The organism is Paraburkholderia caffeinilytica (assembly GCF_046030355.1).
Taxonomy (GTDB): domain Bacteria; phylum Pseudomonadota; class Gammaproteobacteria; order Burkholderiales; family Burkholderiaceae; genus Paraburkholderia; species Paraburkholderia caffeinilytica_B.
In genome coordinates, this window is record NZ_JAQQCQ010000028.1 from 1 (window position 1) to 57,141 (window position 57,141).

A 57,141-nucleotide genomic window follows, 5' to 3' on the forward strand; every position below is an offset into this window, starting at 1 on the left:
TGGACCGTATTGCTCAATGAGACTTGCGGGGGTCATTGATGCTCCTCTTCTTACCGTTAGAATGCTTTTTTCGGGATCGTATTGTGGGCGATGGTCTCCGCCACTGCAACCCGATGAGCACAGATTAGCACGATCGTTCTATTTGTGTGATACGGTATAGCCCGTAGAGACGGGCTTACCGCACCTGCCAATCGCGTCTGTAACAACAACCGAACAAGGAACGACAATGGGCCGTTCGATCAATCTGGAAGGCAAGGTCGCGCTGATCACCGGCGCCTCGAGCGGGTTGGGGAAGCGCTTTGCTCAAGTGTTGTCGCAGGCGGGCGCCAAGGTCGTGCTGGCGAGCCGCCGCACCGAACGCCTGAAGGAATTGCGCGCCGAGATCGAAGCCTCGGGCGGCGCGGCGCACGTTGTTTCGCTCGACGTCACGGACTATCAGAGCATCAAGTCAGCCGTGGCTCACGCGGAAACCGAGGCGGGCACGATCGACATTCTGGTGAACAATTCAGGCGTGTCGACTACGCAGAAGCTCTCGGAGGTCACGCCGGCCGACTTCGAATACGTGTTCGACACTAACACGCGCGGTGCTTTCTTTGTCGCCCAGGAAGTCGCCAAGCGCATGATCATGCGCGGCAATAGTGCGCAGAAGCCGTCATACCGGATCATCAATATCGCGTCGATGGCGGGTTTGCGGGTGCTGCCGCAGATCGGCCTGTACTCGATGAGCAAGGCCGCGGTCGTCCACATGACCAAAGCCATGGCGCTGGAGTGGGGCAAGCACGGCATCAACGTCAACGCCATCTGCCCGGGCTATATCGATACCGAGATCAACCATCATCACTGGTCGACCGAGCAGGGGCAGAAGCTGGTATCGATGCTGCCGCGTCATCGGGTCGGCAAGCCGGAGGATCTGGACGGGCTGTTGCTGCTGCTGGCGGCCGACGAATCGCAGTTCATCAATGGCTCGGTGATTGCCGCCGACGATGGCTTCGGGCTCGCCTGAACGCGTTTCGGGCGGTCGTTTTTGTTTGTCATGTATGCACCGGCCCACATGCCGGTTTCACCCTCGTTTCAACCCGTTAAAGAAGTACGATGAGCGATTTTCACGCAGTTTTTGAGATGTCGATGCCGATCCGCTGGGGCGACATGGACGCATTCGGCCATGTGAACAACACGGTCTATTTCCGTTACATGGAGCAGGTGCGGATTTCCTGGTTCGAACAGCTGGGTCTGGCCGGCAGCAACGCCGACGGGCAGGGGCCGGTGATCGTCAATGCGTCGATGGAGTTTCTCAAGCAGTTGCACTATCCGGGCGACGTGATCGGCCGGATGTCCGTGGCCACGCCCGGGCGCAGCAGCTTTGACACGGCGTTCGAACTGGTGCGCGCCGACGATCCGGACACCGTTTATGCCCGCGGCGCCGCGCGCTGCGTGTGGATCGACTACGCGGCGGGCAAGTCGGTGCCGGTTCCGGATATGCTGCGCGCGACCATCGAGCGCGCGGTGCTGGTCAAGGCGGCCTGAGCGCGGGGCTCCCGTAACGACTTTGTATGTGCCGTGCGCCCTAATCAAACCTGGTGCCGTCCTCACGTTCACTGCGGGTTGCTGCCTCAAGGCCGACTTGTTGCCGAGCCGGCTGCCGATTCCTACCCTCAGTGCCCGAGCAAACGCTGCAATAGTTCGGTCGCATTCCCCGTATCGTATTTGCGCATCAGCCGCGCGCGGTAGACATCGACCGTGCGCGGGCTGATATCCAGCGCCCGTCCGATCTGCTTGCTGGTTTTCCCGGTCACCAGCTGCGCGGCGATTTCCCGCTCGCGCGGCGTCAATTCGACCGCCACGCGCCGCGTCGCGCTCAAATCCTCGAACGTCCACACGCCGGCTGCATGCGCGTCGGCGCGTTGCTGCGCGCGGCCTGTCACATGGCACCAGAATAATTCCCCGTTGGCTCGCTTCATGATCCGGTCGTCCGCGTAGCTGCCCTGGGCGGTCATGATCGGCGGGATCCGTGCGCCGATCCGCTCGAATTCGTCCGTCGACGGATACAGGATCTGGAACGACTGGCCGAGCAGTGCCTCGCGCGTGCAGCCGAATATCGACGCCAGCTCGTCGTTGCAGTCTTCGATGATCCGTTCGCGCGACAGCACGAGTCCGATCGGGGCGAGGTGAAACGCGGTTTGGTAATCCAGTGCGGGCATGGGTTGGCGGCAAGTACTTATGTATTTTTGCGTATTGTGCCGTATGGCGCGCCCAGCGTACTCTTTCGGGCATATCACAACGCGGCGCAGCGTCCGCAGTGGGCGCGGGCGCGAAGCATGGCAAGCTGAGCGCAGGGCCCGCCGCGGATGACTAGAATGACGTGTCGGGCGTGTGCCCGCTCTCCGTCATATCGAAGTCGCAAAAATCCGTCGGCCGGCGTACCGGCGGCCGACGATCCGGTTTCGGGTTTCCATAAAGGAAGGGACATACTGATGAACAAGGTCTATCCAGGCGCCGCCGAGGCGCTGAAGGACATCGTCAAGGACGGGCAGACGTTTGCCGTCGGCGGCTTCGGGCTGTGCGGCATTCCCGAGGCGCTGATCGCGGCGCTGCGCGATTCGAAGGTGCAGGGCATCACCTGCATCAGCAACAATGCGGGCGTCGACGGTTTCGGCCTCGGTCTGTTGCTCGAAACGCGCCAGGTCAAGAAAATGATTTCGTCGTACGTGGGCGAGAACAAGGAGTTCGAGCGCCAGTATCTGGCTGGCGAACTCGAGCTCGAATTCACGCCGCAAGGCACGCTCGCCGAGAAGCTGCGCGCCGGCGGCTCGGGCATTCCGGCGTTCTTCACGAACACTGGCTATGGCACGCTGATCGCCGAGGGCAAGGAAACCCGCCAGTTCGGCGAAAACCATTACGTGCTCGAACACTCGCTGACGGCCGACGTCGCGTTGGTCAAGGCATGGAAAGCCGACAAATCGGGCAACCTGATCTATCGCCGCACCGCGCGCAACTTCAACCCGATGTGCGCGATGGCCGGCAAGATCACGGTCGCGGAAGTCGAGGAAATCGTGGAAGTGGGCGAACTCGATCCGGACGCGATCCACACGCCGGGCATTTTCGTGCAGCGCATTGTGCTCAATGCGAATCCGGAAAAACGCATTGAACAACGCATCGTCCGCGCGAAAGGAGACTGATCATGGCATGGACTCGTGACGAAATGGCCGCACGCGCGGCGAAGGAATTGCAGGACGGTTTTTACGTGAACCTCGGCATCGGCCTGCCGACGCTGGTGGCGAACCACGTGCCGCCGGGCGTCGAAGTGTGGCTGCAGTCGGAGAACGGCCTGCTCGGCATCGGCCCGTCGCCGACCGAAGAGGAAGTGGACGCCGACCTGATCAACGCCGGCAAGCAGACGGTGACCACGCTGCCGGGCTCGTCGATTTTCTCGTCGGCGGATTCGTTCGCGATGATTCGCGGCGGCCACATCAACCTGGCGATTCTGGGCGCGATGCAGATCAGCAAGAAGGGCGATCTGGCCAACTGGATGATCCCGGGCAAGATGATCAAGGGCATGGGCGGCGCGATGGATCTGGTCGCGGGCGTCAAGCGCGTGGTCGTGCTGATGGAACACGTCGCAAAGGGCGACCAGCACAAGATCCTCGAAGAATGCACGTTGCCGTTGACGGGTGTGGGCGTGGTCGACCAGATCATCACCGACCTCGGCGTGATCGAAGTGACGGAAGACGGTCTGAAGGTGACGGAGCTGGCGCCGGGCGTCAGCGTCGATGAAATCAAGGCGAAGACGGGCGCGCCGCTGGATGTGAGTGCGGTGAGCTGAATGGCGGTGTGAGCCGGCCGCCTCAGTCTATGTGAGCAGAAGTGGCCGGCTGCAGGCTGCAAGGCAAGTTGCCTTGTGAGTCATGGGCGGCTTATGAAGCAAGCTCAAGCGAGGAGTTGGAAACGGGCGAGGCGAGAGTCTCGTCCGTTTTTTTTGCGCGCCGTCTTTTCGTTCCGGTTGCGCTGCCCGCGTCCTGGGTGCCTGAGCTTTTACCTTAGGGCATCTGGTCCGTCCTAGGCCGTTCGGCCGATCCTTGCCGCATGGCAAAGCGGTTTACAATCTTTGGGGATTGGACGCTGACTGATCCCTACTGTGCCCAAGCCGAATCCGCAGCGCTTTTGCAAGGAACCCAGATGACCGAAACGTCCGCTTCCACCGCCGAGCGGCCCGCGCCGCGCCAACGTTATGTGCAGTGCGCGAGCGCCGGTGGCTTGCACCGTATCGCCTATACCGAATGGGGCGACCCGGCCAACCCGCGTGTGCTGCTGTGCGTGCACGGTTTGACGCGTTCGGGGCGCGATTTTGACCGTCTCGCGGCGGAATTCGCCGGCACGTACCGCGTGGTGTGTCCCGATGTAGCGGGGCGGGGCTTGTCTTCGTGGCTCGCGAACCCCAACTTCTATAGCGTGCCGCAGTACGTCGCCGACATGGTCACGCTGATCGCGCGCCTGAACGTCGAAACGGTGGACTGGTTCGGTACTTCGATGGGCGGTCTGATCGGGCTCGCGCTGGCCGGTTTGCCGGAAACACCGATCCGCAAGATGCTGCTGAACGACGTCGGCCCGCATCTGGAGCCGGTGGCCGTGCAGCGCATCGGCGATTACCTTGGCAAGCCCGTGCGTTTCGAAACGCTGCAACAGGGCATCGATTACGCCGCGTTGCTTGCGCAAACATTCGGTCCGCTCACGCCAGAGGAGTGGCGCGAGATCAATACGCCGCTTTTGCACGAGCAGGACGGCGCATGGCTGTTCCGCTACGATCCCCGGATCGCACTGCCGTTTGCCGCGACAACCGAGGAGGCGGCCAAACTCGGCGAGGCCGCGCTGTGGCATGCGCTGGCTGCGTTTCAGGGGCCGGTGCTGGTGGTGCGCGGCGAGCAATCGGATCTGCTTTCTCGCGAGACCGTGGCCAAGATGATCGAGACGGGGCGCGCCGTATCCAGCGCGGAAATCGCCGGCGTCGGGCATGCGCCGGCGTTTCTGTCGGCCGATCAGATCGATCTCGCGAGGCAGTTCTTTATCGGGCCGGCCGCTGACGCGTCATAATATATAGTTCCGCGCGGCGTCTTTCGCAGTGTCCTTTATTAGGCGCCATGCGTGGGTGCAATGCGGAACGCATCTACGATCCATTTCAACCAACTTCAGGATTCTTCATGGCAGTCATTCGTCATCACGTTGGCAAGCGCCTTTCGGAAATCGCCGTACACAACGGCACCGTGTACCTCGCGGGCCAGATCGCCGAAGACGACGATCAGGACATCACGGGTCAGACGCGCGAAGTGCTCGGCCACATCGACCGTCTGCTAGCTGAAGTGAATAGCGACAAGTCGCAGTTGCTGTCCGTGCAGATCTACATCGCGGACATGGTGCACTTCGCCGGCATGAATGCGGTGTGGGACGAGTGGGTCGCACAAGGCGACACGCCGCCGCGCGCTACCGTCGAAGCGAAGCTCGCGAACCCGAAGTGCCTCGTCGAAATCGTCGTGGTCGCGGCGCAGCGCGATTGAGTGTGGCTGAGCCTGGGCTCGCCATTGTTGTTGAAATTACGTTGATTCGTCTGGCCCGGTGGGCCGTCGCACCATGACTACCGAAATCGTTACGAGCACGCCGCCTTCCATCCCTTCCTTCGACGAAGCGATGGCATTCGTGCGCGAACATGCGGGCGAGGTGCGGCTCTCATCGGGCGAGTTGCTGGCGGATCATGCGGCGGGTACGGCGTCGATCATGCGCAAGCTCAACGTCGACCCGCCGGCCGTGCTGGCGGCGGCGTTGTTCGCGCTGACGCCGCATCTGCAGGACCCGGAGCGCGTGATCGCCGATAACTTCGGTGAGGAAGTCGCGCAACTGGTCGGCGATGTGCGCAAGTTGCTGCGCCTGGGTACGGTCAGCCTGCGCGCCGCGCAGAATGCGATGCCCGAAGCCGGGCGAGATGCGCAGGCCGCGCGTCGCGCGCAGGTCGAGGCGTTACGCAAGATGCTGCTCGCGTTCGCGCAGGATATTCGCGTCGTGCTGATACGGCTCGCGTCGCGCTTGCAATCGCTGCGTTATTACGCGGCGGCGAAAGTCACGCCGTCGCCTGATGTGGCGCGTGAGACGCTCGATATTTACGCGCCGCTCGCCAACCGTCTGGGCATCTGGCAACTGAAATGGGAGCTCGAGGATCTCGCGCTTCGTTTCGAAGAGCCGGTTACGTATAAGCGTATTGCCAAGCTGCTCGACGAGAAGCGCGTCGAACGCGAGAGCTATGTTGCGCAGGCGATCGCGCGGCTGCAGCAGGAGTTGGCCGCGGCGAATGTGGAGGCCGAAGTCAGCGGCCGACCGAAACACATCTACAGCATCTGGCGCAAGATGCGCGGCAAGGAACTGGATTTCTCCGAGCTCTATGACGTGCGCGCGTTTCGCGTCATCGTGCCGGACATCAAGGATTGCTACACCGTGCTCGGTATCGTGCACAACCTGTGGCAGCCGGTGCCGAAAGAGTTCGACGACTACATCTCGCGGCCCAAGCCGAATGGCTATAAGTCGCTGCATACGGTCGTAATCGGCGACGACGGCCGTGCGTTCGAAGTGCAAATCCGTACGCAGGAAATGCATCAGTTCGCCGAGTACGGCGTGGCGGCGCACTGGCGCTACAAGGAAGCGGGCACGCGCGGTTATGGTGGCCAGTTCAGTGCCAATGAGAAGTACGATGAGAAGATTGCGTGGTTGCGTCAGCTGCTCGCGTGGAAAGACGAGGTCTCCGAAGGCGAACACGGCGAGAAGCGCGCAGCGCAGCCGTGGGAGCAACTGCGCCAGGCCACGCTCGACGACGACCACATCTACGTGCTCACGCCGCAAGCGCGTGTGATTCCGCTGCCGCACGGCGCGACCCCGGTGGACTTCGCGTACCACCTCCATAGCGAACTGGGGCATCGCTGTCGTGGCGCGCGTGTCGATGGCGCGATGGTGCCGCTCAATACGCAACTGCAGAACGGTCAGACGGTCGAGATCGTCGCGGTAAAAGAGGGCGGTCCATCGCGTGACTGGCTCAACCCTCAACTCGGATATCTGCAGAGCCATCGGGCGCGGCAGAAAGTGCGCGCGTGGTTTAACGCGGTTGAAGTGCAGGAGCACATCGCGAGCGGCCGGGCCATGGTCGAAAAGACCCTGCAGCGCGAGGGCAAGACGTCGGTCAATCTCGACCAGCTTGCCGCGAAGCTCGGCTTCAAGACCACGGACGATCTGTTCTCGGTGGTTGGCAAAGAAGAGTTCAGCTTGCGGCTCGTCGAGCAGGCGTTGCACGATGCGCCGCCCCCCGAACCTGTAGTCGAAGCGCCAGAACAGTTCGAGAAGCGCAGTAGCGGCGCGAGCGTTGCGCGCGGGGCCTCCACGGGTGTGCTGGTGGTCGGCGTCGACGCCTTGCTTACGCAGCTTGCGCGCTGTTGCCGTCCGGCACCGCCTGACGACATCAGCGGCTTCGTCACGCGCGGCAAGGGTATGTCGATTCATCGCAGCGATTGCCCGACCTTCCTGCGCATGGCCGATCGCGCGCCGGAGCGTGTGTTGCAAACCGCATGGTCGGCAGATGTCATGAGCGGCCGCGGGCAATCGGTCTATCCGGTCGACCTCAGCATCGAGGCCACGGATCGCCAAGGTTTGCTGCGCGATATCTCCGAAGTTTTCGCGCGCGAGAAAATGAATGTGATCGGCGTGAAGACGCAGTCGCGCCGCAATGCGGCGTTCATGCAATTTACTGTCGAGGTATCGAGCGCCGCGCAAATTCAGCGCGCGTGCACGTTGCTCGGAGAAGTAATCGGCGTGGTGCGCGCTTCACGCAAGAGTTGATGTGCGGGCGAGGCGGCGGGTGCCTGCGTATGTTGGCAGGTATCAGTTCGACGCGTCAGCGCGTGTGAGTAGAAATTTAAAGTCGGTGCATAAAAGTACTTGCCAAGCGGTGTGGCGCTCCATATAATCTCGTTTCTTCAGGCTCGTAGCTCAGCTGGTTAGAGCACCACCTTGACATGGTGGGGGTCGTTGGTTCGAGTCCAATCGAGCCTACCAACGAAAGAGAAATTCCGGTTTTGCCGGGGTTTCGCAAACTGCAGTAAGCGCCTCGGCGCAAAAGGCGAGTAGGGTATGACACCGCGAACGTTGACCGAAACTACTTCGGAGCGACGCTAGTCGAGGAGCACTTTCGCCACTGTAGTTAGCAGGAAATGTGAATGCGGCCCCTCGAAAGCGGGGCCGCATTTTTTTTGGTTTTTTGACCAGGTTGTATGTGCCGCCGCCGGTCGGCACCACGGAGAACGCAATGGTTTCGATACGTCTGCCTGACGGGTCTGTTCGACAGTACGAGCATCCGGTGACCGTCGCCGAAGTGGCCGCCTCGATCGGCCCCGGCCTCGCGAAGGCCGCGCTCGGCGGCAAGATCGATGGTGAGCTGGTCGATACGTCCACGCTGATCGATCACGATGTGGCGCTTGCGATCGTCACCGAGAAAGACGCGGACGGCCTCGACATCATTCGGCACTCCACGGCGCACTTGCTCGCGTACGCAGTGAAGGATCTGTTCCCGGAAGCGCAAGTCACGATCGGTCCAGTGATCGACAACGGCTTCTACTACGACTTCGCGTATAGCCGTCCTTTCACGCCCGAAGATCTCGAGAAGATCGAAAAGCGCATGCAGGAGCTCGCGAAGAAAGACGAGCCCGTCTCGCGCCGCGTGGTGTCGCGCGACGAAGCCGTGGACTACTTCAAGAGCATTGGCGAAAAGTACAAGGCCGAGATCATCGAATCGATTCCCGCTACCGACGAGATCAAGCTTTACTCGCACGGCGGCTTCACGGATCTGTGCCGCGGCCCGCACGTGCCGTCCACCGGCAAGCTGAAGGTCTTCAAGCTGATGAAGCTTGCTGGCGCTTACTGGCGCGGCGACTCGAAGAACGAGCAACTGCAGCGCATCTATGGCACGGCCTGGACGAAGAAGGAAGACCAGGAAGCGTATCTGCACATGCTCGAAGAAGCGGAGAAGCGCGATCACCGCAAGCTCGGCAAGCAACTCGATCTGTTTCACATGCAAGACGAGTCGCCGGGCATGGTGTTCTGGCATCCGCGAGGCTGGACGCTGTGGCAGCAGGTGGAGCAGTACATGCGCCGCCGCGTGAACGACGCCGGCTACCTCGAGATCAAGACGCCGATGATCATGGACCGCTCGCTCTGGGAAGCGTCGGGCCACTGGCAGAACTATCGTGAAAACATGTTCACGACGGAATCGGAAAAGCGCGACTACGCGATCAAACCGATGAACTGCCCTGGTCACGTGCAGGTGTTCAACCACGGTTTGCGCTCGTATCGCGACCTGCCGCTGCGTTACGCGGAATTTGGCTCGTGCCACCGCAATGAATCGTCGGGTGCGCTGCATGGCCTGATGCGCGTGCGGGGTTTCGTGCAGGACGACGCGCACATTTTCTGTACCGAAGACCAGTTCATCAGCGAATCGATCGCGTTCAACACGCTGGCGATGAGCGTCTACAAGGATTTCGGTTTCGATAATGTCGAAATCAAGCTGTCGCTGCGTCCGGATGCGCGCGCCGGCACGGATGAGACCTGGGATCGTGCTGAGCAAGGCCTGCGCGAAGCGCTGACGGCTTGTGGCGTGACGTGGGAAGAATTGCCGGGCGAGGGCGCATTCTATGGCCCGAAGGTCGAGTACCACATCAAGGACGCGCTTGGCCGCTCGTGGCAGTGCGGCACGCTGCAGCTCGATATGGTGCTGCCGGAGCGTCTTGGCGCCGAATACGTCGCCGAGGACAACAGCCGCCGCCGCCCGATCATGTTGCACCGGGCAATCGTCGGATCAATGGAGCGCTTTCTCGGCATTCTGATCGAGCACCATGCTGGTGCAATGCCCTCGTGGCTCGCGCCCATGCAGGTTGTAGTGATGAATATCGCGGAAAGTCAGGCCGAATATGCGCAGTCTCTAGCCCAATCGTTGCAAAAACAAGGGGTTAGAGTAGAGGCCGATTTGCGCAACGAGAAGATTAGCTATAAAATACGCGAGCACACGCTAGAAAAGGTGCCGTATCTGCTTGTGGTCGGCGACAAAGAGCGTGAAGCCCAAACGGTAGCCGTGCGTGCCCGTGGTGGTGTCGATCTGGGTGTGATGCCTCTCGATACCTTCATTGAGCGTCTGCGCCAGGACGTGCAGTCGTTCAACTGAGCCACCTGGCAGCCCGGCTCGTTTTTTTAATTTTTAGAGGAAACGTAACATCGCTACTGATAAGTCTGCGCACCGCATCAACGGTGAAATTACAGCACCTGAGGTGCGTCTGGTCGGAGTCGAGAACGAACCGCTCGGCATCGTGAAACTCGCTGATGCGTTCCGCATGTCGGAGCAGCAAGATGTGGATCTGGTCGAAATCGCTCCGCAAGCGGTTCCGCCGGTCTGCCGTTTGATGGACTACGGCAAGTTCAAGTACTCGGAAGCGAAGAAGCAACACGAGGCCAAGCTCAAGCAGAAGATCGTGCAGGTCAAGGAAGTCAAATTCCGCCCGGGCACGGATGACGGCGATTACAACGTCAAGCTGCGCAACCTCATCCGCTTCCTCGACGACGGCGACAAGACGAAAATCACGTTGCGTTTCCGTGGCCGCGAAATGGCTCACCAGGAAATCGGTATGCGCATGCTCGAGCGCCTGCGCACGGACCTCGACGAAGTCGGTCAGGTCGAGCAGATGCCGAAAATGGAAGGGCGCCAGATGATCATGGTGCTCGCACCGAAGAAAAAGAAGTAAGCAACCGGAGCAGCGGCGCACCGAGTGGTGGGCGCTCCGGTTGTGAAAGATTCAAGCGATGCTATGCCGGGTGTCCGGCGCAGGATCGGCAGGTTTCGGAACGGCGCATGTGAAAATGTGCGCCGCTTCCTGAAAAGCGGCTGCCGGCAGTAGCGGCGGTCTGCATACCAAGTGGAATGGGTTTCGAAGGGCGGGTAATGGCCATCTGGCCGACCGCACACCCATATCCATCTAATAATGGAGTTGTCATGCCGAAGATGAAGACCAAGAAGAGTGCTGCAAAGCGCTTCGTGGTGCGTCCGGGCGGTACCGTCAAGCGCGGTCAAGCCTTCAAGCGCCACATTCTTACCAAGAAGACCACCAAGAACAAACGCCATCTGCGCGGTTCCACGTCAGTTCATGAGTCAGATATGAACTCCGTGCGCGCAATGCTGCCGTTCGCTTAACCCTTAACCGACACTCATAGGAGCAAGACATGCCTCGAGTAAAACGTGGGGTTACCGCACGGGCCCGTCACAAGAAGATCATCAAGCTGGCCAAGGGTTACCGCGGCCGTCGCAATAACGTCTATCGCATCGCCAAGCAGGCGGTCATGCGCGCAGGCCAATACGCCTACCGCGATCGCCGCAACAAGAAGCGTGTGTTCCGTGCATTGTGGATCACGCGTATCAACGCGGCGGTGCGTCAGCACGACATGACGTACAGCGTGTTCATCAACGGCCTGAAGAAGGCTTCGATCGAACTCGACCGCAAGGTGCTGGCCGACATGGCTGTGTTTGACAAGGCTGCTTTTGCTGCGATCGTTCAGCAGGTGAAAGCCGCCGTTGCAGCCTGATTGCGCTTTGGGCAATTAAACTGCGTGGTTCGTTGCAGCGAACATCCGGTAGTCTCGGTGACGCTGCAGCAAAAACGGGGCTCCTCACCGAGCCCCGTTTTTGTTGGTAGAACCGGATTTGCTTCGATAGAACACTGACGTTGAAATGATGGGATCAATGGATCTGGACCAGATTGTCGCCGACGCGCAAAAAGCCTTCGCAGAAGCCTCCGACGTCACCACCCTCGAGAACGAGAAAGCCCGCTTTCTTGGTAAATCGGGTGCGTTGACCGAGCTATTGAAGGGTCTTGGCAAACTCGATCCCGAAACGCGCAAGACAGAAGGCGCACGGATCAACCTCGTCAAGCAACAAGTGGAAGCCGCGTTGACGGCCCGCCGTCAGGCGCTGGCCGACGCGTTGCTGAACCAGCGCCTCGCCGCTGAAGCTATCGACGTCACGTTGCCCGGCCGTGGCACCGGCACAGGCAGTCTGCACCCGGTGATGCACACTTGGGAGCGCGTCGAACAGATTTTCCGGTCGATCGGATTCGATGTGGCCGACGGCCCCGAAATCGAAACCGACTGGTACAACTTCACCTCGCTGAACAGCCCGGAAAACCATCCGGCGCGTTCAATGCAGGACACTTTTTACGTCGACGGCAAAGATGCCGACGGCCGTCAACTGCTGTTGCGTACGCATACCAGCCCGATGCAGGTGCGCTACGCCCGTACCAACACGCCGCCTATCAAGGTGATCGTGCCGGGCCGTACATATCGTGTGGACAGCGATGCAACGCATTCGCCGATGTTCAACCAGGTCGAAGGGCTGTGGATCGACGAGAACATCAGCTTCGCGGACCTGAAGGGCGTCTACTCCGACTTCCTCAAGAAATTCTTCGAGCGCGACGATATTCAGGTGCGCTTCCGCCCATCGTACTTTCCGTTCACCGAACCGTCGGCCGAAATCGACATGCTGTTCGAAACGGGCAAGAACGCCGGCAAGTGGCTCGAAATTTCGGGTTCCGGCCAGGTTCACCCCACGGTGATCCGCAATATGGGCCTCGACCCTGAGCGCTATATCGGCTTTGCTTTCGGCAGCGGGCTCGAGCGGCTCACCATGTTGCGTTACGGCGTGCAAGACCTGCGTCTGTTCTTCGAAAACGACCTGCGTTTCCTGCGTCAATTCGCGTGAACCGGCGCGTACGAACGCGACAAGCATAGAGCGCGGCACTGCGTGCAGTGCCGCAGCAGCGTCCCCGGTAGTGCCCAGTGAATCAATGGGCCGCCTGCCGGACCTGGACCTAACCTGATCAGAACGTACACAGAACCATGCAATTCCCGGAATCCTGGCTGAGAACCTTTGTCGATCCGCAACTGACGACCGACGAGCTGTCGCACGCGCTGACGATGGCGGGTCTCGAAGTCGAAGACCTGCGGCCGGCCGCGCCGCCGACTTCGAAGATCGTCGTCGGCCAGGTGCTGGAAGTCGTCAAGCACCCGGACGCGGACAAGCTCAACGTGTGTCAGGTCAACGCCGGCACGGGCGCGACGCTGAACATCGTGTGCGGTGCGCCGAACGTGGCGCCGGGCATCAAGGTGCCGGTCGCGCTCGTGGGCGCGCAACTGCCGCCGGCCGAAGAGGGCGGCACGCCATTCGCGATCAAGCTCTCGAAGCTGCGCGGCGTGGAGAGCCAGGGCATGCTGTGCTCGGCACGCGAACTGAAGCTCTCGGAAGATCATAGCGGCCTGATGATCCTGCCGGAAGATACGCCGATCGGCCAGGACATCCGCGAAACGCTGAAGCTCGACGACACGGTTTTCGAAATCAAGCTGACGCCGAACAAGGCGGATTGCTTGTCGGTGTTCGGCGTGGCGCGCGAGACGTCGGCCATCACCGGTGCTGCGCTGCGTCCGCTCGAGATCAAGCCGGTCGAAGTGAAGCTCAACGAAACATTGCCCGTCAAAATCTCGGCGCCTGATCTGTGCGGCCGTTTTTCGGGTCGCGTGATCCGCGGCGTGAATGCGCGCGCGAAGTCGCCGCAATGGATGGTGCAACGTCTCGAACGCTCGGGTCAGCGCAGCATTTCCGCGCTCGTCGACATCTCGAACTATGTGATGCTCGAACTGGGCCGCCCGTCGCACGTGTTCGATCTGGACAAGATCCACGGCGGCATGGACGTGCGTTGGGGCCGCAAGGGCGAAACGCTCAAGCTGCTGAATGGCAACACTGTCGAGCTGGATGAAACCGTCGGCGTGATCGCGGACGAGCAGCACATCGAAAGCCTTGCCGGCATCATGGGCGGCGACAGCACGGCCGTCACGCTCGACACTGCCAACATCTATCTCGAAGCTGCATTCTGGTGGCCGGATAGCATTCGTGGCCGCTCGCGCAAGTACAACTTCTCGACCGATGCAGGCCATCGTTTCGAACGCGGCGTCGATTACGCGACCACGGTCGAGCACATTGAACGCATCACGCAATTGATCCTCGATATCTGCGGCGGCGAAGCCGGCCCGGTCGACGATCAGATCGTCAACGTGCCGAAGCGTGCGCCCGTGAAGATGCGCGTCTCGCGTGCGAACCGCATCATCGGTATCACGATCGAAGCGGACGAAATCGCGCAGATTTTCACGCGTCTCGGCCTCACGTTCGAACGCGACGGCGATACGTTCTCGGTGATGCCGCCGTCGTACCGTTTCGATATCGAAATCGAAGAAGACCTGATCGAAGAAGTCGCGCGTATCTACGGCTTCGAAAAGATTCCCGCACGTCCGCCGGTCGCAACCAGCGAAATGCTGCCGACCAACGAAACGCAGCGCTCGATCCACGTGATCCGTCACGCGCTCGCCGCGCGCGATTACGCGGAAACGGTCAACTTCAGTTTCGTCGACGCCGAGTGGGAGTTGGACTTCGCCGGCAACGACAAGCCGGTTCGTCTGCTGAATCCGATTGCGAGCCAGTTGTCGGTCATGCGCACCACGCTGTTCGGCAGCCTGATCAACGTCCTGCGCACGAACCTGAATCGTCGCGCGGCCGATCGCGTGCGCGTGTTCGAAGCCGGCCGCGTGTTCCTGCACGATCCGTCGATCAAGGCCGGCGAATTGACGGTCGAAGGTTTCGCGCAGCCGAAGCTGATCGGCGGCCTTGCCTATGGTCCGGCACTCGAAGAGCAGTGGGGCGCGCAAACGCGCGCGGTCGACTACTTCGACGTGAAGGGCGATCTGGAAGCCGTGCTCGCGCCGGCCGTGGCGCGCTTCGTAAAAGCGGAGCATCCGGCATTGCATCCGGGCCGCAGTGCGCGTATTGAACTGAATGGCCGCGCAGTGGGCTGGATTGGCGAATTACATCCGCGCTGGATGCAGAAATATGATTTGCCGCATGCACCGATTCTTTTTGAAATCGAAGCGGAAGCATTAATGCAGCGCGTATTGCCGACTCCGGCGGATGTGTCTAAATTCCCGCCGGTGCGTCGCGATATTGCAGTGGTCGTCGATCAGAAAATCGAGGTGCAGGCGCTGCTGGACGAACTCCAGAAGGCCCAGTCCGAAGCGGCTTGCAAGACCGTCCAGAAGGTTGTGCTTTTTGACGAATTCCGTCCAAAATCAAACACTTCCGGTGGCCTGGCTGTCCATGAGAAAAGCCTTGCGTTCCGTGTGACCTTGCAAGATACTGGCGGGACCCTTCAGGATGAAACGGTCGATCTGGCTATTCAAACTCTGGTGGAACGTCTGGCTCGAGTATATGGCGCACGGTTGCGTGGATAACCCGCATTTAACATTTGCACGGCATTTTTTCGCAACCTCCGTTTCTGCTTGGCGCGCCATTTGATAGATATGAATGAAATGAACTCGAGTGATTTCGAAGCCCTTCTTACGGCGCAACGCAGCGCCATGATTCGCGATATTCCGACATCACCCGCGGCCGTTTCCACAGAAACGCCGACGCTGACCAAGGCTGAACTTGCCGAGTTGCTGTTCGACAATGTCGGGCTCAACAAGCGGGAAGCGAAAGACATGGTCGAAGCGTTCTTCGAGGTGATCCGCGATGCGCTGGAGAGTGGCGATAGCGTGAAGCTGTCGGGGTTCGGCAACTTCCAGTTGCGCGACAAACCCCAGCGTCCCGGCAGAAACCCGAAGACCGGCGAGGCGATTCCGATCGCCGCGCGCCGCGTTGTGACGTTTCATGCAAGTCAAAAGCTGAAAGCGTTGGTCGAGAACGGCGCCGAAGCGAGCTTCGCGCGCTGATCGACTGGCGCGTTCCTGCGCAACCCACCACGACGGCTAACTGACGATGACAGCGACGATCGAAAAAGTCGTCTTGCCTCCGATTCCGGCGAAGCGCTACTTCACGATTGGTGAGGTCAGCGAACTATGCGGCGTGAAACCGCATGTGCTGCGCTATTGGGAGCAGGAGTTCACGCAGTTGAGGCCGGTCAAGCGGCGCGGCAATCGCCGGTACTACCAGCATCATGAGGTGCTGCTGATCCGGCGGATTCGTGAGTTGTTGTACGAGCAGGGCTTCACGATCAACGGCGCGCGCAATCGGCTCGATTCGCGTGGCGGTGATCCGCACGGTGAGCCGGCTGATCGGGTCGAGGAAGGTGAGGGCGCGGCAGCGCCGGCCGCAGCAACGGCTGTGGTCGATGTGGAGCAGTTGCGCAAGGAATTGCTGCATGTGATCGACTTGTTGGGTCACTAGCCTGCTTTGTTAGCGCAGAGCGGTTCTAATCGATTGAAGTGTCTGTTATAATTTTTAGCTGTTCGGGGCGTAGCGCAGCCTGGTAGCGTACCTGCATGGGGTGCAGGTGGTCGGAGGTTCAAATCCTCTCGCCCCGACCAAAGAAATCAAGGCCTTACAAGCAATGCTTGTAAGGCCTTTTTCTATTTCCAGCCCGAACCAGTCACATTCTCAGATCGAGCGACGCCTTCACCGTCACCAAAGCCCCGGAATGATATCCACGAACAATATCTTCACGATCGTCATAGCCGGAAAAATCATCGCGTAACCAATGGCCGGTTTGTCGGTCGGCGTGAGCTTGTTGGCGAACGCAAGAATGGCAGGATTGCCGCAAGCCCCGGCGACGATGCCGGCTACTTCGTCATACGGCAGCCGGTACACCAGCAGGCCCAGAATCAGAATCGGCACGGCCAGCGCAAGCAGCACGATCGCGCCTAAGCCGAGCATCAGCAAGCCGGTTTGCGAAACAGTCGCGGCGAACTTCGGCCCTGACGACATCCCCACCTGCGCGAGAAAGATGGTCAGTCCGAGATTGCGCATCACAAGGTTGGCGGGAAGCGGCATGGTCCAGTTGACGCTGCCGGTCCGGCGCAGCTTGCCCAGCACGAGCGCCACGATCAACACTCCGCACAAGCCAAGTGCGAGCTTGCCCAAACCCGGCAGCGGAATCTGGATCGCGCCCACCAGAAACCCCAACGCCATCCCTAGACCGACCGAAATGTAGCTGAACTCGGCTGTGCCCGTGATCGAGTCCCCGAAGAAGGTCCGCAATGCCGGAAATGCCGCGCGTTGCGTCAGCAGTCCAACACGATCGCCATATTCGAGTATGAGATCGGGGTTGGGCATGATGTCTGCATCGCCGCGCCGCACATGCGCCACAATTGACCCGTCCGGCAGATCGAGTTCAGTGAGCGAGCGGCCTATCACGCTCGCACGCGACGCAAACACGCGTATATAGTCCAGATCGCCGCGGTCGCGCAGCACGCGTCCCGGCGCGGCTTCGCCAAGACTCCTGCGGGCCTCGGCGAGCGCGTCCAGAGTCGGGCTGACGGCGAGCACCACGTCATTTTCCGCAAGGACGAGCTCGGGCGTGGCCGCTGCGTTGTGATGCGCGCTCCGCACAGCGACGATCTGCACGTTGGCGGGTAGGGCGGCGACCGCTTCGGCGAGCGTTTTGCCACAGAACGCCGGGTTGCGCAGCGCGATTTCGAGGATTTCAAGGCCGGCGTTGGAAGCCGTTTTGATTTTCGGCGCAAGGACCATGAACGCCAGATAGAGCAGCAGGATCGGACCGGCCACACCAAATGGATAGGAAACCGAATAACCCACGGCTGCGTCGTCGTTGCCGAGCGCGGCGATGGCCGCTTGCAGGGCAGCCGTACTGGTGCCTGAACCTGAGAAGAGGCCGAGTGCATAACCCGGATTCAGTTGCATGATTTTCTGAATCGCGACGCTTGTTGCACCCGCGCAAAGCACACCGATCAGCGCGAGGATATTGGCGCGGCGGCCGGCAGCACTGGTCAACCCAAGAAAAAACTGCTTGCCGTACTGAACGCCGACTGTGTAAAGAAAAAGCGAGAGCCCGAGCGTGCCGATCATCGGTGCGGGTGCTGACTTCGGCGCGAACCATCCGGCCGCGAGTGCGACGAACAGTACAGCGCCGACGCCGAGTGAGAACCCTTTGATGTTGATTTCGCCGACGAAATAACCTATCGCGATGGTGAGGAACAGCGTCATTAAGGGCTGCTGCTCAAGAAGCGTCTTCAGGAAATCCACGTTTCCTCCGATAGGGTTCGAGACTTCGGGTTCTGCTGATTTCCTGCAGTTGGGACGCTTATGCTGAATGACTCAGGGAGGGAGCCACGGGGGCTGGATGTTTGCCAGTATCTACCAGATTTCCTGTTTTTTCCTATGTGTTTGCGGGCGGTGCTGATTCGAGGAAAGCGTGGAAACCCGGCCTCAACCTCTGCCGAGCGCGATATACCGCTCGAGATGATGGTCTTCATCCCCGAGTTGATGGTCGATCATCACGAGGCGCTTCGCATAGTGAGCCAACGGCAACTCCCATGTCATGCCGATACCGCCATGCAGTTGAATACACTCTTCAGCGACTCGCGCACCAATCCTGCCAATACTGTATTTCGCCGCCGAAACTGCCCGTTCCCGCACCGTACGTTCAGCGCCCAGCGCGGCAGCGGCATTGATGACCGCCGAGCGCGCCTGCTCGATCTCGAGTAACAGATCCGCCATCCGATGCTGCAATGCCTGGAAGCTGCCGATCGGCACACCAAACTGCTTACGCGTGCGCAAGTACTCAAGCGTGTGGTCCTTGGCGACATCCATCGCGCCGACTGCTTCGGAACACAAGGCCAGCACGCCGCAGCTGATCGCGTATTCGAGCGTCGAAAAACCTTCACCGGCCGTTCCGAGCAATGCGTCGTCGCTCAACGTGACATTGTCGAACGTGACCTCGGCCGCGCGGCCGCCGTCGATCTTGCGATAGCCGCGCACGCTGACACCCGCGGCGTCGCGCGGGACCAGAAAGAGCGTAATGCCGGCTTCGGCATCATCGCCGCCTGTTGTGCGTGCGGAGACGAGGAAAAGGGACGCGTTTTCGCCCTGTTGAACCACCGCCTTCGCGCCGTTCAACTGCCATGTATCGCCAACACGCTGAGCACGCGTTGTGACGCGCGCCAGTTCGTAGTGGCCGTCCGGCTCGCCATGCGCGAGCGCAACGATCCGGGATCCGTCGATCAATTCGCCCAGCGCGGCTTTTTGCGTTTCATTGCCGCTACGCGCGATTGCCTGACCGACGATCAGCGTATCGAGAAACGGCTCGACCACGAGGCCGCGGCCGAGGCTCTCGAATACGACGGCAATATCGAAGCCGCCGCCGCCAAAACCGCCATCGGCCTCATCGAACAACGCGCCGATAATGCCGAGTTCCGCGAAACGATTCCACAGGTCGGCGCTGAATCCTTCAGGCGAACGCGCGATCCGGTCGCGCGTCTCGAAACCGTATTGCTCGGTGACAAAACGGTTGAGCGTATCCGCCAGCATGCGGCGGTCTTCGGTGTGCTGGAAATTCATGAAGTGCGCCCCTTACAGTCCAAGGATCATTTTGGAAATGATGTTCTTCTGGATTTCGTTGGAACCGCCGAAGATCGACAGCTTGCGGTTGTTGAAGTAGAGCGAGGCCGCGCTTGCCGCTTCGTCGGGGCCGACTGGCGTGCCCTCGAAACCGTCGTGCAGGGCTTCCTCGACGAACGGCTGCGCGTACGGCCCCATCGCGCGGCGCGTGAGTGACGAGATCTCCTGACGGATCTCGGTGCCGCGAATCTTCAGCATCGAACTCTCCGCGCCGGGTATGCCGCCGCCGGCCACCGCCGCGATCACGCGCAGATTGGTGGTCTTCATGTTCTCGAGATCGATCTCGACGCGCGCCATGCGTGCCGCGAACGAGGGATCTTCGGCAAGCGGCCGGCCGTTGCGCTGCTGTTTCGCGGCGATTTTGCGCAACCGGTTGAAGGCGGCCACCGAGAAGCCGACGCCCGCGATATTGGTGCGCTCATACGTGAGCAGGTACTTGGCGTAGGTCCAGCCTTTGTTCTCTTCGCCCACGAGGTTCTCGACGGGCACGCGTACGTCCGTGAAAAACACTTCGTTGACTTCATGTTCGCCGTCGAGCGTGATGATCGGCCGCACGTCGACGCCTGGCGTAGTCATGTCGATCAGCAGGAAGCTGATGCCCTCCTGTTTGCGCACGTCGGTGGCGCTGCGCACGAGGCAGAAGATCATGTTCGCGTAGTGGCCGAGCGTGGTCCATGTCTTCTGACCGTTGACGATGTAGTGCTCGCCTTGCGCGTCGCTGCCGCGTACCGCAGTGGTTTTGACCGACGCGAGATCCGAGCCCGCGCCCGGTTCCGAGTAGCCTTGGCACCACCAGTCCGAGCCGTCGAGAATGCGTGGCAACCAGTGGCGCTTTTGCGCTTCGTTGCCGTATTTGATCAGCACGGGGCCGAGCATGTTGACGCCAAACGGCACGACCCGCGGAGCGCCCGCCAACGCGCATTCATTCTCGAAAATGAATTTCTGCACGGGGTTCCAACCCGGGCCGCCGTACTCCTTCGGCCAATGATTGGCGAGCCAGCCTTGCGCGTTGAGAATGGCGTGCCACTCAGCCATGTCGTCGCGCGTGAGGCGGCGGCCGCCGTGTACTTTGTCGGCGAGACGTTGCGGGAGTTTGTCGCGCAAAAAGCGCTGTACGTCGGCGCGAAAAGCCTCTTCTTCAGGCGTGAAGTTCAGATCCATAACAGGTTCTTTCCTCGATATTTAGCAAACCGGCAACCGGGGCCGATCAGGCCGCCACCGGTCGAGAATGCGCCAAAGAGCGTGCCGTCTCAAGCTGTCTGGTTGAGGCTCGCGAAATCGGCGCCGCGCTCAACCAGCTCGACCAGCAGCGGCGACGCCTGCCAGAACAGCGGGTCTTCCTTGGCGAATTCGCGGATGTCCGCGAGAACCGTGGCGAGGCCCACCGTATCGGCGTATTTCATCGGACCCCCACGATAACGCGGAAAGCCGTAGCCATAGAGGAAGGTCACGTCGACATCGAGCGGCCGCAGCGCGATGCCTTCATGCACGACGTTGGCGCCTTCGTTGATCATCGCGGCCATGTAACGGCGCACGATTTCTTCGTCGGTGAACGTGCGTGGCGTGACGCCGGCGCGTTCACGCTCCGCGTCGATGATAGCCTCGACCTCGGGGTCCGGCGTGCCGCTGCGCGAACCTTCGGGGTACAGATAAAAGCCACGCCCGGTCTTCTGACCGAACCAGCCGCGTTCGCAAAGACGGTCGGCGATCTGCACGTAGCGCGCGTTGGGGTTGCGCGTGGCCGCGCGGCGCTTGCGCGTGGCCCAACCGATATCGCCGCCCGCCAGATCGACCACCTGGAACGGCCCCATCGGGAAGCCGAACGCGCGCACCGCCGCATCGATCTGATACGGCGACGCACCGTCTTCCATCATGGCGTCCGCCGCGCTGCGATACACCGCCAGCACGCGATTGCCGATGAAACCGTCGCACACGCCGGCACGCACCGGCGTCTTGCGCAGCTTCTTTGCGAGTTCGAACGCGGTAGCGACCACGTCGGCGCTGACCTGCTTCGGCACCACCACTTCCAGCAGCTTCATGATGTTGGCGGGGGAGAAGAAGTGCAGGCCGATCACGTCCGCGGGGCGTGAAATGCTGGCCGCGATCGCGTCGATGTCGAGATACGACGTGTTGGTGGCGAGCACTGCGCCGGCTTTGCAAACGCGGTCGAGTTCGGCGAACACGGCTTTTTTCACCGCCTGATCTTCGAAGACGGCTTCGATCACCAGATCGGCATTGGCGAGTGCGTCGTACGAGGTGCTGCCATGCCAGCGCGTCATGACGTCGGCCTTCTTCTCCGCACTCATGCGGCCTTTGGCGATCAGGCCGTCGTAGACCTTTTCGATGTGTGCACGGCCGCGCGCGAGCGACGCGTCGTCGCGTTCGATCATCGTCACCGGCAGGCCTGCGTCGAGCACGGCGACGGCGATGCCCGCGCCCATCGTGCCGCCGCCCACCACGCCGATCGTGTTCAATGCGCGTGGTTTTGCATCACGGGTTTCCGGCGCCTTGAGCACTTCGCGCTCGGCAAAGAACGCGTGAATCAAGCCGGCGCGCTGCGGGCTGTCGAGGCATTCCAGGAACAGTTTGCGTTCGAGCCGCAGGCCGTCTTCGAAAGGCTGTTCGATGGCGGCTTGCACGGCATCGACGATTTTGAGCGGAGAGAACAGGCCACGCGATTTCTTCGTCGTTTCCGCGCGTGCTGCATCAACGGCGGCGAGGCTCGCCGCGCGGTCGCTGAGCGCCGCGGCATCGCGCGTGCGGCGTACCGGCGCGTGAGCGGCCAGCAGTTCATGCGCGTAGGCGAGTCCTTCAGCGAGGATGTCGTCGCTGCTGCCGAGCCGGTCGATGAGGCCGAGCGCGAGCGCTTCTTTCGCGCCGGCATGGCGGCCGCTCAGGATCAGGTCGAGGGCGCCCTGTGCGCCGATCAGGCGCGGCGTACGCTGCGTGCCGCCTGCGCCCGGCAACAGGCCGAGTTGCACTTCGGGCAAACCGAGTTTCGCGCCGTCCACGGCGAGCCGGTAGTGCGCCGCGAGCGCCACTTCCAGACCGCCGCCGAGCGCGGCGCCGTGAATGGCGGCCACCACCGGCTTCGCACACGCTTCGATACGGTTGCACACATCCGGCAGCGACGGCGGCACCGGCGGCTTGCCGAACTCGCGGATGTCCGCGCCCGCGATGAAGTTGCGCCCGGCGCCGACGATCAGCACCGCCTCGACGGCCTTGTCGGCGTCCGCCGCTTCGATGGCAGCGAGCAGGCCGCGCCGCACGTCGGCGGACAAGGCATTGACGGGCGCGTGGTCGATGGTTACCAGCAGGACTTTGCCGCGCAATTCGCGCGTCACCACGTCGGCGGAAGGGTTGAGGGTCATCGTGTCATCTCCTGATTGATATCGGGGCGCATCGGGCCAAACCGGGGCGCATCGGGCAGGCCGGGTCTGGCGAATTCTCCGATTGTGGGTTGGTCAAGGTTTATTGACAATTACATAGTCCGTTGACAGACTGTCAAAGTTATTTTGACAAAGGCCGCGCCATGGACGTCAACTCACTGACCTTGCTGGTCGATATTCTCGATGCGGGCAACCTGAGCGAGGCCGCCCGCCGGCTGAAAATGAGCCGCGCGAACGTGAGTTATCACCTGAACCAGTTGGAGCGTTCGATCGGGCTGCAACTGGTCAGGCGCACCACCCGCCGGGTCGAGGCGACCGAAATCGGCCTGCAGTTATACGAGCATGGCCGCACGATCCAGAATGCGTTGCTGGCTGCGCGCGAATCGGTCGCCACGCTGGGGCAGAGCCTGCAAGGGCGCGTGAGGTTGAGTGTGCCGAGCGGCTATGGGCAACTGGTCATGTCGGATTGGCTGATCGCCTTCAAGCGTCTTTATCCGGGGATTGTGCTGGATGTGATGTTCGAGAATCGGGTCGAGGATCTGATGCGCGACGAGGTCGACATCGCGGTTCGGGTCATGTCCGAGCCGCCGCAAAATCTCGTCGCGCGTGACATGGGGCCGGTGCGCTATGTTGCCTGTGCGTCGCCGGATTTTGTCGAAAGGCACGGCATGCCGGTGCGGCTCGATGATTTGCACACCGCGCCGCTGATTACGGCGGCGGTGGTCGGCAGGCAGTTGCGGGTGGCGGCTTATCTGCGCGATGAACGCCACGAAGTGCTGCTGGCGCCCACGATTATTTCCGAGAACTTTTTGTTCTTGCGCCAGGCGGTACTGGCCGGTCTGGGCGTCGGTCTGGTGCCCGACTACGTGGTGCAGGACGACCTGCGTCGCGGCGACGTGGTGACGGCGCTCGATGAATGGCGTCTGAGCATCTTCGGTACGAACATGTACATGCTCTATATGCCGAATCGGCATCACACGCGAGCGGCGGCGAGTTTTATCGAGTTCATCCTGGCGCAGGCGCACGGAAGTGAAAGAGGGGAATGGCTCGAACCGCAATGAAGCTTTTGTTCGTTCGGCGCGCTGGTGATCTGTGCGTGACAGGTGGGTAGAGCAAAAATTGCCTTGCTGAGTTGGCGTCCAGAAGAAAACAGCGTCAGCACCGCTGCCTCACTCGCAGGTATGCTTAACAAAACGGCGAGATAGCCGTGCGCCTGGCGGCACATCAAACTTCAGGGGAGACGGAGATGAAAGGGACAATCGCATTTCTCGCTCTGCTTGCAATCGCCATTGTCATTGCGTTGATCTCGCGTCTCCCGAGCGAGGAGGCCGTCCGGCTCGCCGGCTACGCGGCCACTGCGGCCTTCGCCGCACTCGTCACCTTCCTGATTCGCTGGCGAGCGAATCGCGCTCAACGAAACAAACGCGTCGGGTAACCGCGCACGCGAGGTATTCGCCCGACCTGCATGATGACTCTGCAGCGGCGCTGTGCGGGATCGATCACATGGGCACTGGCTTCGCGTCGGGTTCACCTCACACGCGCTAGGCCGATCGAACGCTCGCTTTCAATTCGTCGCCGAGAAAGTCGATGAACGTCCTGAGTTTCGCCGACAACCGATGCCGTTCCAGATAGATCGCGTGAATGTCCGCGTTAGGCAGCGCCCACTCCGTGAGCAACGGCACCAGTTCGCCACGTTGCAAGTGGCGGGAAATCTCCCACGCGGATCGCACGGCCACACCGCGCCCATCGAGCGCCCACTTCAGCACGGCGCTGCCGTCGTTGCTGCTCAGCGGACCGTCCACCTTCACCGTCTCGGATTTCTTGCCGCGCGCAAAGTGCCAGGTGCCGTACGCCGACTCGTTTTCGCGTAACACGAGGCACGCATGGTGCGTCAGATCATGAGGCGTGGCCGGTGCGCCATGCCGCTTTACATAGCTGGGCGCGGCACACACCAGCCGCTGGTTCTTCAGCAGCAACCGCGCATTGATACGCGCATCCGGCACCTCGCCAAAGCGAATGCCCAGGTCGAAGCCTTCTTCCTGCAAGCTGACCGGGCGATCCGTGAGGTGCAACTGGATTTTCATTGACGGATAGCGCTCGCTGAATCGCGAGATGGCCGGCGCGACGTGCGCGCGGCCGAAGCCGAAAGACGCGTTCACGCGCAATAGCCCCGTCGGCTCGGCGCGGCTGCTGGTGACCAGTTGTTCCAGTTCCGCGAGGTCGTCGAGGATGCGCGAGCCGTTCGCCAGATAGATCTCGCCTTCGGCCGTGAGGCTCAGGCGGCGCGTGGTCCGGTTGACCAGCCGGACGCCCAGGCGCTGTTCGAGTTGCGCGAGCCGCTTGCTGATCGACGGCGGCGTCACGCCGAGCTCACGCGCCGCGGCCGCCAGACTGCGATGGCGCGCTACCAGCGCGAACAGATTCAGGTCGGAAAAGCCGTCCATCAATTCGTTCCTAAAAGTTAATTCCGGATTGCGTCAATAGAAACTATATCGCTGTGGGCATCAATTAGACTGCATTCAGATACGGGAGGCAACGATGTTTACAGGTTTCACCGACGCGTCGATCCACGTCGACGACATCCATATCCACGCGATCCGCGGCGGCAACGGCCCGGCTTTATTGCTGTTGCACGGCCATCCGCAGACCCATGCGATCTGGCACAAGGTTGCGCCCACGCTGGCCCAGCACTTCACGGTCATTGCCGCGGATCTGCGCGGCTACGGCGACAGCGGCAAACCGCAAGGCGCGCCCGACCACAGCAACTATTCGAAACGACGCATGGCCGCGGATCAGGTGTCGTTGATGCGTGCCTTAGGCTTCACACGATTTGCCGTAATCGGCCACGACCGGGGTGGACGCGTTGCGGCTCGCATGGCGCTCGATCATCCGCAAGCCGTGAGCAAGCTGATCACGCTGGACGTCGCGCCGACACTCGCCATGTATGAGCAAACCTCGTTTGCATTTGCGCGTGCTTACTGGCACTGGTTTTTTCTCGTGCGTCCCGCGCCGTTTCCGGAAACGCTGATTCGTGCCGATCCCGATCTCTATCTGACGCAGACCATCGGCGCACGCAGCGCCGGGCTGGCGCCGTTCACCGATGCTGCCTACGCCGAGTATTTGCGCTGTCTGTCAGACCCCACCAGCGCGCACGGCATCTGCGAAGACTACCGCGCGAGTATCACGATCGACCTCGATCACGACCGGGCCTCGCTCGCGGAAGGCCAGAAGATCGAGTGCGATTTCCTGGCGTTGTGGGGCGCGCAAGGCGTCATCGAGCAATGTTTCGAGCCGCTCGCCGAATGGCGTCAATGGTCGGCGCACGTGAGCGGCGAGGCGTTGCCGTGCGGTCACTACATTCCCGAGGAAGCGCCCGAGTTGTTGCTCGAACGCGTCCTGCCGTTCTTGCAATCCTAGCCGCCGGTCGGCCCATCATGTCAAAACGCACCCTTTACCAGAAGCTCGTCGATTCGCACGTTGTCACGCGTATCGATGCGCAAAACGTGCTGCTGTATGTCGATCTGCATCTGATGAACGAATACACCAGCCCACAGGCATTCAGCGCGCTTGCAGCAAAAGCACGGCCCGTACGTCGTCCGCGGCAGCAGTTGGCGGTGGTCAGCCACATCATTCCCACGCATGCGGAATCGCCGCGCGTGATTCGCGATGCCGCTTCGTTGTTGCAGGCCAACAATCTGGCGTGTAACTGTGAGCAGGCCGGTATCGAGCTGTACGCGGCGAACGATCCGCTGCAAGGCATCGAACATATCGTCGCGCCCGAACGCGGTTTGATTCGCCCGGGCATGGTCGTGCTGTGCGGCGACAGTCACACGACCACGTACGGTGCGCTCGGCGCATTGGGTTTCGGCATCGGCACCTCGGAGGTCGAGCATGTGCTGGCGACCCAAACGCTGGTCTATCGCGTCGCGCAAACCATGCGTATCACGATCGACGGAGCGTTGCCTTACGGAACGTCCTCGAAGGACGTGATCCTGTGGATCATCAGCCGCATCGGCGCACAGGGCGCGCGGGGTTATGCGGTGGAGTTCGCCGGCTCGACGATCGCCTCGCTGTCGGCGGAAGCGCGCATGACCTTATGCAACATGACCGTCGAAGCCGGTGCGCGAGCGGCCTTGATCGCACCTGATGCGACCACGTTCGACTATGTCCGCATGCATGCAACAACACTGGACGATGCCGCGTGGGCTGCCGCCATGAACGACTGGCAAGAACTGAAATCGGACCCGGGCGCGAGTTTCGATGTCGAACATCATTTCGATGCACACGATATCGCGCCGTTCGTCACGTGGGGCACGAGCCCCGATCAGGCGATTGCGATCGATCAGCGCATTCCCAATGCGGCTGCTCAAAAGACACCGGAGGCCGGCGCGGCGCTGCGGCGCGCGCTCGACTACATCGGGCTTGAGATGGACCAGCCGATTGCGGGTACGCCGATCGATCGCGTGTTCATCGGCTCGTGCACCAATGGACGCATCGAAGATCTGCGTGTGGTCGCGGCGATTGTGCGAGGGCGCCATGTCGCGCAAGGGGTGCGCGCGATGGTGGTGCCGGGCTCGGGCAGTGTGCGCCGCCAGGCCGAGGCCGAGGGCATTGCGGCACTGCTGCGCGCGGCCGGTTTTGAATGGCGTGAGCCGGGCTGCTCGATGTGTCTTGCGATGAACGACGATTTCCTCGCGGTAGGCGAGCGCTGCGCCTCCACGACCAATCGTAATTTTGAAGGACGTCAGGGACGCGGCGGCCGCACCCATCTGATGAGTCCCGCCATGGCCGCCGCCGCGGCACTCACCGGGCGCATCACCGACGTCCGCACGCTGGAGACGCAATCATGCTGACGAGACTCACTGAAATCGCGGGAATCGCCGCGCCACTGCCGATCGAAAACCTCGACACCGATCAGATCATGCCGAAGCAGTTTCTTCGCATCATCGACAAGGCCGGGTTGAGCGAGGGCCTGCTTTATGACTTGCGTTTCGACGCTGAAGGCGAGCCGCGCCCGGATTGCGTGCTGAATCAGGTGGCGTATCGCGACGCGTGCATTTTGATCGGTGGGTCGAATTTCGGCTGCGGGTCGAGTCGTGAGCATGCGGTCTGGGGGCTTCAGCAATTCGGTTTCGAAGCCGTGATCGCGCCCAGCTTCGCGGAGATTTTCTATTCGAATGCGATGAATAACCGCTTGCTGCTAGTGCAACTGGAACGCGAGGAAATCGACGTCCTGCTGCATGACGTGTCGACACATCCGGCCGCGCGGCTGCATATCGACCTCGACCGGCAAACGGTGACGGTCGCCGGCGGCCGCGTGTTCACGTTCCCGCTCGGCGCACGTCACAAACAAATGGTGATCGACGGCATGGACACCATCGACCTCACGCTCGCTTCACTGCCCGCGATTGAAGCGTTCGAGCAGGCCCATTTCGAACGGCATCGCTGGGCCGCCGTGCTGTAAATCCACTGGCGGCACTCGCGCCGCCATTCAAGCGAAACGCGCGTGACAGATTCCCCGGCAGAGGGGAAGGGACGCGTTTCGCCTTTAAAAACGGAGGAGACATGAAACGCAAACCGCTCTATAAAGTGCTGTACGTGCAGGTGATCGTGGCGATCGTGATCGGTGTGTTCGTGGGCCATTTCCTGCCTGCGGACGCGGTGGCGATGAAACCGCTCGGTGACGCCTTCATCAAACTCGTGCGCATGATCATCAGCCCGGTGATCTTCTGCACCGTCGTGACCGGCATCGCCAGTATGCACGACATGCGCAAGGTTGGCCGCGTGGGTGGCAAGGCGTTACTGTATTTCGAAGTGGTGTCGACTCTCGCGCTCGCCATCGGCTTGCTGGCCGCGCACGTGCTGAAACCCGGTGCGGGTTTCAACGTCGATCCCGCCACGCTGGACGCCGGCACGGTGTCCAGTTACGCCGCACAAGCCGCGCACGGTGAGGGGCTCCCGGGATTCTTCATGCACATCATCCCGGAGACATTCGTCGGTGCGTTCACGCAGGGCGATATCCTGCCGGTGCTGCTGATTGCCATGCTTTTCGGCACGGCGCTCGCCGTGATGGGTGAACCCGCGAAACCCGTCATTGGTTTGGTCGAACTGCTGTCGAAAACTTTCTTCCGCATTGTGCGCATGATCACAAGCCTCGCGCCGATCGGCGCGTTCGGCGCCATCGCGTTCACGATCGGCAAATATGGCATCGTCTCCCTGCTGCCGATGATGAAACTGATCGGCACGTTCTATCTGACCGCCTTCCTGTTCGTTTCGTGCGGGCTGGGCCTGGTCGCACGGGCATGCGGTTTCAGCTTGTGGCGCTTCGTCGTGTATATCAAGGACGAACTGCTGATCGTGCTCGGCACGTCGACATCCGAAGCGGCCTTGCCACAACTGATGGAAAAGCTCGAACGGCTCGGCTGCTCTCGCGGGATCGTCGGGCTGGTCGTGCCGACGGGATACTCGTTCAATCTCGACGGCACCAATATCTACATGACGCTTGCGGTGCTATTTCTGGCCCAGGCCACGAACACGCATTTGACGATTGCTCAGGAGATCACGTTGCTGGCGGTGACGATGCTGACGTCGAAGGGCTCGACCGGCGTCACAGGGGCGGGTTTTATCACGCTGGCCGCGAGTCTTTCCGTCGTGCCGACCGTGCCGGTGACGGCGATGGTACTGATTCTCGGCATCGACCGTTTCATGTCGGAGTGCCGCGCGCTGACCAATACGATGGGCAATGGCGTGGCGTCGATCGTGATTGCAGCATGGGAGAAGGAACTGGATCGCGACAAGCTCAAGGCGGCGTTGGCGGGACCGGTTTCCCCGGCTGGCCCGGTCGCCGCAGAGGAGGGCGTGGCCATCGTCGCTCGCGCAACCGAACGTGAAGCGCAGCGCTCGATCTGACTACGCCGCGGTGGTCGCCTCATGGCCATGCACCAGCGACAACAACCCGCGGCGCGAATTCACGCCAAGCTTCGCGAAGGCGCGCTTGGCGTAGGTTTCGACGGTCGATTCCTTGACGCCCATGGCCTCGGCGATCGACAGCGTCGTCATCCCCTTGACGAAGGCCGAGCACACGCTTGTCTCTCTCGACGACAGCAGGATCGAGTGGCGCGTCAGATATGTTTGAAGCATGTCCACCGGCGCGATCCTGTTGACGTTGTCGTCGAGTGGCACGCCGACCATTCGCGTATGCAGTTCCGCCAGCGGTAACAGCATCTGCGCGAGATGCTTCAGGACGCTTAGCTCGTACAGCGAGAACGCCGGCAAGCGCCGTGAACGGCAGATGGACAGCGAATAGGCGATGCCGTTGGACGGCCGCACCACCACGCATTCGTCGTGGATATTGGCGACGTCGTAAATCAGGCAGCGCAACTCCGTATCTTCGATCGCCTGTGCCGACAGGTGAATCAATTCGACCTGCTGGGCGTCGAAAAGACGGTCGTTGAGCGGATCGCGGTCCACGAAAGTGCCGAAGTAAGTCTCCATTGTCCGCTGCAACATCTCGAGGTCGGAGGCATAGCTGCCGATCCACTCGACACGCCGGGCGCGTGTTTCCCGCGGCGTGACGCGCGTGCGTTGCATGTGCAACGAATCGCAGTCGACGAACTGCTTCACGCAGTCGAACACGTGCCGCAGAAAGCGTGACGAGCCTGCGGAATCGACTACCGGACCCATGGCGTTCGACAGCGCGCCCAATTGCCCGATAGACAGCGGTGGAGGGGAGGAAGAAGCGTTCATGACCTGATATTTTTAGCGGAAAGCCGCAGCAGCTGTAACTGATAACACGAAAAAATCAGCGCGCCCATTGCGGCTTACCCATCCATCTGCATGGCCCGGATACCGGAACGCGGAAAACCCACGGCAAAGACGTTTATATCCCGCGTGTCCCCCCTGAGTCGGGACAGACGGCGTTTTTTCGCCTCCCTAGACTCTGTCCATCGTTGCATCACCATGAAACGGGGACGGAGGTCGAGGATGGAAATTAGCGGGTGGGGTAGGAGACTGACACGGCCGATGCGGGCGCTGTCGATATGTTTGCTGACTGCGGCGGCGCATGCGGACCCGGCGGTCGTGAACGTCTACAACTGGGGCAATTCGATCGGCAAGGATACGGTCGCCAACTTCGAGAAGGAGACTGGCATCCACGTGGTGTATCAGGAGTTCGACAGCAATGAGACCTTGCAGGCCAAATTGCTCTCAGGCAGCTCAGGCTACGACGTCGTGGTGCCGTCGGACGCCTTCTGGGCGAAGCAGGTGGCCGCCGGCATTTACCAGCCGCTCGACAAAGCGAAGCTGCCCAACTATGCACTGCTCGACCCCAGGCTGATGGCGCTGCTCGCCGCCGACGATCCCGGACATCAATACGGCGTGCCATGGAGTTGGGGAACAGACGGTTTCGGCATTAACGTCGAGAAGGTGCAGGCGGCGCTTGGCAAGGACGCCAAGGTCGACGGCCTCGATCTGCTGTTCGATCCGAAGAACGCCGCGAAACTCAAAAGCTGCGGCATTTCGTTGATCGATTCGCCGCGCGATGTGTTCGGCAGTGTGCTGCTGTATATGAAGCGCGATCCGAATAGCGCCAATCCCAAGGACTACCAGGACGCGATGACGGTGTTGAAGGGTATTCGCCCATATATCGCGCAGTTCAGCACCGGCAGCTATATCGGCGACCTCGCGAACGGCGATATCTGTCTCGCGCTCGGCTGGTCGGGCGACGTGAATACGGCGCGACGTTCCGCGCTGGACGCACATCGTTCCTATCACATCAAATACATTCTGCCGAACGAAGGCGGTCCGATCTGGTTCGACGTGATGGCCGTGCCGAAAGATGCGCCGCACCCCGATGCCGCGCTGAAATGGGTCAACTTCGTGCTGTCCGAGAAGGAGAGTGCGAACCTGACGAACGACACCTCGTACCCCACGGCGGTCGCAAGCGCGTCGAAACTGGTGCATGCGGATGTGCTGGCCGATCCGGCGGTGTTCCCGCCACCGGCTGATTTCAACAGGCTGTTCGCGGTCAAGCCGTTGCCGACCGAGATCAACCGGCTCGTGACGCGTCTGTGGCAACAGTACAAGACCGATTAGCGGCCCGAACGGACTATCTAACGAAGCGGGGGCACTCGGTTGCGTCACTGAGTTACGTCACGAAGTTACGTCACTGAATCACGTCACCGAGTCACGTCACTCAGTTTCGTATAACCCCGCGCTCAACCAACCTGCACGCTTTCCGCCGCCGCGTCTCGCGACGAGGTGCGGATCAACTCGTCCATTCGACGTCTTTCATCATGAAACTTAAAGTCGTTGTTCTCGTGAGTGCGCTCGCGTTCCAGTTGACTGCCCTTGCTGCACAGACGGACGCGGCCGCGCGGCCCACGGTCGCCGCGCAACTCGACGCATTACAGGCGCAAATCACATCGCTGCAAGCGGAAATTCATAGCCTGCAGGCTCAAGCCAAAACTCAGGCTACGTTGAACACGACGCCGCAGATCGCAGCATCCGCATCCGCACCGGCGTCTGTCGCAGCACCCATTTCCGCGCAGGACACCGCAGCATTAGCACACGATTTCCAGTCGATGCATGAACAGGTCAACAACCTCACGTTGAAAACGGACACGCTCGAAGACGCGGCCACCACAGGCCCGCTCGCCGGCCTGAGCGTGACCGGCTATATCGATCCGTTGTACCTGTATAACCGCGCGCAGCATTCAGGCGGCTTCCAGTTCCTGAATCATGATCCGGGCGTCTACGACTACTTTGAAAGCCAGATCGGCGATGTCTACCTCGACATCAAGAAGACGTTTGGTGTCGGCCCGCTCGCGCCGGCTGCGGAGATCGTGATCCAGCCGAATCGTGGCGTGGGTTCGACCTTGAGCAGCGGCCATGGCACCGTGGGCAACAACATCCTGACGCAAGCCGATGTGACGGTGCCGCTGAATTCACTGACGACTTTCACGGCGGGCCTGTTGCAGAGCCCGATTGGCTACGAGCCGCTGCCGTCGAATCAAATGCTGACGCTGACGCACAACCTGCTGTACGACTTCAGCGAGCCGGCGGGCATGGTCGGCATCGGCCTGAAGGGTAACAACGAGATCTTCACGCATTTCTGGCAGGTGTACATCGCGAACGAACAGTTGCGCACGTCGTCGGCTATCGTCAACGGCCCCAACAATACTTCGCAGAGCAACTGGGTGCCGTCGCTCAGCGCGCGCTTCGACAATGCACTCTCGACGGCGCTCGACATTGGCATAGCGGGCATGATCGGCCGCTCGACGCTGTTTTCACCGTGCGCGAATCCGGGCGGCTATGGTTACCAATGCAATGCATCGACACCCTTCGGCATGATGCGTTACGTCGAAACCGACCTGACCTACACGCGCGACAAGCTGCAACTGAACGCACAGTTCGACTACGGCGATCAGCAGAAGGGCGCTTACGACGGCGGCACCGCGCGCTGGTACGGCATTTCACTGCAGGGCCACAAGAAGTGGACGTCCACGTGGCTCGGCCACATGGGCGCAACGCTGCGTTTCGACTACCTGAACGACACCGCCAACGGCGGCGGTGCGCCGAACATTCTGTACGGCCTTTCAGGCGGCAATCCTTCGGTGAATGCCACGAGCGGATTCGGCATCGATCCGGCGTGCTTCTCCGCTTCGACACGCAATGGCACCGAATGCAAGGGCGCGACGCACTACGACATCACGGCCGACCTGCTGTTCTTCCCGACCCAGCAGATCACGCTGAAGTTCGAGTACCGGCACGACCAGGCCAACCATCCGGTGTTCCTGATGAACGACGGCACCTACTCACGCGCCAACGACATTCTGGCGACCCAGTTCATCTATTCATTCTGACGACGACCATGACGAACTTCTCACACGACGCAGCCCACGACGCGCTGCGCTACCGCAACTGCACCTTCGTCAACGGCGCGATCTACACCGGCGGCGCGACGCCGACCTTCGCGGAATGTCTCGCCGTGCGCGACGGCATGATTGCGTACGTCGGCAGCCGCGCCGGCTTGCCGCAAGCCCTCCGCAATACGGAAGAAATCGACCTGCGTGGCCGCATGATCGTGCCCGGTTTCACGGATTCGCACGCGCATCCCGTCGAAGGATTCCAGCTAACGTGTGACGGCGACCTCGGCGACGCGCATTCATTCGACGCCATTGCCCACCAGGTCCGCGAATGCGCCGCCTTGCATCCACAGCGCAGTTGGGTGATGGCCGGCAACGTCGCGCTTGAAGCGCTCGGCGAGCGACTCAACCGCACGGCGCTCGACACGATGGTGCGTGACCGCCCGCTGCTGCTGATTGGCCACGACGTGCATTCAGGCTGCCTGAACACAGTCGCATTGCGCGCCCTCGGCGTGAGCGCGACAACGCCCGACCCCGAAGGTGGCATTTACGAACGCGATGAGCATGGCGAGCCCACGGGCGTCGTCCATGAAGCGGCGTTATACGGGTTGTTTCGTCATCTCCCTCAAATGGGCGCCGACGAGTCCGCGTTCGCGTTGCAGAAGGCACAGCGCCAGGCCCACGAAAACGGCATCACGGGATGGTTCGAAGCGATGGTGGGGCAACGCCTCGTCGACGCCTACGTGCGGGCACGAGACCGCGGCGAATTGAAGGCAAACGTAAGTTTGGGCTTACTGGTGTCACCGAACATGGCGCTTGCACCCCAGATCGCCAAGCTGACCGACTGGCGTCACCAGTACGACGGCGGCCGCGTACGGTTGCATACGGCAAAGATTTTTATCGACGGCGTGCTGGAAAGCCGCACGGGCGCCTTGTTAAGCAACTACGAAGACGCCGACCACAACGGCGCAGCGCACTGGGATCCTACACAACTGCGCGAGGCCGTATTCGCTGCCGACGCTGCCGGCTTCGACCTTCACTTCCACACGATTGGAGACCGTGCGGTCCGCATGGCATTGGACGCACTCGAAGCACTGAACCATGAACGCGGGCGCCGCGACCGCCGCGCGCAACTGGCTCATGTGCAACTGATCGACCCACAAGACATACCGCGTTTCGCGGAGACGGGTGCAATCGCATCGATTCAGGCCGTCTGGGGCAGCATCGCCCCAGATTTGCGGGCGTTGTACATGCAATTGCTTGGTGAGCGACGCATGAGCCGCCAGTATGCATTCGGCGATTTGCATCGCCACGGCGCCATGTTATCCGGCGGTTCCGACTGGCCGGTCTCGACCCAAAACCCGCTAGTGGCAATGGAAACCGCATTACGCCGCGCGACGCCGGGCGACATCACCGACACGCCGTTCCTCCCCGAGCAAAGCGTCGACCTGGCGACAATGATGCAGGCCTACACCCACAATTCCGCATACAGCTTACGCTTCGACGACCGATCCGGAGAACTGCGTGCCGGCCGCCCGGCATCACTAGCGATATTGAGTGATGACATCCGCGACGTAGCACCACACCGCATAGCGGAAGTAACGACGACAATGACATTATTCGAGGGCGAACCAGTCCACGGCAACCTCGACTAACGAAGTCAGACCTCAACAAGGCGGGAAAAAAAATTTCCCGCCAAACAGACCAACGACACCGGTTTCCCAGGCAAACCCATCCGCGACGCACGCAGTGCGAAGTGGGCGCTGACGAGCCCCTTGTCACTAACGCTGAAGGTGCGAGCACACAGATTCCAGATGCACCACTACCGCCGCTGTGCGGGGGCCCCGCTTAAGAGTTTGCGGTGTGAGCCGCTTTCTTTGCTTATCTTTCTTTGCGGCGGCAAAGAAAGTAAGTGCCGCCCCGCACAGGGGCAACCCTAATAGACCAATAACAATTCAAGAAAAGGCCAAAGAGGCAACACCAGAGAAGCAACCCCAGACAGAAAACCAGAAGAAGAAAACCCCAAACCACAATCCCGCGACCGCACCCACCCCCATGCTACGATGCTCCGTCACCTGCGCAGAACACCGGAGACACAAATGCATCCAGAAAGCGCCACCCGTTTCGACGAACAATTCGCGCCTCGCATTGCCGCCGCAATCGCCGCATGTTTCGCTACCACCGTCCACACTGAAGTGCTCCCCTACGGCGGCCACGGCCACCCCACCCGCGTACGCATCCACGCAACACCCATCGAAGACCTACGCCACTACCCCCATCCATTGAATCTATTCCTGACCTGGGATAGCGACGAGATCGAACGGCTAATGGGCGCAGAAGGCCCAGCGCGCTTCGCAGGCTATCTAGCCGCATTGCCCCGCAAGCTCGAAGCCTGGCGCCACGTGCGCGAACTGGATTTTGTCTCGCACACCCAGGCTGAGCCGGCGGTATTGCTCGGCGGCCTCGACTTCGAGTCGTGATCAGGAAGCCGCGCCGATCCGGAAGAAGCTCACGCTCTGCACGAGACCCGATGCCTTGCTCTGCACCGCATCGGCTGCCGCAGCCGCCTGCTCGACCAACGCCGCATTACTCTGCGTCACCTGATCCATCTGCGTGACCGCATCGTTCACTTCCGCAATACCTTGTGCCTGATCGACGCTGGCCGTCGCGATCGCCTCGACGATGCGCGTTACGCTGCCCGCGCTTTGCACTACACCGTCCATCGTATTGCTCGCATGGTTGATCAACTGCGTGCCGGCGTCGATCGTAGCAACCGATTCGCGAATCAGCGCCTTGATTTCGCGCGCGGCATCGGCCGAGCGTTGCGCGAGACTGCGCACTTCACTCGCGACCACCGCGAAGCCGCGCCCCTGCGTGCCGGCGCGCGCCGCTTCCACCGCTGCGTTGAGCGCCAGAATATTGGTCTGCGCGGCGATCGCCTCGACCACCGCGATGATATCGACGATGCGCTTGGACGCCGCGTCGATCTGGCCCATGGTGCGTACGGCGTCGGTCATCACAACGCCGCCGTCGCGTGCCGCTTGCGCCGCGGTTTGCGCGAGCGAGGTGGCCTCGCGCGCGTTGCTGGCGTTGCGCTGAACCGAGTCGGTGAAATGCTGCATCGACGCCGCGGTTTCTTCGAGCGAGGCGGCCTGTTGTTCCGTGCGCGCCGACAGGTCGAGGTTGCCGGCGGCAATCTCCTGCGTGGCTGAAGAGATCGTGTTCGCGCCTTCGCGAATTTCGCTGACGATGTGCCGCAAGCGTTGATTCATTTCGTTGAGCGCAACCAGCAGTTGACCCGTTTCGTCGCGGCTCGCAACAGCGACGTCGGCGCGCAGATCGCCTGCCGCAACCGCTTGCGCGACCCCGACCGCCTGCCTGACCGGCACCGTAATGCTGCGGCTCAGGAACCAGATCGCGAAGGTGCCTGCGCCGAGCGAGCAGATCACGACCGATAGCAGCAGCACGCAGGCGAGCGTATACGCGCGTTCCGCAGCCTCGCTCGTGCGCACGTTGGAGTCTTGCGCCTGTTGCATCACCCGGGCGACGATGTCGTCGATAGCGGCGGTCGGCGCGCGGTCGATGCCCTTGACCAGGCCATCGACGACATGCGCCGTATTCGGATCGGCCGCGTCGTAGTGCTTGAGTGCGTCGAGGTAACTGTCCTGAAGCGTGGCGTGCGTGGCGAGCGCCTTGTCGACACCGTCGACGCTGGCGCCCAATGCGCTCAACTGATCCTTCAGACTCAGCAGGGCAGCGTGCGTCGTACCGCTTTCCTTGCTGAAGGCGTCACGGTATTTGGCAAACGCAGCCGGGTCCGCGCCGCGCAGCAACAGGTCCTTCCATTCCTGCACCTGCTTCTTGAATTCGACCTGCGCGACGCGCGCCGTGTCGGCGGCTTGCGCGTATTGACTGAGCGTTTGCGCGGACTGGATTTGCAATGCATGCGTATTCGACAACGCGTGCCACCCTTCGAGGCCCACCACCATTGTTGCGGCGAGCAGCACCGCGCCAAGCAGCGCCAACTTGACGGCGATCTTCAGGTTTCTATAGAACGTCACTACGATTTCCTCTGGCAGACCTTAGTCCAGCTTGAATTGCGTCACGGCACTGGCAAGACTCACGGCCTGGCTTTGCAACGCGGCGGCCGCCGCCGTGGATTCCTCGACCAGCGCGGCGTTCTGCTGAACCATTTCATCGAGTTGGCTCACCGCGCGGTTCACTTCCTGAATGCCGCGCGTTTGCTCGTTGGCCGCCTGGGTGATTTCGGAAATGATGGTGGTCACGTTGGCGACGTTGCTGACGATCTCCGTCATCGTCTCGCCAGCCTGGCGCACCTGGCCCGAGCCGGACGTCACGCTCGCCACGGTCGCTTCGATCAGCGCCTTGATTTCCTTCGCGGCCTGCGCGCTGCGTTGCGCGAGGCTGCGCACTTCGCCGGCCACCACGGCGAAGCCGCGGCCCTGTTCGCCGGCGCGCGCCGCTTCCACTGCTGCGTTCAACGCGAGAATGTTGGTCTGGAATGCAATGCCGTCGATCACGCCGATGATGTCGGAAATCTTCACCGATGCATGTTCGATCTCGCCCATCGTCGTAATCACTTCGGAGATCACGACGCCGCCGCGCGAGGCGACCTGCGACGCGGACACGGCGGTATCGTCGGCCTGCTTTGCGGCGCTGGCAGATTGCGTGACCGTCGAGGTGATTTCTTCCATCGACGCAGCCGTCTGTTGCAGGCTGGCCGCCGCGGATTCGGTGCGGCCCGACAGGTCGACGTTGCCCGCGGCGATTTCATTGGCGGCCACACGCACCGATTCGCTGGCGTCGCGAATCTGGCGCATCACGTGGCTGAGTTTGTCGATGAAGGTATTGAACGAGCGCGCGATCTGCGCGACTTCGTCGTTGCCGACAGCCGGCAGACGTTGTGTCAGATCGCCTTCGCCCGAGCCGATCGCGTCCATCGCGTCGCGTACTTTCGACAGGCGTTGGAACGACACGGCGGTCACCGCGGCCACGATGGCGGCGGCAATTGCGGCGATTACGATCAAGGCGATCACCGACGCGGTCAACAGCGATCGCATGCCCGCCGTCGCTTCCGATTTGTCGAGCGCGACGACCGCATACCAGTCGGTGCCGGGAATAGCCTCGGCGCGCAGCAGTTTCGTGCTGCCACCCATGTCGACTTCGACCGGGTGTTCGGCGCTGAAGAGTGCCGTCAGCTTGTCGCTGGTGAGCGCGGGCGCGAGGTCCGATACCGGCTTCAGGGTCAGCTTCGCGTCCGGGTGCGCGACGATATGGCCGCTTGCGTCGATCAACATGCCGAAGCTCGCGGGTGTTGGGTGAATCGCCTTGACGTTGGCAATCACGCTGTCCATCGCAACATCGCCGGACACCACGCCTTTCACCACGCCGTCGCGCACCACAGGCGCGGCAAATGCGACCACCAGCTTGCCCGTGCCCACGTCCACATACGGCGGCGTCACCACCGGCTTGCCGGCGGCGGCGGCCTGTTTGTACCAGGGGCGGCCGGTCGGATCGTAGTCGGGCGGAATGCCGGTCGGGTCCGAGAATTTGGCCGTCTTGTCCGCGTAGCCGACGTACACGTTGGTGAACTTGCCGGCTGCGGCGATCTGCTTCAACGCGGCCGACGGATCGGGTTGCAGAACCGCGTCCTGCAGGGAGTTGATCATCTGGCTATTGGCGGCGACCCAATCGTCGATACCGTCCGCATGACCGCTTTCGACAGCGTTCAAACTGCTTTCAATCGCATCGGCGTTATACGAGTTGGCGACGACATAGTTGAGAACCGCGTTAGCAGCGAGCGCAACCACAACGATGGCGACGCACAGGGCGACGATGCGCGCGCGAATGGAAGAGAACATGGTGGGAGTCTTTCGGAGTAAGCAGTGAGCCGTAGTCGGTGAGGCGGGGGCCTCATACGCGGTATACGGCGCGAGCGGTGCGGACTTGAGCCGGTAATGCTTTCAGTTCCTGTCGATTGCCGGGAAAGCCGCTTGTGGCAACGCGACGCGACGCCACACATTTTTTCGTGCGATACGGTTTTTTTCAATGAATGCCGAAACAGCACCCCGGCGGCGAGGTGCAGGGCGCTGTATTCGTATGACAATAACGGTGGCTAAGACGCAATGCGACGCTGTGTGTCGATGCGGGAAAATGGTTTCACATCACTGGAGAATGCAGATGATGCGGGTGGTCGAGTGTCTCACCTACGATGCGCAGCGCCTCTTCGCATTCTTCACGCGTCTTCGAGCCACCGAGGCACACGCGCATAGCGTTGGGCGGATTGCCGTCGGTGGAAAAGGCCGCGCCCGCAACGGCGGCAATGCCCTGGTTGCGCAGTTGCAATGCGAGTTCGGATGCGCTCCAGCCGCTTTCCACCGGTACCGGTAACCACAGATGAAAGCCGTCTGGATGTGCTTCGTAAGGCCACGCTTCGAGCATGCGCGATGCAATCGCCTGACGCGCGCGCGATTCGTTGCGGATCGCGTTGAGCATGTCGAGCGCGGTGCCGTCGGCGATCCATTGTGTTGCGAGGGTGACCGTGAACGGACTCGCCATCACCGTTGTCGCGCGCAACGCACCGGCGAGGCGCTGCGTTTGTCTGGCAGTGGGCGCGTGCAGATGCGCGACCCGCAAACCGGCGCCGAGACTCTTCGATAAACCTGTCACGTAGTAGGTCAGTTCGGGCGCGAAACTCGCGAGTGCAGCGGGCGCGCTTTGCGGCAGCATCGCGTAGGCATCGTCTTCGATGATCGGGACGCTGTAGCGCAACGCGACGTCGGCGAGCGCTTCGCGCCGTTTATGCGTGAGCGTGAGCGTGCTTGGGTTTTGCAGCGTCGGGTTGCAATAGAACGCGCTTGGCTTGTCGGTCTTGCAGAGCGCTTCGAACGCGTGCGCGAGCGGGCCTTCGTCGTCGCGCGGCAGCGCCTGCAGACGCACGCCGAGCTGCGCGGCGATCGCCTTGATGCCGGGGTAGGCAAGGGTGTCGAGACAGATCGTACCGCCGGGCCGTGCCAACTGTGAGACGAGCGCCACCAGCGCGCTATGAATGCCGGGGCATACCAGCACGTTCTGCGCGTCGCAGTGCGGCACGCGGCGTTTCAGCCACTCGGCGCCCGCGTCCTTGTCCTCCGCCGAGCCGCCGAAGTCCTGATAACGCAGTAACTGATAGGGATCGCTGCCGCTCATCAGGCGTGCTGCCGAGTCGCGCAAACGCGCGGCGTAGTCGGATGGCTCGGGTGGCGTATTCATCGACATTTCGATGCTGCTGCCGCCGGCGAGCGGCAAGGTAGCGGTACGGCCACGCACGAAGGTGCCGCTGCCCGCGCGCGAATCGAGCAGGCCGCGCTTGCGCGCTTCCGCATAGGCGCGCGCCACCGTCGTGTAGTTCAGCGCGAGTTCTTCAGCCAGATCGCGCAGTCCCGGCAGGCGGTCGCGCGGACGCAGTCGGCCGGTGGCGAGATCCTCTTCGATCAGATCGGGAATCGCGAGGTAGGCCGGCTTGCGGATGTCGGCGAGGCGTTTGATCCAGTGATGTGTCGGGCTGCTCATTGATGGTCTTCGGATGGGGTGAGGATCATTGATCGCATCCGTATGCGATCAATGATCGGATTGATCGTCTGTGGTGAATGAGTGCACCACGCCGACCCGTCTACGCAGGCAAACCGCACCTGGCTGGTGCGATATCGCGGGTTAAGGGCGATTGCCTGCGGCGCTCCGGCTGTACGCAAGCTTCGCGCCAAAAAAATTTTCGAGTCGCATCTCGAATCGAGGTCGAATTGATTGCTGATTGATCGCATTGGCGTGGTCGATCAATGGCACGGCCGTTGCGTTAAGAGAAGCGCGCACAGTTGAGCGCGCCTTCTTTTAATTAGCAAACCTGATCGGAGAGTGTCATGCCAGCCGTCAACAAACCGCTGCATCAGAAGGGCGATTATCTTGTCGACTACGAAGAGAAGGTCTTCGAAGACGTGAAGGCCGAACCTGGCGAGAAGGCGCTCGTCACGTTTCATACGGTCGCGTTCGAGGGTTCGATCGGCTTCGTCAATCTGTTGCAGGCCACGCGCTTGCAACGCAAGGGTTTCGAAACGTCGGTGCTGCTTTACGGGCCGGGTGTCACGCTCGGTCTGCAGCGCGGCTTTCCGACGCTTGGCGACGAGGCGTTCCCCGGCCACCTGAATTTCAACAAGCAACTGATGAAGTTCATGGAAGAGGGCGGCAAAGTGTACGCGTGCCGGTTCGCGCTGCAAGCCTTGTATGGTCACGGCGAGGCCTCGTTGATCGAAGGCATTCGCCCGATCAGTCCGCTCGATGTGCTCGACATCCAGTTGCTTCATCGCAAGGACAACGCGCTGATCATCCACACGTGGACCGTTTGACGAGAGGCGGGTGACCACTATGTCCGACAAACGCATCGTGCGTGCCGCCGCCGTCCAGATCGCACCGGACTTCGAACGCAGCGGCGGCACCCTCGAGAAGGTATGCGAGGCCATTGAGAAAGCGGCGCGCGAAGGCGTGCAACTGATCGTGTTCCCCGAAACCTTCGTGCCGTACTACCCGTACTTTTCTTTCGTGCGTCCACCGGTTGCTTCCGGCGCCGATCACATGAAGCTCTACGAGGAAGCCGTGATCGTGCCGGGACCGGTGACGCAGGCGGTGGCCGAGCGGGCGCGTTTGCATCGGATGGTTGTGGTGCTCGGCGTCAACGAACGCGACCACGGCAGCCTCTACAACACGCAGCTGATCTTCGACGTGGACGGGCAACTGGTGCTCAAGCGCCGCAAGATCACGCCGACGTTTCATGAACGGATGATCTGGGGGCAGGGCGACGCGGCCGGTTTGAAGGTCGCGCAAACGGCGGTGGCGCGCGTCGGTGCGCTCGCCTGCTGGGAGCACTACAACCCGCTTGCGCGCTATGCCTTGATGACGCAGCACGAAGAGATTCATTGCAGCCAGTTTCCTGGGTCACTCGTGGGGCCGATCTTCGCCGATCAGATCGAGGTGACGATCCGGCATCACGCATTGGAGTCGGGCTGCTTCGTGGTCAATGCAACGGGCTGGCTGAGTGAGGCGCAGATTGCATCGGTCACATCCGATGCGAATTTGCAGAAGGCGCTGCGCGGCGGCTGCAATACCGCGATCGTGTCGCCTGAAGGACAGCATCTGGCGCAGCCGCTGCGTGAGGGCGAAGGCATGGTGATTGCCGATCTCGACATGAGTCTGATCACCAAGCGCAAACGCATGATGGATTCGGTCGGCCATTACGCGCGGCCGGAATTGCTGAGTCTTGCGATCAACCGGCGGCCGGCGGAAACCGTCGCGCCGATGCCGGCGTGGTCCAGTGCTTCGAACACCGGCTTCAATTCAACCGAGGAATGGCGTGATGAGCTCCAGCGAGACACTGTCGGCAGCGAGCCGGCAATTGATGACTGAATTGCAGTCGACTGGTTTGCGGCTCGTGTCTCCGGATGCGGGCGCCGCGAGCCGGCGTGGCGGCGCCGGACCTTCGGACCACAAGGCCGTGACGGTGGATGGTGTGACGATCATGGTGCCGGTGCATACGAGCACCGCGTGGCACTCGCCGTTCGTCGCAGAGACGCCGGATGTGAACGGCTCGAGCGCGTTGCTGCGCGGCACGATTCCGATTGCTAATATCAGCTTTCCCAAAGCACCGCGCTTTTACGGCATGCAGACGCTCGACGGCGTGCCTTATTCGCACATTGCCGCGCTGCATAGTGCGGACGTGCTGGCCACGACCGTGCTGCAGACCTGCATTCGCTACGAGAGCCGCCGCAAGAGTTGCAAGTTTTGCGCGATCGGGCAGTCGCTCGCGGCAGGCCGCACGATTGCGCGCAAGACGCCGGAGCAGTTGGCCGAAGTGGCGCGCGCAGCCGTATTGCTCGACGGCGTCAAGCATATGGTGCTGACCACCGGCACGCCGCCCACCTCCGATCGCGGCGCGCAGATTCTGTGCGAAAGCGCGTTCGCCATCAAAGCGGCGGTCGATCTGCCGATCCAGGCGCAATGCGAACCACCCGACGACGACCGCTGGTTCGCGCGCATGAAAGCCAGCGGCATCGATACGCTCGGCATGCATCTCGAAGTGGTGACGCCGGCATTGCGCGAACGCATCATGCCGGGCAAAGCGAGCGTGCCGCTGGCGCGCTACATGGAAGCGTTCAAGGCGGCTGTGGCGGTGTTCGGACGCGGCCAGGTCAGCACCTACATCCTTGCCGGCCTTGGCGATAGCGCGGAGGCGATTCTGGCCATGTCGCGCGAGTTGATCGAACTCGGTGTCTATCCGTTCGTTGTGCCGTTCGTGCCGATCAGCGGCACGCCGCTCGAAGATCATCCCGCGCCCACGCCTGAGTTCATGAAGTCGGTTCTGCAGCCACTCGGCAGCATGCTCAACGCCGCGTCGATGCGTTCGAGCGATATCAAGGCCGGTTGCGGAAAATGCGGCGCGTGTTCGTCGTTGTCGTCGTACGAGGAGTGATCATGTTCGGTGAAGCGATTGCAGGCAACGCGCTGGATGGGGACGTGAGTTTCGCGCCCTACGCGCCGAGCGAATTCCGCATCAAATGGACCACCCTCGACTGGGAAGCCGACGAAGCGTACAAGCTGCGCCGCGCGGTGTTCTGCATCGAGCAGGGTATTTTTGTCGGCGATGACCGCGACGATACCGACCTGCACGCGCAGCAACTGGTGGCCGTGAGTTGTGTCGCCGGCATGCCCGAGCAGGTGATTGGCACGGTACGGATTCATCGCGACGAGGGCCGCGTGTGGTTCGGCTCGCGTCTTGCCGTGCATGCCGCCTTTCGCCGCCATGGAAAAATCGGCGCAACGTTGATCCGTCTTGCCGTGAGCAGCGCTCATGCGCTTGGTTGCGAGACTTTTCTCGCGCATGTGCAGAGCCAGAACGTGCCGCTCTTTCGCGCGATGCATTGGGACGTGCTTGCAGAGGAAACGTTATTGGGGCGGCCGCATCATCTGATGCAGGCGCAACTGGACTGGTATCCGCCGTGCGTGACGCCGTACAGCGGCTTTGTGACTCGCTTTGTGACTCATACGCAACCGCATGGCGTGGCTTCTGGACGGAGCACGGCATGAGGAGCATGGCCGATTTCGTCGCCAGCCTGCGCGAGAGTCGCGGGTTTCGGCACAAGACGGATATCGCCGAGGTGGTCGGCTCGCTCGCCGGGTGTTTGCCTCGCGGCACGCAGGATCTCGCACAGGCAGTCGCATTAGGCGACGATTGCGCGGCTATTGCCGATGGCGAGGGCTGCCTGCTGTTCGCCATCGAAGGCATGGTCAGCGATTTCGTGAGCGCAATGCCTTGGTTCGCCGGCTACAGCAGCGTCATGGTCAACATCAGCGATATCTATGCGATGGGCGGCCGGCCGCTGGCGGTGGTCGACGCGCTATGGAGTCGAGGCATCGATTCGGCCGGGGAGGTGCTTGCCGGCATGGCGGCGGCCTCCGTCGCTTATGGCGTGCCGATAGTCGGCGGTCACACGAATACACGCAGCGACGCGGCGCAACTGGCGGTGTCGATTGTGGGGCGCGCGAAAGCACTGCTGTCGAGTTTCAATGCGACGCCCGGTGACCGCTTGATGATGGCCGTCGATTTGCGCGGTCACTTCGAGGAACCGTATCCGTTCTGGAATGCGTCGGTGGGTGCACCGCCTGACCGTTTGAGAGCCGATCTCGAACTGCTTGCGCAGTTGGCGGAAAGCGGCTTATGCGATGCGGCGAAGGACATCAGCATGGCCGGCACGCTCGGCACGGCGCTCATGTTGCTCGAGTGCTCGCGGGTGGGCGCACGGATCGATATCGAACGTATTCCGAAGCCGGTGGACGTTCCGCTTGAGCGATGGGTCACTGCCTTTCCGAGCTTTGGCTATCTGCTATCGGTTCGGGAAGCGCAAGTGGACGCCGTGCAGGCGCTGTTCGATTCGCGCTCGCTGGCTTGCGCCGTGATCGGTTCTGTCGATGCATCGTCCGAAGTGGTTTTGCGTTACCACGATGAGACGGCGGTGTTGTGGGATTTCAATCGCGAGCCCTTCATGGTGGCGGAGGACGGTCCGCGATGAACGCGCTGCGTATCGCGTTGCTGACGCATTCGGTCAATCCGCGCGGCGGCGTAGTGCACACGCTTGAACTGGCGGCCGCGTTGACCGCGCTCGGTCATGACGTGACTGTCTTTGCGCCGGCCGCGCCGGGTGAGACGCTGTTTCGCCTGCCGCCATGCCGCGTGATCTATGCACCGGTCACGCTGTCTCAGTCCAGCACGGTAGCCATGGTGGAGGCGCGCATTCATGCATTCCGGCAGACGCTGATGGAGCACGACGCGTGGTCGTTCGATGTGCTACACGCGCAGGACAGTATCAGTGGCAACGCGCTTGCCGAGTTGAAAGCGCGAGGGCTGATTCGCGGTTTTATGCGTACCGTTCATCACCTGGATCATTTCGACGATCCACGTCTCGCCGCCTGGCAGCGGCGAGCGTACGAGGATGCGGAGCAAGTGTTGTGTGTCAGCGATACGTGGACTCGCGAGATGCGTTCGACTTTTGGTATCACGGCGCTGACTGTGCCGAACGGCGTCGACATCACACGCTTTACACCTGACGAGGATGCGCACGACGCGTTGATCAAGCGGCGCCTGGGTATGGATGGTGGCCCGATCGTACTTTCGGTGGGCGGTATCGAGGCGCGCAAGAACACACTCACACTGCTCGAAGCGTTCGCGTTGGTGCTGCGCACGGCGCCGGCTGCGCAACTTGTGATCGCCGGGGGCGCAAGCCTGCTCGACCACGACGTCTACACCCGCAGCGTGCTTAAGCGAGCGGCGGCGCTGGGATTGTCGATGGGTCCACATGAACGCGTGGTGGTGACCGGGCCGCTCGACGACGCCGCCATGCCCGCGCTCTTTCGCAGCGCCGACGTGTTGTCGATGGTGTCGTTGCGCGAGGGCTTCGGCCTGGTGGTGCTGGAAGCGCTTGCTAGTGGCACACCGGTGGTTGCCTCGGCAATCGCGCCGTTCACCGAATACCTCGACGGCGCCACCTGTTACTGGGCAAATCCGGCCGATATAGGGTCGATCGCGGCAGCCTTGCTGCGCGCTCTCAGCGGTAGTCGTATTGATTTCGACCGGGCAGTGCCCGCGTTACTCGCACGCTTCAGCTGGGCGGCGAGTGCACGGCGTCACGTCGACGTATACCGCCAATTGCTTGCAACACGCGCATTGGCTCTTCATTGATCACTTGAGGATTTGCGATGCCTGTCATGCACTTTCGGATTCAGTGGCCCGATGGCGATGAAGCGAACTGTTATTCGCCGTCGCTCGTTATCGGCGATTTCTTCAAACCTGGCGAGGCTTATGCACTGAACGATTTCGTCGAACGTTCGCGGCAGGCGTTGGGTATCGCCTCGGAGCGCGTGCGCGAGAAGTACGGCTTTGCCTGTTCGGCGGCAATGGATCAGCTCGCACAGATCGAACGCGACGCCGAGCGCTTTCGCGATCGGCCCGAGGCGACCGTCAAGGTTATCGAATTCAGCTAGGCGCTTATTTTTGCAAAGGATGCATCATGTCGAATCTAACCCACCATGTGCGCGCTGACGGGCATTACAGCGTGGTTGTCATCGGCGGCGGGCAGGCGGGCCTGTCGGTCAGCTATTACCTCAAGCAGGCCGGCATCGACCATCTGGTTGTGGAAAAGAACACGGTGACGCACACGTGGCGCCAGCAGCGCTGGGACGCGTTCTGTCTCGTGACACCGAACTGGCAGTGTGCGTTGCCCGGTTATCCCTACCTGGGCGACGATCCGCACGGGTTCATGAAGAAGGACGAGATCATCGACTATCTCGACGGTTTCATCGCGCACGTCGATGCACCGGTGATCGAGCACGCGGAAGTCAAACGCGTGAAGCAGCGCGACGATGGCATCTATACGGTCGTGACGACACAGGGTGATTTCACCGCGGACCAGATCGTGGTCGCCTCGGGTGGCTATCACACGCCGATCGTGCCGCGTCTCGCCGAGCGTTTGCCCGCCAGCATCGTGCAGTTGCAGTCCTCCGCATATCGGAATCCACAGCGCTTGCCCGAGGGCGCGGTCATGGTGGTCGGCACTGGGCAATCCGGCGCGCAGATCGCCGAGGACTTGCATCTGGCGGGGCGCAAGGTGATTCTCGCGGTCGGCGAGGCGCCGCGCTGCGCGCGTTTCTACCGGGGGCGCGACGTGGTCGATTGGCTCGCTGACATGCAGTACTACGACATGCCGGTCGAAAAGCACCCGTTGCGCGAAGGCGTGCGCGACAACACCAATCACTATGTGACCGGCCGCGACGGCGGGCGCGACATCGACCTGCGCAAGTTTGCCGCCGAAGGCATGGAGTTGTACGGCAGGCTCGACGATCTGCGCGACGGGCAATTCCATTTCGCACCGACACTCGCCGCGAATCTCGACGCCGCGGACGATACCTATAACCGCATCAACGCGAGCATCGACGGCTTCATTGAAAAGCATGGTATCGCCGCCCCGGCAGGGGAAGTCTACGAACCCGTCTGGCGGCCGGCCGAAGAGCGCACGACACTCGATCTCCACGCTAGCGGCATGTCGGCAATTATCTGGTGCATCGGTTTTACGCCGGACTTTAGCTGGCTCGACGCGCCGGTGTTCAATGGGCGCGGTTATCCGGCGCATACCCGTGGCATTACACCGATCGACGGTTTGTATTTTGTCGGCCTGCCGTGGCTGCATACGTGGGGATCGGGGCGCTTCTCAGGCGTTGCGCGCGATGCGGAGTTCGTCGTACAGGCGATTCGCGAGAAAACGCGCGAGCGTGAGTCGGTGAGGGCGGCCGTGGCGGCATGAGATTACGATCCAAGTGCAGCGACGCGAATGCATGAAAAAAACGGCCGCTGCTTTTTATCGCAGCGGCCGCTTCTTCTGGTACGGACTGGATCTAAGCGGAGCGGAAACCTAGCTGCCCAGCGCCGGATCGCTCATGCTGCTGCTGCCGGTTTCCACGTGGCCGGCGAGGCGTCGTGCGAACGACGGGTCGGTGTCGACGGTAATCGTCAGGTCGTACCAGCCGTACGCGTTGCGCAGATCGAGGTACAGCGGTTCGGTATCGCCGCCGCGCACCGAATGCTTGACTACATTGTGTGCATCGTAAGCATTGACGATCGTGAACTGGCAGCGTGCGCTGCCCACATTTTCCAGCCGCAATTGCAGGTTGCCGTTCGCGACGTCGTAGCCTTCGGCAATTTCCGGTCGCGCGATATCGGAGCCGTTCCACCAGTTTCTTGCGACCGGCTTGCCGGCGAAGCGGCGCAGAAATCCGTTCGGGCCGTGTACCGTGTAATCGTACGTGCCGTCGATATTCAGCGGCAACTGATCCTGCAGCCGCTTGCCGGCTTCGACCGTATATGTCAGCGGTGCGGCGAGACCATTCGCTGCATAGACGAGAAACACGGCACCCGTGCGGCCTGAATTGACGAAACGCATCGTCAGCTTGTTAGCCGAGCCTTCGCCATGCACGCGCACGAACAACTCGTACGGCAGCGCGCGCGCCGGGCGCACGCCGGGTTCCTGCTTCGGCACGGCCTGCAGAAGCGGCGGCAGCGGGACATAGTCCGGATGACGATTCTGATCGGGCGGTACATAGCCGCTGGTGCTCGGCAGTGTCGGAAACGCGTCGTTCGGGGTGCTGAAGTTGAATGCCGACATCAGATCGCCGCATACCGCGCGACGCCATGGTGTGATGTTCGATTCGCCGAGATTGTGCTGCTGGCCGAAGCGCTTTTCGATAAAGCGGATCACCGACGTATGGTCGAACAGTTCCGAGCACACGTAACCGCCTTTCGACCACGGCGAGACCACCAGCATCGGCACGCGCGGTCCGAGCCCGTACGGACCCGCTGGCGTACTGCCGCTGCCCGCATAATTTTCATTGCTGGTGTCGACGGTCGACAAACCGTTTGCGCTCGATACGGGCGCGAACGGCGGCGCAATATGATCGAAGAAGCCGTCGTTTTCGTCGTAATTGATCAGCAGTACGGTCTTGCTCCACACCTCGGGATTCGATGTGAGAATCTGCAGGACCTGATCGATGTACCACGCGCCGTAGTTCGACGGCCAGTTCGGGTGTTCGGAATACGCTTCCGGAGCAACGATCCACGAGACTTGCGGCAGCGCGTTGTTCTGCACGTCGCGCTTGAGAATGTCGAAATAACCGTCGCCGTTGGCCGCGTTCGTGCCGGTACGGGCGTTGTCGTACAGCGGGTTGCCCGGCTGCGCGTTGCGGTATTGGTTGAAGTAGAGCAGCGAGTTGTCGCCGTAGTTGCCGATGTACGGATTCTGCGTCCAGCCCCACGAACCGCTGGCGTTGAGCCCCATACCGATGTCCTGATAGATTTTCCAGGTGACGCCGGCGTTCTGCAGCACTTCCGGATACGTAGACCAGCCGTAACCGAGTTCCGAATTGTCGATCACCGGGCCGCCGCCGCTGCCGTCGTTGCCGACCCAGCCGCTCCACATGTAGTAGCGGTTCGGGTCGGTCGGACCCATCAGCGAGCAGTGATACGCGTCGCAGATCGTGAAGGCGTCGGCGAGTTGATAGTGGAACGGAATGTCGTCGCGCGTGAGATAGGCCATCGTCGTGGTGCCCTTGGACGGCACCCATTGATCGTAGCGGCCGCCGTTCCACGCTGCGTGCGTGCTGGTCCAATCGTGCGCGAGGTCTTGCAGAAACTGCAGACCGAGGTTCGGTGCGGTGGGACGGAACGGCAACACGTGGCCCAGATCCGCGGCGAGCGGCTGGTACCACACGGGCTTACCGTTGGGCAGGTTGATCGCGCGCGTGTCGCCGAAACCGCGTACGCCTTTGAGCGTGCCGAAGTAGTGGTCGAACGAGCGGTTTTCCTGCATCAGCACGACGATATGCTCGACGTCGCGAATGCTGCCGGTCTTGTTGTTGGCGGGAATTGCGAGAGCGTTGCGAATGCCCAGCGGCAACATGCTCAACGCGGTGGCGGATCCAGCGGCGTGCGCGGCGGAGCGCAGAAAATCACGGCGATTTCTTGAAGTCATGGTTTTGGCTTTCGATCTTCATAAGAGGAACGAACCATGCGGCGCGAGCGTGGGCCACGTGCCGCATGGGGTGCGAAACTCAATCTACGGTGTGGATCACAGGTGTAGCGAGCGGCGTCGACGCGGTAGAAGACAGCGCCGTGTCGGCGCTTGATGCGGGCAGTGCTGGGGTTTGAATCGTGAGTGCGGGGAGTGCGGGTGAAGCGGACGACGGATTTGCTGAGAGGGTCTGTGCCGTGCCGCCGTTATCACCGGCACTCTCGGTAGCGCGGGTTACGTTCGTGTCCGGCGCCTTGTCGTCGTCGTTGCCGCAGGCGCCAAGCAGGCCGCATAGGGACACGGCAATCAGCGCACCTGCCAAACGTTTGCGGTGTGAGGCAGCAGTCGGCTTCGACACAACGGACATGGAATGTCTCCGGCACGGGGGAGGAAGCGCCAAGGCATTCGCGTGCCCGGGTCAGCGATGCAGCAGAATAATCGTTGACCCGTGTAAGTTTTGTGAAGAGAGGGTGAGTATTGGTGAGGGTGAGGGTGAGGGTGAGGGTGAGGGTGAGGGTGAGGGTGCGGCCGGCCCGCAGTCCTCAATCCTGGATTGCGACGATCGCCTCGATCTCGACCGTGATATTGCCCGGCAGGGAGCCGACGCCGACTGCCGAGCGCGAGTGCCGGCCGGCATCGCCGAATACATCGACGAACAGATCCGAGCAACCGTTGATCACGCGTGGATGCTCGGTGAAATCCGGCGCGGCGTTGACCATGCCCAATAGCTTGACGACCTGCTTCACGCGCCGCAAATCGCCGAGTTCGTTATGCAGCACGGCGAGCAGATTCAGGCCGACCATCTGCGCGTGCCGATACGCTTCGTCCGCACTGACGGTGGCACCGACCTTGCCGGTCATCAGCGAGCCGGTTTCGTCCAGCGGACCCTGGCCGGATAGAAACAGCAGATTGCCCTCGCGCGTGCAGTGCGTGAAATTGCCGATCGGCGTCGGCACTTGCGGGAGCTTGAGGCCGCGCGTGTGCAGCCGGTCGTAGCAGTTCATCGATAAGGAAGTGATGGTGAGCGGTCTTTAAGGAGTCAGCGTTGCGCGCGGGTTGGGACTTAGGGCTTCGTGCCTGGAGCTGAGGGCGGCATTACGCCGCCGGTTCCTGCTCGCGATGCCGCCAGCCGAGGCGCGCTTCGATACGGGCGGCCACCGCCTGCACAGCGTGGGCGAAACGTTCGGTGCCGAGCTCGGCTTTCGCTTCGGGCATCACGATCGAAATCGTGAAGACGCACGCGCCGGTGTTATCGAGCACGGGCGCAGCAAGACACGCCACGGAGGCATCCGATTCGCCGATCTGAATCGACAGCCGCGCTTCCAGCGCTTCGCGGGCAAGCTGGGCGAGTACTTGCGGCCGGGTTTCCGCGCGGCCGGTCGGCGAGCTTTGCGCATGTTGCGCGAAAAACGCGACCCGCTCGGCATCCGGCAGGTGGCCGACGAGCAAGCGTCCGGACGCGGTCCAGTTGAGCGGCACGCGGCTGCCCACTCGCGAGGTCACCCGAAAATGCCCCGGCCCTTCGGCCATTTGCTGAACGACCATCATGCCGTCTTCGAGTCCGCAGACCTGCACGGTTTCTTCGACTTCGGCGGAGAGCCGCTGCATTTCCTCATGCGCGACCGCGAGGTAGTCGAGCGAACTGGCGTACGTCAAACCGTAACCATACAGACGCGAGCCGAGCCAGATCGTGCCGTCCATGCGACGCGCCAACAGATTCTTCTCGACCAGATCGTTGATGATCGAATACACGGTGGACAGCGGCGCGCCGACCATGCGCGCGACTTCATACGCGGTAGCAGGACGGTTCGCCTGCTGGAGCGCGTCGAGAATCTGCACGGCGCGCTCGATCGCGCTGGTGCGCGTGCGCGGCGCGGCGGTTTCAGCGTGTGCTTCGGCGCCGGTTGAAGGCGCCGCGGGTACTGCTTCGGACACGGAAGGTCGGGACGTGCGAGCCATCATGCTCCTCTGACGCGAGATGTTTTTGTCCAGTTGACGCAGGGTGATTGTATGCTAGACTGATCCTCAATTACAACATATATTCCATAATTAAGAAATACCCGGTCGGAGGCGCTTCATGGACATTCGCTCTCGCTTTGGCTTACGCCCCGTCATCAATGCCTCAGGCACGATGACGAGTCTTGGCGCGTCCATTGTTAGCGCGCCGGTAATCGACGCGGTGGCGCAAGTGTTGCCGCAATTCGTCGAGATCGACGATCTGCAACGCAGCGCCTCGGCGACGATTGCCGCGGCGTGCGGCAGCGAAGCCGGGTATATCACCGCGTCGTGCTCGGCGGCGATCACGCTTTGCATTGCCGCCACCATGACAGGCGACGACCGCGGCCTGATCGAACGGCTGCCCGATACGGCCGGCCTGCAGCGCAACGAAGTCGTGATTCAAACCGGCCACCTCGTCAATTATGGCGCACCGGTGGACCAGGCGATCCGTCTGTCCGGCGCGCGCGTCGTGCAGGTGGGCGCGTCGACCGAAGCGCACGGCTACCAGTTGAATACCGCGATCACCGAACGTACGGCCGCGGCGCTTTACGTCGTTTCGCATCATACGGTGCAATTCGGCATGATCCCACTCGAAGAATTTATTGCGGTCGCGCACGCGAAAGGCGTGCCCGTGATTGTCGATGCGGCTTCCGAATACGACCTCAAACGATTCATCGACGCCGGTGCCGATCTCGCGCTCTATTCGGCGCATAAATTTCTTGGCGGCCTGACCGCCGGCATTGTCGCGGGTAAGAAAGCGCTGGTACGTGCCGCGTATTTCCAGAACGGCGGCATTGGCCGCGGCATGAAAGTGGGCAAGGAAGGCATTGTGGGTGCGATCGCCGCGCTCGAACAATGGCAGCGGCGCGACCATGCTGCGGTTCGCGCCCGCGAACTCGGCTACCTGACGCTGTGGCGTGAAGCCTTGAATCGCTGCGACGGTATCCGGGCGGAGATCGACGCAGACCCGACCGGCAATCCGCTCGACCGTCTGAAACTGCATATTGATCCCGCGCAGGCACGAATCACTGCGTGGGATCTTGCCGACGCGCTTGCGCGGCCGCCTGAAGGCGAAGCGCCGGTGATCGTGCGCGATCATGAAGCGGAACTGCATTTCTTTTTCCTCGACCCGTGCAATCTGCATCCGGGCGAAGAACAGATCGTACTGGCGCGTCTTACTGCCGAACTCGAACGCGCACGGCAGTCGCCCGAACCTGTTGTCACGCCGTTTTATCAGCGTGACGCGCGCCGTATTGCCGCGCGGCGTAATTGGCCGGATTGATTTTCTCCCGGCCCACATCGATTTATCGATGACCGTTGTTTGACCGCAGCACCGGACGCCGATCCGGTGCGGTTTTGACTTGCCAACTTAGTACTACTGATATCGCCGGAACATCATCGTGTGACCGGCGGTCGTTTTTCTTTCGACTTGAGGAAACCATGATGCACAAGCAGATTCTTCGTACGGCTATCGCGTTCGCTGCTGCCGGACTCGCCGCGCAGGCCGCCCATGCGCAAAGCAGCGTGACGCTGTACGGCATTGTCGATGCCGGCTTTACCTTCACCAATAACCAGAAGGGTGAGAAGGCCTATCAGGCGACGCAGGGCAATGTGCAGGGCTCGCGCTGGGGCCTGCTCGGCAGCGAAGATCTGGGCGGCGGCAACAAGGTCTTGTTCAGGCTCGAAAACGGCTTCAGCATGGAGACGGGTGCATCCGGTCAGGGCGGTCGCATATTCGGCCGTAGCGCCTGGGTCGCGCTCTCGAACAATACGGCGGGCACGATCACGCTCGGCCGTCAGTACAACAGCGTGCAGGACTATCTGTCGAACATGCAGATCAATGGCGTCGGCGCAATGAGCCAGTACGGCAACGCAATCTACGACAACGACGATATCAACAACACGTACCGCACCGATAACGCGATCAAATACACCACGCCGACGTATGCCGGGTTCACCGCGAATGCGATGTACGCGTTTTCGAACACCGCAGGCGAGTTCGCCAACAACCGCGCATGGAGTGTCGGCGCCGATTACGTGAACGGTCCGCTGCATCTCGATGCGGCTTACTCGCTGGTCAATCAGCCGGCTACCAACACCGCGGGCGCAGCGCCGTCGGACAACTACTACGGCACCAGTTCGTCGATCATCAGCGGGGTGAAGCGCAACCAGGTGTGGGGCGCGGGCGGCGCTTACGTATTCGGCCCGGCGACAGTCGCGCTGCTGTACACGAACTCGCAATTCCAGTTGCTCAGCGGCGGTAGCCTGCGTTTCGCCAACTATGAGGCCAGCCTGAAGTATCAGCTCACGCCGGCCACGCTGCTCGCACTCGGCTACATCTACACGACGCAGAACACCAGCGGCACCACGGCCACCAATGCTCATTACAACCAGTTGAGTGTGGGCGGCGAGTACTTCCTGTCGAAGACCACGGATCTCTACCTGAACGGCATCTACCAACGCGCATCGGGTTCGCACGCATGGGTCGAAGGCATTTCGAATCCGTCGAGCAACAACGGCCAGTTCGTGACCGTCGCGGGCATCCGCCACAAGTTCTAAGTACGCCACCCGCGTCGCTGCGCATACAACATTCCGCTTAACGGAAGCCGCGGCGCGGCTCTTTCTCTTCAGGAGCACCTATGGCGACCGTTCAAGGAAGTCTGTTACTCGTCTATGCATTGATTGCCATCATCGCGCTGGTCGTGCTGATCGCGCGCTTCAAGATGAATCCGTTCATCACGTTGATGATGGTGTCGGTGGCATTGGCGCTGGCCGTCGGCATGCCGGCGACGTCGATTCTCAAGTCGTTCGAAACTGGTGTGGGCGGCACGCTCGGCCACATCGCCATCGTGGTCGGTCTCGGTACGATGCTCGGCAAGATGATGGCCGAGTCGGGCGGTGCGGAACGTATCGCGCGTACGCTGATCAGCCTGTTCGGGCCGAAGAACGTGCATTGGGCGATGATGTGCATCGCTTTCCTCGTCGGCTTGCCGGTGTTCTTTGAAGTCGGTTTCGTGCTGCTGATTCCGATCGCGTTCAACGTCGCTCAGCGGACCGGTACGTCGATGATTCGCGTCGGCATTCCGATGGTGGCGGGTTTGTCCGTCGTGCACGGCCTGATTCCGCCGCACCCGGCTGCGCTGCTCGCGGTCACCGCGTACAACGCGGATATCGGTCACACGATTTTCTACGCGTTGATCGTGGGCATTCCGACCGCCGCGATTGCGGGTCCGCTGTTTTCCAGGCTGATCGCGCGCTTTGTGGTGTTGGACGGTGTCAATCCGATGGCGCAGCAGTTCATCGAGCAGGACGCGCAGCGCTCGCAGCAGGCACTGCCGGGCTTCGGCATCACGTTGTTGACGGTGCTGTTGCCGGTATTGTTGATGCTGGTCGGCAGCTGGGCCGATGCGATCGCGCCGGCCAAGTCCTCGCTGAACAACGCACTGCGTTTGATCGGTCACCCGGACATGGCTTTGCTGCTGGCCGTGCTGTTGAGCTTCTACACGTTCGGCAAATCGCGCGGCTTCAACCGTGAACAGATCCTCAAGTTCACCAACGAGTGTCTTGCGCCGACGGCGAGTATCACGCTCGTGGTGGGGGCCGGCGCGGGCTTCGGACGCATCCTGATCGACAGCGGCGCCTCGAAGGCGATTGTCGATGTCGCGACGGGCGCACACGTGCCACTGTTGATTCTCGCCTGGCTAGTGGCGGCGTTGATTCGCGTGGCGACCGGTTCGGCGACGGTCGCAATGGCGACGGCGGCCGGCATCATTGCACCGATCGCGGCAGCGGCGGCGGGCACGGTGGGCGGCGTGCGGCCCGAGTTGCTGGTGCTGGCCACCGGTGCGGGATCGTTGATTCTGTCGCACGTGAACGACGGCGGTTTCTGGCTGGTGAAGGAGTACTTCGGCATGACGGTGCCGCAAACCTTCAAGACGTGGACCGTTTGCGAAACGATTATTTCAGTGACCGCGCTGGTGCTGACGTTGGGGCTTTCCACCGTGATTTGAGCGGGGAGAAGTGGGGGCGCGGCGTGTCTTTATGGCGCGCCGCGATTCCGCGTTGCCTTGCTGATGGTGTTCAACGATGTAGCGAGACAAAAGCCGCAATCGCGTCATTCAGCGCATCCGGTGCATCGCGATGCGGCGAGTGTCCACACGCGTCGAGTTTGACCAATTGCGTATGTGGCACGCGCTCGCCGATCGCATCGATCTGCGCCA

Annotated in this window: 51 protein-coding genes and 2 tRNA genes (1 of these 53 only partly in view); 38 read left to right on the forward strand and 15 right to left on the reverse strand. The window is 61.6% G+C overall.

All coding sequences use genetic code 11. The features are described from left to right. Positions 1-226: 226 nt before the first annotated feature. Complete coding sequence (locus tag PQQ95_RS30955; RefSeq protein WP_128591951.1) at positions 227-1,003, forward strand: SDR family oxidoreductase; 777 nt, start codon at positions 227-229, stop codon at positions 1,001-1,003. Between the two features lie 89 nt (positions 1,004-1,092). Next, a complete protein-coding gene (locus tag PQQ95_RS30960; RefSeq protein WP_408444660.1) occupies positions 1,093-1,524 on the forward strand; it encodes an acyl-CoA thioesterase in 432 nt (143 codons plus the stop codon). Between the two features lie 128 nt (positions 1,525-1,652). Here the strand turns inward: PQQ95_RS30960 and PQQ95_RS30965 are convergent, their stop codons facing one another. Next, the gene (locus PQQ95_RS30965; protein WP_408444663.1) at positions 1,653-2,198 is read right to left on the reverse strand and encodes a LuxR C-terminal-related transcriptional regulator; all 546 of its coding nucleotides are present in this window, start codon (positions 2,196-2,198) and stop codon (positions 1,653-1,655) included. Positions 2,199-2,471: 273 nt separating this feature from the next. On the opposite strand from PQQ95_RS30965, the gene PQQ95_RS30970 reads away from it, so the two are divergent. The 15 genes from PQQ95_RS30970 to PQQ95_RS31040 all read left to right on the forward strand — a co-directional run bounded on the left by PQQ95_RS30970 (position 2,472) and on the right by PQQ95_RS31040 (position 16,464). Continuing rightward, a complete protein-coding gene (locus PQQ95_RS30970) occupies positions 2,472-3,176 on the forward strand; it encodes a CoA transferase subunit A (protein ID WP_054040428.1) in 705 nt (234 codons plus the stop codon). Between the two features lie 2 nt (positions 3,177-3,178). Then, entirely contained in the window at positions 3,179-3,820 is a 642-nt protein-coding gene (locus PQQ95_RS30975) for a CoA transferase subunit B (RefSeq protein ID WP_408444666.1), read from the forward strand. A 353-nt stretch (positions 3,821-4,173) separates the two neighbouring features. Continuing rightward, positions 4,174-5,085 carry an alpha/beta fold hydrolase gene (locus PQQ95_RS30980; protein WP_408444668.1) on the forward strand — a complete coding sequence of 304 codons (912 nt, stop codon included), beginning with the start codon at positions 4,174-4,176 and terminating at the stop codon, positions 5,083-5,085. A gap of 107 nt (positions 5,086-5,192) precedes the next feature. Next, positions 5,193-5,546, forward strand: a complete 354-nt coding sequence (locus PQQ95_RS30985; RefSeq protein ID WP_408444671.1) for a RidA family protein — start codon at positions 5,193-5,195, stop codon at positions 5,544-5,546. A 73-nt stretch (positions 5,547-5,619) separates the two neighbouring features. Beyond that, the gene (locus PQQ95_RS30990; RefSeq protein WP_408444672.1) at positions 5,620-7,863 is read left to right on the forward strand and encodes a RelA/SpoT family protein; all 2,244 of its coding nucleotides are present in this window, start codon (positions 5,620-5,622) and stop codon (positions 7,861-7,863) included. Positions 7,864-8,002: 139 nt separating this feature from the next. Further along, positions 8,003-8,079, forward strand: a tRNA-Val gene (locus PQQ95_RS30995). A gap of 250 nt (positions 8,080-8,329) precedes the next feature. Beyond that, a complete protein-coding gene (gene thrS, locus PQQ95_RS31000) occupies positions 8,330-10,237 on the forward strand; it encodes a threonine--tRNA ligase (RefSeq protein ID WP_408444675.1) in 1,908 nt (635 codons plus the stop codon). Between the two features lie 49 nt (positions 10,238-10,286). Beyond that, entirely contained in the window at positions 10,287-10,811 is a 525-nt protein-coding gene (gene infC / locus PQQ95_RS31005) for a translation initiation factor IF-3 (RefSeq protein ID WP_074263967.1), read from the forward strand. 248 nt (positions 10,812-11,059) lie between these two features. After that, positions 11,060-11,257 (forward strand): 50S ribosomal protein L35, encoded by a 198-nt coding sequence (gene rpmI, locus PQQ95_RS31010; protein WP_074282768.1) that lies wholly within the window; start codon positions 11,060-11,062, stop codon positions 11,255-11,257. Positions 11,258-11,286: 29 nt separating this feature from the next. Beyond that, positions 11,287-11,646 (forward strand): 50S ribosomal protein L20, encoded by a 360-nt coding sequence (rplT, locus tag PQQ95_RS31015; RefSeq protein ID WP_006052502.1) that lies wholly within the window; start codon positions 11,287-11,289, stop codon positions 11,644-11,646. Positions 11,647-11,803: 157 nt separating this feature from the next. Further along, on the forward strand, positions 11,804-12,817 hold the full coding sequence (gene pheS, locus PQQ95_RS31020; RefSeq protein ID WP_408444678.1) for a phenylalanine--tRNA ligase subunit alpha: 1,014 nt from the start codon (positions 11,804-11,806) through the stop codon (positions 12,815-12,817). A gap of 137 nt (positions 12,818-12,954) precedes the next feature. Then, complete coding sequence (gene pheT, locus PQQ95_RS31025) at positions 12,955-15,390, forward strand: phenylalanine--tRNA ligase subunit beta (protein ID WP_408444681.1); 2,436 nt, start codon at positions 12,955-12,957, stop codon at positions 15,388-15,390. Between the two features lie 69 nt (positions 15,391-15,459). Further along, the gene (locus PQQ95_RS31030; protein ID WP_054040433.1) at positions 15,460-15,870 is read left to right on the forward strand and encodes an integration host factor subunit alpha; all 411 of its coding nucleotides are present in this window, start codon (positions 15,460-15,462) and stop codon (positions 15,868-15,870) included. A gap of 46 nt (positions 15,871-15,916) precedes the next feature. Then, on the forward strand, positions 15,917-16,324 hold the full coding sequence (locus PQQ95_RS31035) for a MerR family transcriptional regulator (protein WP_408444683.1): 408 nt from the start codon (positions 15,917-15,919) through the stop codon (positions 16,322-16,324). 63 nt (positions 16,325-16,387) lie between these two features. Further along, a tRNA-Pro gene (locus PQQ95_RS31040) sits at positions 16,388-16,464 on the forward strand. A gap of 94 nt (positions 16,465-16,558) precedes the next feature. On the opposite strand, the gene PQQ95_RS31045 is transcribed toward PQQ95_RS31040, so the two are convergent. The 4 genes from PQQ95_RS31045 to PQQ95_RS31060 all read right to left on the reverse strand — a co-directional run bounded on the left by PQQ95_RS31045 (position 16,559) and on the right by PQQ95_RS31060 (position 22,884). Then, the gene (locus PQQ95_RS31045; RefSeq protein ID WP_408444686.1) at positions 16,559-18,139 is read right to left on the reverse strand and encodes an aspartate:alanine exchanger family transporter; all 1,581 of its coding nucleotides are present in this window, start codon (positions 18,137-18,139) and stop codon (positions 16,559-16,561) included. Between the two features lie 183 nt (positions 18,140-18,322). Continuing rightward, positions 18,323-19,453 carry an acyl-CoA dehydrogenase family protein gene (locus tag PQQ95_RS31050; protein ID WP_408444689.1) on the reverse strand — a complete coding sequence of 377 codons (1,131 nt, stop codon included), beginning with the start codon at positions 19,451-19,453 and terminating at the stop codon, positions 18,323-18,325. Positions 19,454-19,465: 12 nt separating this feature from the next. Beyond that, a complete protein-coding gene (locus PQQ95_RS31055) occupies positions 19,466-20,674 on the reverse strand; it encodes an acyl-CoA dehydrogenase family protein (RefSeq protein WP_408444691.1) in 1,209 nt (402 codons plus the stop codon). An 89-nt stretch (positions 20,675-20,763) separates the two neighbouring features. Further along, the gene (locus PQQ95_RS31060; RefSeq protein WP_408444693.1) at positions 20,764-22,884 is read right to left on the reverse strand and encodes a 3-hydroxyacyl-CoA dehydrogenase NAD-binding domain-containing protein; all 2,121 of its coding nucleotides are present in this window, start codon (positions 22,882-22,884) and stop codon (positions 20,764-20,766) included. Positions 22,885-23,045: 161 nt separating this feature from the next. Here PQQ95_RS31060 and PQQ95_RS31065 point away from each other — a divergent pair, with 161 nt between their 5' ends. Both PQQ95_RS31065 and PQQ95_RS31070 read left to right on the forward strand, forming a co-directional pair. Next, on the forward strand, positions 23,046-23,963 hold the full coding sequence (locus PQQ95_RS31065) for a LysR family transcriptional regulator (protein ID WP_408444696.1): 918 nt from the start codon (positions 23,046-23,048) through the stop codon (positions 23,961-23,963). A 185-nt stretch (positions 23,964-24,148) separates the two neighbouring features. Beyond that, entirely contained in the window at positions 24,149-24,337 is a 189-nt protein-coding gene (locus PQQ95_RS31070; protein WP_408444699.1) for a hypothetical protein, read from the forward strand. A 106-nt stretch (positions 24,338-24,443) separates the two neighbouring features. On the opposite strand, the gene PQQ95_RS31075 is transcribed toward PQQ95_RS31070, so the two are convergent. Further along, complete coding sequence (locus tag PQQ95_RS31075) at positions 24,444-25,346, reverse strand: LysR family transcriptional regulator (protein ID WP_408444702.1); 903 nt, start codon at positions 25,344-25,346, stop codon at positions 24,444-24,446. 94 nt (positions 25,347-25,440) lie between these two features. Here PQQ95_RS31075 and PQQ95_RS31080 point away from each other — a divergent pair, with 94 nt between their 5' ends. From PQQ95_RS31080 to PQQ95_RS31095, 4 genes are all read left to right on the forward strand, one after another. Continuing rightward, positions 25,441-26,319: an alpha/beta fold hydrolase gene (locus PQQ95_RS31080; RefSeq protein WP_408444705.1), complete on the forward strand. Its 879-nt coding sequence runs from the start codon at positions 25,441-25,443 to the stop codon at positions 26,317-26,319. 17 nt (positions 26,320-26,336) lie between these two features. Then, a complete protein-coding gene (gene leuC / locus PQQ95_RS31085; RefSeq protein ID WP_408444707.1) occupies positions 26,337-27,755 on the forward strand; it encodes a 3-isopropylmalate dehydratase large subunit in 1,419 nt (472 codons plus the stop codon). Next, the gene (gene leuD / locus PQQ95_RS31090; RefSeq protein ID WP_408444863.1) at positions 27,752-28,366 is read left to right on the forward strand and encodes a 3-isopropylmalate dehydratase small subunit; all 615 of its coding nucleotides are present in this window, start codon (positions 27,752-27,754) and stop codon (positions 28,364-28,366) included. Before leuC ends, leuD begins: the two co-directional genes overlap by 4 nt. A gap of 101 nt (positions 28,367-28,467) precedes the next feature. Then, positions 28,468-29,811 (forward strand): dicarboxylate/amino acid:cation symporter, encoded by a 1,344-nt coding sequence (locus PQQ95_RS31095; protein ID WP_408444710.1) that lies wholly within the window; start codon positions 28,468-28,470, stop codon positions 29,809-29,811. Here the strand turns inward: PQQ95_RS31095 and PQQ95_RS31100 are convergent, their stop codons facing one another. Next, positions 29,812-30,648 (reverse strand): helix-turn-helix transcriptional regulator, encoded by an 837-nt coding sequence (locus PQQ95_RS31100; protein ID WP_408444713.1) that lies wholly within the window; start codon positions 30,646-30,648, stop codon positions 29,812-29,814. A gap of 276 nt (positions 30,649-30,924) precedes the next feature. Here PQQ95_RS31100 and PQQ95_RS31105 point away from each other — a divergent pair, with 276 nt between their 5' ends. The 4 genes from PQQ95_RS31105 to PQQ95_RS31120 all read left to right on the forward strand — a co-directional run bounded on the left by PQQ95_RS31105 (position 30,925) and on the right by PQQ95_RS31120 (position 36,247). Further along, complete coding sequence (locus PQQ95_RS31105; protein ID WP_408444866.1) at positions 30,925-31,995, forward strand: extracellular solute-binding protein; 1,071 nt, start codon at positions 30,925-30,927, stop codon at positions 31,993-31,995. Positions 31,996-32,195: 200 nt separating this feature from the next. Beyond that, positions 32,196-33,764, forward strand: a complete 1,569-nt coding sequence (locus PQQ95_RS31110; RefSeq protein ID WP_408444714.1) for a DUF3138 family protein — start codon at positions 32,196-32,198, stop codon at positions 33,762-33,764. A gap of 8 nt (positions 33,765-33,772) precedes the next feature. Further along, positions 33,773-35,422 (forward strand): amidohydrolase, encoded by a 1,650-nt coding sequence (locus tag PQQ95_RS31115; protein ID WP_408444717.1) that lies wholly within the window; start codon positions 33,773-33,775, stop codon positions 35,420-35,422. A 444-nt stretch (positions 35,423-35,866) separates the two neighbouring features. Continuing rightward, positions 35,867-36,247, forward strand: a complete 381-nt coding sequence (locus tag PQQ95_RS31120; RefSeq protein ID WP_408444720.1) for a DUF5594 family protein — start codon at positions 35,867-35,869, stop codon at positions 36,245-36,247. Here PQQ95_RS31120 and PQQ95_RS31125 read toward each other — a convergent pair whose 3' ends face one another. The 3 genes from PQQ95_RS31125 to PQQ95_RS31135 form a co-directional block, all read right to left on the reverse strand. Next, positions 36,248-37,828 (reverse strand): methyl-accepting chemotaxis protein, encoded by a 1,581-nt coding sequence (locus PQQ95_RS31125; protein WP_408444723.1) that lies wholly within the window; start codon positions 37,826-37,828, stop codon positions 36,248-36,250. It abuts the gene before it with no gap. 21 nt (positions 37,829-37,849) lie between these two features. Further along, on the reverse strand, positions 37,850-39,649 hold the full coding sequence (locus PQQ95_RS31130) for a methyl-accepting chemotaxis protein (protein WP_408444726.1): 1,800 nt from the start codon (positions 39,647-39,649) through the stop codon (positions 37,850-37,852). Between the two features lie 298 nt (positions 39,650-39,947). Further along, entirely contained in the window at positions 39,948-41,339 is a 1,392-nt protein-coding gene (locus PQQ95_RS31135) for an aminotransferase-like domain-containing protein (protein WP_408444728.1), read from the reverse strand. Between the two features lie 344 nt (positions 41,340-41,683). Here PQQ95_RS31135 and PQQ95_RS31140 point away from each other — a divergent pair, with 344 nt between their 5' ends. The 8 genes from PQQ95_RS31140 to PQQ95_RS31175 are packed head-to-tail and all read left to right on the forward strand — an operon-like array spanning position 41,684 to position 48,664. Further along, positions 41,684-42,166, forward strand: coding sequence for an MSMEG_0572/Sll0783 family nitrogen starvation response protein (locus PQQ95_RS31140; protein WP_054040483.1), 483 nt, complete (start codon positions 41,684-41,686; stop codon positions 42,164-42,166). Positions 42,167-42,185: 19 nt separating this feature from the next. Then, the gene (locus tag PQQ95_RS31145) at positions 42,186-43,220 is read left to right on the forward strand and encodes a Nit6803 family nitrilase (RefSeq protein WP_408444731.1); all 1,035 of its coding nucleotides are present in this window, start codon (positions 42,186-42,188) and stop codon (positions 43,218-43,220) included. Continuing rightward, positions 43,213-44,283, forward strand: coding sequence for an MSMEG_0568 family radical SAM protein (locus tag PQQ95_RS31150; protein WP_408444868.1), 1,071 nt, complete (start codon positions 43,213-43,215; stop codon positions 44,281-44,283). The genes PQQ95_RS31145 and PQQ95_RS31150 overlap by 8 nt, the downstream gene beginning before the upstream one ends. A gap of 2 nt (positions 44,284-44,285) precedes the next feature. Further along, complete coding sequence (locus PQQ95_RS31155; protein ID WP_408444734.1) at positions 44,286-44,897, forward strand: MSMEG_0567/Sll0786 family nitrogen starvation N-acetyltransferase; 612 nt, start codon at positions 44,286-44,288, stop codon at positions 44,895-44,897. Next, positions 44,894-45,880 (forward strand): sll0787 family AIR synthase-like protein, encoded by a 987-nt coding sequence (locus tag PQQ95_RS31160; RefSeq protein ID WP_408444737.1) that lies wholly within the window; start codon positions 44,894-44,896, stop codon positions 45,878-45,880. The genes PQQ95_RS31155 and PQQ95_RS31160 overlap by 4 nt, the downstream gene beginning before the upstream one ends. Then, entirely contained in the window at positions 45,877-47,046 is a 1,170-nt protein-coding gene (locus PQQ95_RS31165) for an MSMEG_0565 family glycosyltransferase (protein WP_408444740.1), read from the forward strand. The genes PQQ95_RS31160 and PQQ95_RS31165 overlap by 4 nt, the downstream gene beginning before the upstream one ends. A gap of 17 nt (positions 47,047-47,063) precedes the next feature. Then, positions 47,064-47,348, forward strand: coding sequence for an MSMEG_0570 family nitrogen starvation response protein (locus PQQ95_RS31170; RefSeq protein ID WP_408444742.1), 285 nt, complete (start codon positions 47,064-47,066; stop codon positions 47,346-47,348). Positions 47,349-47,374: 26 nt separating this feature from the next. After that, the gene (locus PQQ95_RS31175; RefSeq protein ID WP_408444745.1) at positions 47,375-48,664 is read left to right on the forward strand and encodes an MSMEG_0569 family flavin-dependent oxidoreductase; all 1,290 of its coding nucleotides are present in this window, start codon (positions 47,375-47,377) and stop codon (positions 48,662-48,664) included. A gap of 108 nt (positions 48,665-48,772) precedes the next feature. Here PQQ95_RS31175 and PQQ95_RS31180 read toward each other — a convergent pair whose 3' ends face one another. The 4 genes from PQQ95_RS31180 to PQQ95_RS31195 form a co-directional block, all read right to left on the reverse strand. Beyond that, positions 48,773-50,884 (reverse strand): phosphocholine-specific phospholipase C, encoded by a 2,112-nt coding sequence (locus PQQ95_RS31180; protein WP_408444748.1) that lies wholly within the window; start codon positions 50,882-50,884, stop codon positions 48,773-48,775. Between the two features lie 79 nt (positions 50,885-50,963). Beyond that, on the reverse strand, positions 50,964-51,290 hold the full coding sequence (locus PQQ95_RS31185; protein ID WP_408444751.1) for a hypothetical protein: 327 nt from the start codon (positions 51,288-51,290) through the stop codon (positions 50,964-50,966). Positions 51,291-51,465: 175 nt separating this feature from the next. Beyond that, the gene (locus PQQ95_RS31190) at positions 51,466-51,927 is read right to left on the reverse strand and encodes a RidA family protein (RefSeq protein ID WP_408444753.1); all 462 of its coding nucleotides are present in this window, start codon (positions 51,925-51,927) and stop codon (positions 51,466-51,468) included. A gap of 91 nt (positions 51,928-52,018) precedes the next feature. Continuing rightward, the gene (locus PQQ95_RS31195) at positions 52,019-52,858 is read right to left on the reverse strand and encodes an IclR family transcriptional regulator (RefSeq protein ID WP_408444755.1); all 840 of its coding nucleotides are present in this window, start codon (positions 52,856-52,858) and stop codon (positions 52,019-52,021) included. Positions 52,859-53,000: 142 nt separating this feature from the next. Between PQQ95_RS31195 and PQQ95_RS31200 the strand changes: the two genes are divergently transcribed. The 3 genes from PQQ95_RS31200 to PQQ95_RS31210 all read left to right on the forward strand — a co-directional run bounded on the left by PQQ95_RS31200 (position 53,001) and on the right by PQQ95_RS31210 (position 56,931). Then, complete coding sequence (locus tag PQQ95_RS31200; protein WP_408444758.1) at positions 53,001-54,203, forward strand: aminotransferase class V-fold PLP-dependent enzyme; 1,203 nt, start codon at positions 53,001-53,003, stop codon at positions 54,201-54,203. Between the two features lie 158 nt (positions 54,204-54,361). Next, complete coding sequence (locus PQQ95_RS31205) at positions 54,362-55,480, forward strand: porin (RefSeq protein ID WP_494471482.1); 1,119 nt, start codon at positions 54,362-54,364, stop codon at positions 55,478-55,480. A gap of 80 nt (positions 55,481-55,560) precedes the next feature. Further along, entirely contained in the window at positions 55,561-56,931 is a 1,371-nt protein-coding gene (locus tag PQQ95_RS31210; protein WP_408444760.1) for a GntT/GntP/DsdX family permease, read from the forward strand. A gap of 70 nt (positions 56,932-57,001) precedes the next feature. Here PQQ95_RS31210 and PQQ95_RS31215 read toward each other — a convergent pair whose 3' ends face one another. Continuing rightward, positions 57,002-57,141, reverse strand: the final stretch of a protein-coding gene (locus PQQ95_RS31215) for an alpha/beta fold hydrolase (protein WP_408444763.1). Its footprint extends 691 nt past the window's final position; the window shows 140 of its 831 coding nt (coding positions 692-831); its start codon lies beyond the right edge, outside the window; it ends in the stop codon at positions 57,002-57,004.

What these genes read in the sequence shown, in the direction of transcription:
- PQQ95_RS30955 (WP_128591951.1), top strand. Translation starts at nt 227, where the DNA reads ATGGGCCGTTCGATCAATCTGGAAGGCAAGGTCGCGCTGATCACCGGC.
- PQQ95_RS30960 (WP_408444660.1), top strand. Translation starts at nt 1,093, where the DNA reads ATGAGCGATTTTCACGCAGTTTTTGAGATGTCGATGCCGATCCGCTGG.
- PQQ95_RS30965 (WP_408444663.1), bottom strand. Translation starts at nt 2,198, where the DNA reads ATGCCCGCACTGGATTACCAAACCGCGTTTCACCTCGCCCCGATCGGA.
- PQQ95_RS30970 (WP_054040428.1), top strand. Translation starts at nt 2,472, where the DNA reads ATGAACAAGGTCTATCCAGGCGCCGCCGAGGCGCTGAAGGACATCGTC.
- PQQ95_RS30975 (WP_408444666.1), top strand. Translation starts at nt 3,179, where the DNA reads ATGGCATGGACTCGTGACGAAATGGCCGCACGCGCGGCGAAGGAATTG.
- PQQ95_RS30980 (WP_408444668.1), top strand. Translation starts at nt 4,174, where the DNA reads ATGACCGAAACGTCCGCTTCCACCGCCGAGCGGCCCGCGCCGCGCCAA.
- PQQ95_RS30985 (WP_408444671.1), top strand. Translation starts at nt 5,193, where the DNA reads ATGGCAGTCATTCGTCATCACGTTGGCAAGCGCCTTTCGGAAATCGCC.
- PQQ95_RS30990 (WP_408444672.1), top strand. Translation starts at nt 5,620, where the DNA reads ATGACTACCGAAATCGTTACGAGCACGCCGCCTTCCATCCCTTCCTTC.
- thrS (WP_408444675.1), top strand. Translation starts at nt 8,330, where the DNA reads ATGGTTTCGATACGTCTGCCTGACGGGTCTGTTCGACAGTACGAGCAT.
- rpmI (WP_074282768.1), top strand. Translation starts at nt 11,060, where the DNA reads ATGCCGAAGATGAAGACCAAGAAGAGTGCTGCAAAGCGCTTCGTGGTG.
- rplT (WP_006052502.1), top strand. Translation starts at nt 11,287, where the DNA reads ATGCCTCGAGTAAAACGTGGGGTTACCGCACGGGCCCGTCACAAGAAG.
- pheS (WP_408444678.1), top strand. Translation starts at nt 11,804, where the DNA reads ATGGATCTGGACCAGATTGTCGCCGACGCGCAAAAAGCCTTCGCAGAA.
- pheT (WP_408444681.1), top strand. Translation starts at nt 12,955, where the DNA reads ATGCAATTCCCGGAATCCTGGCTGAGAACCTTTGTCGATCCGCAACTG.
- PQQ95_RS31030 (WP_054040433.1), top strand. Translation starts at nt 15,460, where the DNA reads ATGAATGAAATGAACTCGAGTGATTTCGAAGCCCTTCTTACGGCGCAA.
- PQQ95_RS31035 (WP_408444683.1), top strand. Translation starts at nt 15,917, where the DNA reads ATGACAGCGACGATCGAAAAAGTCGTCTTGCCTCCGATTCCGGCGAAG.
- PQQ95_RS31050 (WP_408444689.1), bottom strand. Translation starts at nt 19,453, where the DNA reads ATGAATTTCCAGCACACCGAAGACCGCCGCATGCTGGCGGATACGCTC.
- PQQ95_RS31055 (WP_408444691.1), bottom strand. Translation starts at nt 20,674, where the DNA reads ATGGATCTGAACTTCACGCCTGAAGAAGAGGCTTTTCGCGCCGACGTA.
- PQQ95_RS31060 (WP_408444693.1), bottom strand. Translation starts at nt 22,884, where the DNA reads ATGACCCTCAACCCTTCCGCCGACGTGGTGACGCGCGAATTGCGCGGC.
- PQQ95_RS31065 (WP_408444696.1), top strand. Translation starts at nt 23,046, where the DNA reads ATGGACGTCAACTCACTGACCTTGCTGGTCGATATTCTCGATGCGGGC.
- PQQ95_RS31070 (WP_408444699.1), top strand. Translation starts at nt 24,149, where the DNA reads ATGAAAGGGACAATCGCATTTCTCGCTCTGCTTGCAATCGCCATTGTC.
- PQQ95_RS31075 (WP_408444702.1), bottom strand. Translation starts at nt 25,346, where the DNA reads ATGGACGGCTTTTCCGACCTGAATCTGTTCGCGCTGGTAGCGCGCCAT.
- PQQ95_RS31080 (WP_408444705.1), top strand. Translation starts at nt 25,441, where the DNA reads ATGTTTACAGGTTTCACCGACGCGTCGATCCACGTCGACGACATCCAT.
- leuC (WP_408444707.1), top strand. Translation starts at nt 26,337, where the DNA reads ATGTCAAAACGCACCCTTTACCAGAAGCTCGTCGATTCGCACGTTGTC.
- PQQ95_RS31095 (WP_408444710.1), top strand. Translation starts at nt 28,468, where the DNA reads ATGAAACGCAAACCGCTCTATAAAGTGCTGTACGTGCAGGTGATCGTG.
- PQQ95_RS31100 (WP_408444713.1), bottom strand. Translation starts at nt 30,648, where the DNA reads ATGAACGCTTCTTCCTCCCCTCCACCGCTGTCTATCGGGCAATTGGGC.
- PQQ95_RS31105 (WP_408444866.1), top strand. Translation starts at nt 30,925, where the DNA reads ATGCGGGCGCTGTCGATATGTTTGCTGACTGCGGCGGCGCATGCGGAC.
- PQQ95_RS31110 (WP_408444714.1), top strand. Translation starts at nt 32,196, where the DNA reads ATGAAACTTAAAGTCGTTGTTCTCGTGAGTGCGCTCGCGTTCCAGTTG.
- PQQ95_RS31115 (WP_408444717.1), top strand. Translation starts at nt 33,773, where the DNA reads ATGACGAACTTCTCACACGACGCAGCCCACGACGCGCTGCGCTACCGC.
- PQQ95_RS31120 (WP_408444720.1), top strand. Translation starts at nt 35,867, where the DNA reads ATGCATCCAGAAAGCGCCACCCGTTTCGACGAACAATTCGCGCCTCGC.
- PQQ95_RS31130 (WP_408444726.1), bottom strand. Translation starts at nt 39,649, where the DNA reads ATGTTCTCTTCCATTCGCGCGCGCATCGTCGCCCTGTGCGTCGCCATC.
- PQQ95_RS31135 (WP_408444728.1), bottom strand. Translation starts at nt 41,339, where the DNA reads ATGAGCAGCCCGACACATCACTGGATCAAACGCCTCGCCGACATCCGC.
- PQQ95_RS31140 (WP_054040483.1), top strand. Translation starts at nt 41,684, where the DNA reads ATGCCAGCCGTCAACAAACCGCTGCATCAGAAGGGCGATTATCTTGTC.
- PQQ95_RS31145 (WP_408444731.1), top strand. Translation starts at nt 42,186, where the DNA reads ATGTCCGACAAACGCATCGTGCGTGCCGCCGCCGTCCAGATCGCACCG.
- PQQ95_RS31150 (WP_408444868.1), top strand. Translation starts at nt 43,213, where the DNA reads ATGACTGAATTGCAGTCGACTGGTTTGCGGCTCGTGTCTCCGGATGCG.
- PQQ95_RS31155 (WP_408444734.1), top strand. Translation starts at nt 44,286, where the DNA reads ATGTTCGGTGAAGCGATTGCAGGCAACGCGCTGGATGGGGACGTGAGT.
- PQQ95_RS31160 (WP_408444737.1), top strand. Translation starts at nt 44,894, where the DNA reads ATGAGGAGCATGGCCGATTTCGTCGCCAGCCTGCGCGAGAGTCGCGGG.
- PQQ95_RS31165 (WP_408444740.1), top strand. Translation starts at nt 45,877, where the DNA reads ATGAACGCGCTGCGTATCGCGTTGCTGACGCATTCGGTCAATCCGCGC.
- PQQ95_RS31170 (WP_408444742.1), top strand. Translation starts at nt 47,064, where the DNA reads ATGCCTGTCATGCACTTTCGGATTCAGTGGCCCGATGGCGATGAAGCG.
- PQQ95_RS31175 (WP_408444745.1), top strand. Translation starts at nt 47,375, where the DNA reads ATGTCGAATCTAACCCACCATGTGCGCGCTGACGGGCATTACAGCGTG.
- PQQ95_RS31180 (WP_408444748.1), bottom strand. Translation starts at nt 50,884, where the DNA reads ATGACTTCAAGAAATCGCCGTGATTTTCTGCGCTCCGCCGCGCACGCC.
- PQQ95_RS31185 (WP_408444751.1), bottom strand. Translation starts at nt 51,290, where the DNA reads ATGTCCGTTGTGTCGAAGCCGACTGCTGCCTCACACCGCAAACGTTTG.
- PQQ95_RS31190 (WP_408444753.1), bottom strand. Translation starts at nt 51,927, where the DNA reads ATGAACTGCTACGACCGGCTGCACACGCGCGGCCTCAAGCTCCCGCAA.
- PQQ95_RS31200 (WP_408444758.1), top strand. Translation starts at nt 53,001, where the DNA reads ATGGACATTCGCTCTCGCTTTGGCTTACGCCCCGTCATCAATGCCTCA.
- PQQ95_RS31205 (WP_494471482.1), top strand. Translation starts at nt 54,362, where the DNA reads ATGATGCACAAGCAGATTCTTCGTACGGCTATCGCGTTCGCTGCTGCC.
- PQQ95_RS31210 (WP_408444760.1), top strand. Translation starts at nt 55,561, where the DNA reads ATGGCGACCGTTCAAGGAAGTCTGTTACTCGTCTATGCATTGATTGCC.